The following is a 57,671-nucleotide window of genomic DNA, read 5'->3' as shown; positions in this document are numbered from 1 at the left end:
AGTCTTCCGCGGTTTTCTTCTTTCTTTAATACTGCAACTGCTCCGACTTGTGCTAATGCTTCTACAATAAGTACACCAGGCATAACTGCATAGTCAGGGAAGTGTCCGTTAAAAAATTCTTCGTTTGCGGATACATTTTTAATCCCAACCGCTCTTTTGCCTTCATCTACTTCTAATATTTTATCAACAAGTAAAAATGGATAGCGGTGAGGAATGATTTCTTTAATTTGTTCTATATTTAGCATGTAACAATCGCCCCTTTTGTAATATTGGTCTTACCACTTGGACATATTGCTATTATCCCATTTTGTTTATTGTTTGTCATTACAAAGTAACATTTTATATTTAGTACAACTTCCTAAAAAAAATGCACACACTCTATTCCATTAAAATAGTTGCACATTTTTGCAACTGACACGGAGGTGGAAAAGAGTGTATGCCCAAATTAGGGAAAGGCAATATGTATTGAAACATTATTTGCCTTAATGTCGTATTCGACTCATTATATTATAAACGTTTTCAATTAAGGAAATATTAAATTTAACCATATATATGAATATTTTACCTGTTTCCTTCATATTTCTCTATTTTCCTTCCATTTTCGCAAAAAAACAAAATAAAAAAATATAAAAACGAAAAAAAGAACTAAGGCATTAGCCTTAGTTCTTTCAAATTATCTCAAAGCACGCTTTGGTAATCTGTCGATATTCTCTAACATAATACCTGTACCAACCGCAACGCAGTGCATTGGGTTTTCAGCAATTAATACTGGTACTTTTAGTTCTTCTGCTAGAAGCATGTCGATACCGTGTAGTAAAGCTCCACCGCCTGTTAGAATAACACCGCGGTCGATGATATCTGCAGATAGTTCTGGTGGTGTGCGCTCTAATACGCCTTTTGCAGCTTGTACAATAACAGCTGCATTTTCTTTTAATGCTTCTGTAATTTCTTCAGAGCATACTGTAATTGTACGTGGTAAGCCTGTTACCATGTCACGTCCGCGAATTTCAAGCTCTTCGCTACGTGCACCTGGGAATACTGTACCAACTTTAATTTTAATATCTTCTGAAGTACGTTCTCCGATTAATAGCTTATACTTACGTTTAATATAGTTTAAGATCTCCATATCAAACTTATCGCCAGCCATTTTGATAGAGGAAGAGGTAACAATATCACCCATAGATAGTACAGCGATATCTGTTGTACCTCCACCAATATCAACAACCATGTTACCGCTTGGTTGGAAGATTTCCATACCAGCACCAACTGCGGCTACTTTTGGTTCTTCTTCTAAAAATACTGTTTTACCACCTGAACGTTCAGCAGCTTCACGAATTGCTTTTTGTTCTACTGATGTAATATTTGTTGGACAACAAATTAAAATACGAGGTTTTGAAAAGAAGCTCTTTACGTCCAATTTGTTAATGAAATACTTTAACATTGCTTCTGTAATTTCGAAGTCTGCGATTACACCATCTTTAAGTGGACGAATTGCTACAATATTACCCGGTGTACGTCCCACCATACTTCTCGCTTCTTCACCTACTGCTAATACTTTACCACTATTACGATCAATTGCCACAACAGATGGCTCATTTAATACAATACCCTTACCTTTAACATGAATTAATACGTTAGCCGTACCTAGGTCAATTCCGATATCTCGCGCAAACATTCCCGTTTTTTCCTCCTCGATATTCAAAATCAGGTTACACCCGAATTCTTTTCACCTAATTTCTGATTTTATCATAAATTTAACAGAAACGTAATATTCGCAAAAAGAATTCTTCTGAAAAATATTACCGAATGTGAACGGAATGTTTGCTACTGTAACATTATTGACGTACAGGCTTCTCTACATCTTCTTTTCTATACTTTTGCTTTGTTGCTTCTCCACCTCTTAAATGACGAATAGACTTATGATAATCAAGAATTTCTTTCACTTCATTTGCGAGCTCTGGATTAATTTCTGGTAGACGTTCTGTTAAATCTTTATGGACTGTACTCTTTGATACCCCAAATTCCTTTGCAATGACACGCACTGTCTTTCTTGTCTCCACGATATACTTACCAATCTTGATAGTTCTCTCTTTGATGTAATCGTGCACACCACTCGCCTCCCTAATTTGGATGTGAGAAGGGTGAAATGAGCCTCGCTGCATACGACTAAGAAGTAAGTGTGAGTGCTGTTTGTAAGCGTTAAACATTCTTGGATTTATAATGAAATGATTCACGATTTCTCACCTCAAACACTCTCTTTGCTTTGGTTTATACCATTGTATTGCCCGCACTACTGATATATGCTACATGTTCACTATTTTTGCGGACTAAGTTAAGAAAAATTACGTTTTTTTGTGAGAAATACGTTAACAGTGACTATTTTGGCGAAAAAAATGACACCTTATATATAAGGCGTCATTCTTCTCTTTCAAACTCTTCTTCTAATAATTGATGGTGGGGAACCTCTTTCTTACCGGCAATATAATAATATAAGGTGAATAAAACAAACAATAAAATAATAGCAGTCGACAGAACAAATAAAAATGACACAGTATCCCCTCCCTTTTGTAATATATATTCGAGAATCTCGTCATTTTTCCTTGTTTTTGCAACTTTTTTCTCGAAATTGAGTATTTTTATATAGAAATAAAAAAATCAGCTCTCCTAGTGAGAACTGACTTTTTCACTTTCTTATTCTTGTAAAGAAGAATCGTTAGATGATTCTGTAGAACCATTTGTTGATTTTTCTTCTTTCTTCGGTTCTTCTTTTTTGTCACTAGTTGAACCGCTTGTTGATTTCTCTTCTTTTTGAGACTTGTCTTCTGTTTTACTTTCAGGTTTCGTGCTCGTTGACTTCTCTTCTTTTTGAGATTTGTCATCAGCTTTTTTACCAGAAGCATTCGTAGCCTTTGCAGCACCTGCATCAGCTTTAATTTCTGTTACTGATTTATTTAAGTAACGTTCAGGGTTCACAGCCACATTGTCTTTACGTACTTCAAAGTGAACGTGAGAGCCTGCCTCTTTATTCATTGCACTTAGACCGGATGTTCCTAATACTTCACCTTGTGCAACTCTTGCACCTTTTTCTACTTTCACACTGCCTAAGCTTTGATAAGATACCGCTACACCATTTCCACTATCAACTGTTACAACATAACCAAGAAGTGAATCTTTTTCAGCTTTCGTTACTGTACCACTTAAAGCAGCAGCAACATTGAATTCTTTTCCATTCTTCGCAGCAATGTCAATTCCTTTGTTCGGGGAATATGTGTTGTTATAAAAGACAAGTGCTTTTTCTTGTTCCGCCTCAGTTGCTGCATCTTCATAGAATTTCTTTTGTACGACTACTTCCGCATTCGCGGCAGCTGGCATTTTCACTACTTCTGAAGATTTCGTTACTGGTACTGCTGGATCTTCCGATTGTGTATACGGTGTTGCTTGATCGTGGTTTGGAGTCTTCTTCGGATTAGCTCCTTGGAACCATAGCGCAACCATTAAGATTACCGCTGCACAAGCAATGTATAGTGCCGGAAACACCCATCTTTTTTGAAATAAATGTACTACCTTTTGCGACTTTTTATTATTTCTTCCTCGCATTCCATCATCACCTCAGCAATCATTTTGAACAATATTCACCTATCCTATACAACGTATAACTAATTACTTTTCGACAAAATCTGTAAAAATATGTATAAGAACTGTAAAATTTCCGAGGAAATGATAGAAAAAAGAAAAAACTGAGCACTTTTAGCTCAGTTTTTAGTCTAATTGTTTCTTTTTGTACACAATAATACAAAGAATGATAAGGCATATAGTCCAAATTGTATTGTTTAAAATATGTTCTTGAATCGCAATAAATCCTTCTCCCTTTATAACTTTTTGCAATGCTTCCATAACATGATTTGTCGGAAGAAGCTTAACTACTTTTATAATAAACTCATTCTTAACCATTTCTTGTAGCATCGGCCCCATTATGAATATTATAAAAATCGGAAGCCCCAATATAGATGTTTGTGCTATATTTTGGGATAGTAAGCCAACTATAGTACCTAAAACGACACATAACAATGTTCCTATTAAAATAATAATAACTAGCATACTAATATTTCCTTTAAAAGTATCTAAAATCACTAAACTAATAAAACTAGATGCTAGTACAAAAAATACAGTTAATACACTTTTACCTAAAATAACTTCTATTGGACTTGCTGGAGACAACATCAATACTCGTAACGTGTGTTTTTCCTTCTCCTCTGCAATAATAATTGCTTGCACATAACTTCCCACCATGGTAATCGTCATTACAATAATAAAACCTGCAAAGAACTCTTTTATAGAATCCATATTACTATAAAATACAGCAAGTAGAATAGGTAATAGCGCCATTAATATAACTTGTGAGTTTTTACCTGCATCACTTATTTCTTTTCTTACAATAGCCGAAAACCGTTTCATTGAAAATGTCATTATAATCCCCTCCCAGTAACTTCAATAAAGATATCGCCTAGCGTTGGTTCGTGTGAATGAATAGATAACAGTTCGCCCTTTTTCATCCATTCTGAAATACGATTTGCGCCTAATTCATCTTTTTGCACTACTTCTTTTCGTTTACCTTTTAATACGACCTCTATTTGATCCTTAGCGTATTGTAAGCGCAGGTTCTCTGGCGTATCGAGTGCTACAATTTCTCCGCCACAAAGGAAGGCAATGCGGTTACAAAGCGTTTCTGCTTCATCCATGTTGTGCGTCGTTAAGAAAATCGTCGTTCCTTCTTCATTTAAGTCTTTTAAGATTTTATGAATGTTTTGTACGTTTACTGGATCAAGTGCAGATGTTGGTTCATCTAAGAAGAGGATATCTGGTTTATGAAGGATTGCTCTTGCTAATGTGACGCGTTGCTTCATTCCCTTTGATAGTTTCTTTACTGGTGTTTTTTTATCATCTAATAAATTTACTTGTGCTAGTACTTCATCGATTCGTTCTTTTTTGCAATCGTATAAGTCACAAAATAATAATAAGTTATCATAAATGCTAAGTCTTTCATATAAGCCGCTGTTATCTGTTAAAATACCAATTCGTTTGTAATCGATGCTACTTGGTCCTGTAATATCTTTCCCTAATACTCTTACCGTTCCAACACTATGAAGCAATTGAGAAGTTAAAATTTTTACTGTTGTCGTCTTACCAGATCCACTCGGTCCGAGGAATCCAAAAATCTCTCCTTGCTTCACCTCAATATTTACATTTCCAAGTGCCGTTTTTCCGTCGAAACTTTTCATTACATCTTTCATTTCAATTGCCAATGTCATTTCTTCATCTCCTTTGTTTTTCTTCTTTATAGATGAAAGTCGCTTTAGCGCTTTTCGTTCGTTTGTTTCGCTTTTCTTGACTCAATCATATGAAAAACAAAGGGATTACGCAGTAAAATACCGGTAAAAGGAGTATTTTTACCGGTGAATGAATCGCATGTTGAGCTTATTGGAGCACTTTTTATAGCCCAATCACACCTTTTAATTCATCCATGCGTCCTTTTGAAAGTGGAATTGAACTTTTTCTTTCGTCATCCAAAATTAAACTGAAACTGTTACGAGTCCATGTAATCACTTCTCGTACTCTTTGTAAATTTACAAGGTACGAGCGATGACATCTAAAGAAACCAAAACCTGTTAATCTCGCTTCTAGTTCACTTAATGTTAATGCACATACGAAATCGCCTTCACGAACGTGAATATGCGTTACTCCGTTTTGCGTTTCAATGAAATGGATTTCCATCGGATCAAGTAAAATGATTTTATCGTTCACTTTCGCAGGTATTCTTTCTAACTTCATTTGCGGAATCATTTGAATGACTTTTTCTTCACCGACTTCTTCCACTTCCTCTTGCTCAATTTCTATCTTTTTCACACCATCGTTGTTTAATATGTATACATCTTCCGTTAACGAAAGGGCATCCGATAGAAAAGATGACGTAATAAAAATCGCCTTTCCTTGCTCTTTCATTTTCATAATCGCTTTTCGAATAATAATCGTACTCTCTATATCTACATTTTGCTCTGGCTCTTCCAAAATGACTAAATCCGGATTATGAATCATCATTCGTCCAATATGAAGACGGCGTTTCTCTGAAAATGACAATTTTTCTATTTTAACGTTTAGTTTATCTAGGAGACCAACAGACTGCACAACTTCTTCTATACTTATCTTTGATTCATAAAGCCCTATTAAAAACTTAAAGTATTCTTTCACCTTCAAACGACCATATGCCTCATCTTTCAAAAAACAAAAACCGATGCGGGAATAATTTTTCTTTCCAATTGCTTCTCCTTCAAACAGTACATTGCCAGTCGAAGCTTCTTCTTCACCAATAATGATGCGGTGTAACACTTTAGCTGTATGATTATTGCATTGCAAAACAATACATTGTCCTTTTTCAACCTTTAGCTCAATTTCTGGTAACTGGTTCGTCTTCTCTAACTGTTTCAACTCCAGTAGCGCCATTTCGTCTCCTCCAAATATTTTTTATCCTATTATATCAAACAATTAATGGAAAATTATTCTATTCCAAACAAAAAAATAGGCGCCAGAGTTCTGACACCTATTTCTTCACCATCAATTTTCCTTCATAATCATTCATCGTCTTTATTTCAACGCCTTTATAGTAATGAGCGACGATATCTGTATATTTCTTTCCTTCTGCTGCCATGCCGTTCGCCCCGTATTGACTCATACCAACGCCGTGACCGAAGCCTTTCGTCGTAACGATGATTTTATCCCCTTGTTGTTTCCATGTGAAATCAGAAGAACGTAAATCTAACTTTTCACGAACTTCTTTTCCTGTTAATGTTTTTCCTTGAAAAGCTACATCCTTTACGCGCTTTCCTTCCGTAAGGTCTTTAATATTGCCAACCTTTCCGTCTGCTAGCACTTTCACACCGAGACGTTTTTGAAAATCAGCTACTGTAAATGTTTGCTCGCTCGTAAACTTTGGAGAGGCTTGATCCCACGGACTATCTACACTTTTCAAGTACGGATAATCATTTCCCCAATAGTCAGCTGCATTTTCTGTTCGGCCATTACTCGTTGAAAAGAAGGATGCTGAAATTGGTTTTCCATCATACGTTAAAACTTGTCCTGCTGTTTTCGAAACGGCTTCTTCGATTTTCTTCAAATTATTTTCGTAGTTATTACCCCATTGCTTCTTCAATTCATCTTTGCTTTTGTACACTTGATCTTTCACCGTATCTGTCACGTCCGCATTATTTTTCTTTCCTCCGCTTAGCATCCGTTGTACTACAAATGTTCTCGCTGCTAATGCCTGCGCCTTTAGTGCCTCTATTTCAAAACTGGCATTCATCTCAGAAGCTACTACACCTGTCACATACTCCTCCACTGGTAATGTTTCTACCTTCTTCTGTTTTTCGCGATATACAGCAACTTGAACAGCTGTATCTACTTTTCCTGGAGCTGGTATGCTTTCTATCGCTGGAGGAGTTTTAGAGGCCGTTTCTTCCCCTACTTTTGCTTTCGCAAATGGAATAACAAGGGCTGCAGGTACAATGATAACGAGCGCTATTAAGAGCGCTACTGTAATAAAAAGTGGCTTTGAAAATTTCATCCTATTTTCCCCCAATATAAAAGCTTTACTCCATTCATTCTTATGGAACAACTCTTTCTTTTAGAACATACTTAAGGGGAAGAGTATAAAACAGAAATTTTCTAAATATTTTTACTGGTACGTGCATAAGTATAGAATTTATTGACTATAACAGTAATAACCCAAAAAAATAGCCCCTATGTCAAAAGACATAGAGACTATTTCAATTAAGCGTGAAGATCAGAAACTTCTTGTTCTTTCACTTCTTCTACTTTTTCGTTTACACGTTCAATAGTTGCACCTAATGCAGCTAATTTCTTATGGAAGTTTACATAGCCACGGTCAAGATGTTTTAACTCAGTTACACGAGTATAACCTTCTGATACTAAACCAGCTAAGATTAATGCAGCTGCAGCACGTAAGTCAGTTGCTGCTACTTCAGCACCTTGTAAGCTGTTTGGACCGTTCATAATAACAGAACGACCTTCAATTTTAATATCAGCATTCATACGACGGAATTCTTCAACGTGCATAAAGCGGTTTTCGAATACCGTTTCTGTAATCATGCTTGTTCCATCAGCTTGTAGTAATAATGCCATCATTTGTGATTGCATGTCTGTTGGGAAACCTGGGTGAGGCATAGTTTTAATATCAACCGCTTTTAACTTATCTGGGCCGATAACACGTACACCTTCGTTTTCCTCAATAATTTTAACACCCATTTCTTCCATTTTCGCTGTAATTGAGCGTAAATGTTCAGGTACAGCATTTTCAATTAAGATGTCTCCACCAGTAATTGCTGCTGCAACCATGAATGTTCCCGCTTCAATACGGTCAGGAATAATAGAGTGGTTTGCACCATATAATTTATCAACGCCTTCGATACGAATCGTTCCAGTTCCAGCTCCGCGTACTTTCGCTCCCATCGCATTTAAGAAGTTAGCTAAGTCAACGATTTCTGGTTCTTTCGCTGCGTTTTCAAGAATTGTTGTCCCTTTTGCTAATGTAGCTGCAGACATAATGTTTTCTGTCGCGCCTACGCTTGGGAAGTCTAAGTAGATTTTAGCTCCTTTTAGTTCTCCCTCAACATATGCCTCAACAAAACCGTTACCAACCTGTACTTTTGCTCCCATTGCTTCGAAGCCTTTTAAATGTTGGTCAATTGGACGTGAACCAATTGCACATCCACCAGGAAGTGCAATACGAGCACGACCGTTACGTGCTAATAATGGTCCCATTACTTGAACAGATGCACGCATTTTACGTACATATTCAAATGGTGCTTCAATGTTTAGTTCTTTAGAAGAATCGATTGTTACTTGATTATTTTCAAATACGACTTCAGCATTTAAATGACGTAATACCTCATTAATTGTGTATACATCAGACAAAACTGGTACTTCAGATAGTACATTCTTTCCATCACTCGCTAATAGGGCTGCAGCGATTATAGGTAATACAGCATTTTTTGCGCCCTCAACACGCACTGTGCCGTTTAACCGCTTTCCGCCACGGACGATGATCTTTTCCAAATTATTCCCCTCCGTGTCCTTTTTTCAGTATCTATTCACTCAATACTCAGAAGTTATGATCGGTGTGCCAACCACAATTGTATCTTTGTTGTCTGTAGAACGTATTGCTATTTGCACATTTATTTTCTCTCTATTTGTTGAAAGAGCGTCATCCCACTTTTTATTGTATGCGGAGACTGACACAAATGCTCTTTCTTCTACTTGTTCGATCGCTCTTGCTGAAAGATCTTTCAAAACCTGATTGGTTTTATTTTGCAAAACACCTTCAATCTTATCATTCAGTACACCTTGAACACAAGTGTAAATTATAGGTTTTTCACTAAAAATTTTATTCATGTTTTGAACATACTTCGGGTCCCATTTCGCCCCACTTACTTCAAAGATAATGAAAGTGTTTTCTTTAGTATTTTCTTTACTCCAAGTTACTACTACTCGTTCTTCATAAGAAGAAAGCTTTTTATAGGATGTAGCTTTATATCCATCTGGAGATTGCTCTACTTCCCACTTTTGAATATTTGCCTTTTCCTTCACATCGTTTAACAACTTTTGAAACGTATGTATGTTAGAAATTGTTTTTGTTTCTCTCGCTAACCATGACCATTTTTCTACTTTAGCATCATTTTTCTCTAAAGCCTTGATTATGCTCTCCATTTTCTGTTCATCGCTTATCGGTTTCATCTCTCTATATCCAACCAAAAATAAAACAACACTAAGTGCAACAATAAGAATGGCTTTAAACTTCAATTTCATCCCCTCCTATCCCCATTGTTAACGGAGATTTGAGGTTCTATACACTTACTTTACTAAATACGTTAAACTCTTCGAATAGCCTAAATAATCAAGGAAAAAGTTACTTACAGATGTCCCAATTGCAATTGTAATTAAGATGAGTAATACTCGCGTCTGCAGCACTTTTCCGGACTTCATTAAACGCTCAATGTGAATGCCTTGTAAGGCCCACCACGTAATGGTAATAAACAATAAATGCGAAACAATGGCAATCAGTGCTTGTTGCCCTAAAAGTTGTGCCAAAAAATCGACCCCTTTTTACTCAGCTACTACTTATGAAAGAATATAAAAACGATACCATAATAAGTAGGAGCTACACTTTTTCAAATGCACATAGACATCTTACATTTTACATCGTGATTTTCTTTCCAAAAACGTATATCTACATTACAAGTTAACACAAAATAAAAAGCGCAGAGTACTGACTCCACACCTTTTATTTTCACTATTGTACCACGTTCCCTAAGAAGAAGAAATCTTTCATTAATGGAAAATATTCATAAAAGAAATTGTACCCAATCATCGGCATAATCCCTAGTATTACAATCGAAATTGCACAAAGACTCATAACAACCTTTATATTTAACGGTAACCGTATTCTCTCTTCTGTCTCTCCGGTGCGGAAAAACATTTGTTGTAAAATACGGAAATAATATACGAATGAAACAACTGTCGTACCCATCATAATCGAAGCTAGTACGTAATGTGCTGGCTCTACATGAAGTGCGCCTAAAAAGATATTAATCTTTCCAATGAAGCCAGCCGTTCCTGGTATCCCAGCCAACGATAAAATAAAAATTGTCATCATTATCGCTGTAAATGGCGACCTTTTATATAAACCTGTGAAAATTGTTATATTTTCCTCATTATTTTGTAAGATTAAGCCGTGGATGATAGCAAATGCCCCTATATTCATAAGCATGTATGCCAGCATATAAAACCACATGCTATCCATCGTAAATGGTGATAATGCCACAAGTGGAACGAGTAAATATCCTGCATGAGCAATGCCCGAATAAGCAAATAAACGCTTTATATTGTATTGTTTTAATGCGACTACATTCCCAACAATCATCGTAATACTTGCTAGCACCGCAATATATATACTCATATGCCCATATAAAGATTGCATATCTCCTTGTATTAATACACTTGCAAAGATCATAAGGAACAAACGAATAATGAGTAGGAACCCGGCAATTTTAGAAATCGTTCCAAGAAAAGCAGTAACTGGTGTAGCCGCTCCTTCATACACATCAGGTGCCCACATATGAAACGGCACTGTGGCAATTTTAAATGAGAGACCAACTAGCAATAAAAGAAATGCGAGAGCTAACAATAACTGAATACCACTAGCGAGTTCCCCAGTGAGTACCTTTTGCATATCTACAATGTTAGTTGAACCTGTAATACCGTATAAATAACTCATTCCGAAGAGCGTAATCGCCGTTCCAATTCCTCCGCTAATGACGTATTTCATTGCCGCTTCATTTGATGCACGGCTCTTTTTTCGTATTCCTACTAAGATATAGGAAGAAAGTGAAAGTAACTCCAAACCAACGAAAAGGGTAATAAAATCAACACTAGAAGCCATGAACATCGCGCCAAGAAGTGCCATTAAAAATAAGTAATAATATTCACCTTTATCTTCAATTGGATTCTTCTTATCATCGCTCATTGCGGTGCATAAAATGAGAGCTGAGGCACCTAATAGCAACGTTTTAAACCCTTTTGAAAATCCATCTAACACAAACGATCCATTTAAAATATCTCCTGCCGGTTCGCTATATAGAGTAATTAATGACACGATTGCTAATACGATGGCAGCAATCGCACCAAGAGCTACATATCTATGGTTCAGCTTAAAAAACAAATCACATATGGAAAGAAGGATGGCGGCGCCGAGAATAATAAATTCTGGCACCATTAGATGCCACGATAAGCTAAGTAACGTATTCATATCCATCCTACTTCACCCCCAATGTTTTCAATGTATTTTGAAGCGGATCTCCTAGTATCTCTGGCATAACTCCAATTGCAATAATACAAAAGATAAGTAGTAAAACAGGGACATACTCCCATCCGTGTATATCAGATTTTGCTTCCCACTCTTTCTTTCCAAATGTTACTTGAAGTGTCGCCCTTAATACATATACAGCGGTTAAAATGATGCCAATCACACCGACTGCAGCAATGACGGGCTCTCCTTGAAATAAACCGAGAAAGGCAAGAAATTCACTAACAAACCCAGACATCCCTGGTAACCCGAGCGATGCCATTCCTCCTGCTAAGAAGAAGCCGCTAAGTACTGGGACACTTTTTGCGAGTCCACCAAGCGCTGTAATGTCTGATGTTCCGAAACGTTGTTCTATAACACCGAGTAAGAAAAACAGCAAGGCTGCAATTAAACCGTGCGATACAACCTGGAATAACGCTCCTTGTGTACCAGGTGCATTAAGTGACGCAAGTCCCATTAACACAATTCCCATATGCGAAATACTAGAGTAAGCCAGTACTTTCCTAAAGTCTGTTTGGATGAGCGCTAAAAAGGCACCGTATAATAAATTAATTACGCCTAATATCGCAATTAGTGTTGCAACATCGTGAAAATATTCCGGGAATAGCCCTTTCCCGAAGCGAATAATACCGTACGCTCCAATCTTCAGCAAAACACCCGCATGAAGCATAACTACAGCTGGATGCGCTTCTATGTGTACATTGACCATCCAGCGGTGCAACGGAAAAACAGGTAGTTTAATTGCAAAAGCAATCATTATGGCAATAAATACACTAAGCTGCAAACTACTTGGGATGACGAGTGCTCCCTCTGCGTTTACGCTTCTTAATATCTCTTTCAGCTCCACAATATTTGTTGTACCTGTTTTCGCGAACAAAATTGAGAAAACAATGAGCAAAATAGCTGAGCCAATACCGTTATATATTAAATAACTATACGCAGCCTTTTCACTCGACAATTTTCCCCACTTTCCAATTAATAAGAACATTGGTGGCAACGTAATTTCAAAGAAGATAAAAAACAACATTAAGTTTTGAGCAGCAAAGACGCCGAGCATTCCTATTTCTAGCATGAGTAACAGCATATAAAATGCTTTTAAATTTCTTTTAATAGAAAAGGCTGCAATTGCTGCAAGCGTTGCTAGAAGAGCCGTCAGTACCATCATGACAAGCGACAAACCATCAATACCGAGCTCGTAATAAATAGAAAACCACCTTTTATCTACCGCTGTAAAATCGCCGAACTTAATCCATTTCATCTTTTCATCGAATAGTGACAAATTCTTTCCAGAAGCATATGTACAAGCGAGGACGATAGCGATTCCAAATGGAAGCGCCGTCCCAAATAAGCCAAGCGCTCGCACTGCACGCAATTCCTTTTTCGGTGTTAATACAAGCAATAAAATTCCTAAAAGCGGGGAAAAAATGAAGAACGTTAACAACAAATCATTCATCGTAAATCCCCTCCCGTATAGAGCAAAATAATGACGAGTACAGCGAGCGAAACCGCCGTTACAGTACCGTACACTTGTACATTCCCGTTTTGAAGTTTCGATCCAAGGTTACTTGTGCCTTTCACTACACTTGCAATTAAAACTGCAATTCCTTCGACTACATACACTTCAAATAAGCGAAGCACATGAGCGATTCCTTTCGTAATAGGGATCACCGTCATGTTGTATAGTTCATCCACATAATATTTTTCTTTCAAAAGATTATAAAGCGATGTTTCCGTACCCCCAGCCCAATTCCTAGAAATTGATTTCTTCCTATATATGAAATATGCAAGAGCGATTCCCGCAAATGAAACGAGTGTCGCAACAATCATAATCCAAACTGGTCCATGCGTTTCTTCAACCTTAAACCCTACATCTTTCGTCAACCAATCTCCGAGAAACGTCCCAAACCATGGTGTATTTATATATCCTGCCACTACTGCGAGAACGCCGAGAACAATCATTGGATACGTCATAACGCGAGGCGATTCATGCACTTCTTCCTTCGTCTTCGTTTCTCCAGTAAAGACAAGAAAGTAAAGGCGGAACATATAAAACGCTGTTAAAAACGCCGCAATTACCGCTAAAGTAAATAAAACGTAATTGCCATTCATCCACGTCGCCGCTAAAATTTCATCTTTGCTGAAAAAACCGGAAAGCAGCGGAACACCGCTAATGGCAAGGGTACCTATTAAAAATAGCGTACCAGTTACTTTCATCTTCTTCTGTAAACCGCCCATTTTATTAATGTTTTGCGTATGCACAGCATGAATTACACTTCCTGCCGCCAAAAATAGTAGTGCTTTAAAAAAAGCATGTGTCGTTAAATGGAATATACCAGCTACATAACCGGCAGAACCTAACGCGAGCATCATATACCCGAGCTGGCTAACTGTAGAATAAGCAAGCACCCTCTTTATATCTGTTTGCACAAGACCGATAGAGGCCGCAAAGATTGCAGTGAAAGCTCCAACGATTGCCACTGTCTGCATCGCCACTGTACTTGCTGAAAATAGAGGGAACATCGTCGCTACTAAATATACGCCAGCTGCGACCATCGTCGCCGCGTGAATAAGTGCCGAAACGGGTGTTGGCCCCTCCATTGCATCTGGCAACCACGTATGAAGCGGGAACTGACCTGATTTCCCCATCGCCCCGATAAAAATTAATATCGCTGTTATTGTAATCATGTAAGGAGGTAGATCCCCTGTATAAATCGCCCTAAATATTGCGTCATATTCAAAACTACCTGCGTACCAAAAAATTAAAATCATCCCGATAAATAAACCAACATCCCCAATACGGGTCATAATAAAAGCCTTTTTTGCAGCAGCCTTCGCTTCTTCTTTAAAGAAATAAAAACCGATAAGTAAAAATGAGCCAAGGCCGACTAATTCCCAAAATATATAAAGCTGTAATAAATTCGTTGATATAACAAGCCCTAACATCGCAAATGTAAAGAGTCCTAAATATGCGTAAAAGGTCGGTAATCGTTCATCACCTTTCATATAACCTTTCGAATACACATGTACAAGTAGACTCACAAGCGTCACGATAAATAACATTAAAGCTCCTAATGCAGTCACTTCAAAGCCGAATGATATATCCACATCTCCAGCTCTAAGCCACACCCACTTATGCTTCACGCTTGCTTCTGAAAACCTTTCTATTAACACAAGTACCGCAAGTATAAAGGAGAGAAAGACGAAAAAAATACTAAGTACGCTGCTTCCTTCTCTAATTTTCTTCCCGAATATAATAAGTAACAAAAACGAAACGAGTGGGAAAAGCGGTATGAGCCATGCATAATCGATCATTGTTTCCTTCCCCCTTTTTCGGTCACAATGCTATCCTTTAAGCGTATCCATTTCATCCACCTGAACTGTTGTACGATTACGATATAAAGCAATTAAAATAGCGAGTCCTACCGCCGCTTCCGCTGCCGCTACAGCCATCGTAAACAGTGAGAAAATTTGACCTGTTAAATTCGGAAATAAGCCTAATTTACTAAACGCCACTAAGTTTAAATTGGCAGCATTCAGCATTAATTCGATACAAACTAATACGATTACTGTATTCCGCTTTGTTAAAGCTCCAAATAGACCGATGCAAAACAAAATAATTGCAAGTGTTAAATATGCAGAAGCTGGAACGCTACTCATTGGAATCCTCCTCTTTCTCGTCCTTTTTCGCAAGTATAATTGCGCCAACGAGTGCTACAAGTAAAATAACTGAAGTTAGTTCAAATGGAATAATATATTTTGAATAGAGAAGCGTACCGATTTGAAGTGTGTTGTTTTCATGGAGAGGTAAACTTCCTTGTGTGCTTTCATTTGCAAAATCAACATTATTAACAGCGAAATACATAACCGCTCCAAATGCTACAACTGCAAAGAAGATAATCCATTTTCGAAGAGTAAGACGCGATTCATTTTCCGCGTTATGTTTCGTTAACATAATGCCGAAAATCATAATAATTGTGATTGCACCAGAGTAAAGTAAAATTTGTGCAACGCCTATAAACTCGGCTGACAAAAGAAAATACAAACCTGCAATGCTGAGAAATGTCAGAACGAGAGCTAGCATCATGTGCATAACTTTCGTTAAGTTCAACATAAGAACACCGCCGATAATTGCAGACAAGGATAGTATAAAGAATGCTACAAACTCGCCATTCATGCCTTATTCTCCTTCCTGACGTTTTCGTCGTTTTCGTCAAGCCACTGCAAATTTTTAAATAAGTCATCACGTGAATATTCCGCGAGTTCAAAGTTATTTGTCATGACAATTGCCTCTGTCGGACAAACTTCTGTACATAAATCACAAAGAATACAAATTTCAAAATTAATATCATACGTGTCGATAATTTTTCCTTTTTTCGTAGGATCCGGATGTTTCTTTCCTGTTAACTGAATACAGTCTGTCGGACAAATGTTAGAGCACTGATTACAAACAATACATTTCTCCGGATAAAATTTTTGAATCCCCCGAAAACGGTCTGGCAACGGCAACGGTTGATTTGGATAATCATACGTTACCTTCTTCTTGCTCAAATTACTTAATGTATATTTTAACCCTTTAAATAGTCCTTTCATCTCTTACTGGCACCCCCCTCATAGATTAGAAGAATAACTCCTTAATCAATGCCGTTAAGAAAATATTTGCAAGTGCAATCGGCAATAATACTTTCCATCCAAACTCCATTAACTGGTCACCTCTTATACGCGGGAACGTAACGCGGAACCAAATTAATAGAAAGACTACACTGCTAAATTTCAAAGCAAACCATACGGCACCTGGGATAAATCCAAGAAACATGACTGGATTCCATCCGCCTAAAAAGAGCACTGTAATTAACGATGCCATCCCGAAGAAATATACGTACTCTGAAAGCATGAAAAACGCCCAGCGAAAACCTGAGTATTCCGTATGATATCCAGAAACAAGTTCTGACTCCGCTTCCGGCAAATCGAATGGCGTCCTATTTAACTCTGCAACTGCTGCGATTAAGAAAACGACGAAGCCAATTGGCTGTACGAAAATGTACCAGACCTTCTCCTGCGCCGCTACAATCTCATTTAAATTCAGACTACCAGCTAGCAAAACGATACCAATTACACTCATTACGAGCGGAATCTCATAAGAAATCATTTGCGCCGCCGCACGCATCCCTCCTAAAAGGGAATATTTATTATTCGATGCCCATCCCCCAGTTACAACACCTATCGTCGTAATACCGGAAACAGCAATATAATAAAGTAGCCCGACTCCAATATCTGCAAATTGAAATTTATCAGTGAACGGGATAACCGCAAGCACCATAAATGCTGGTGCAAATGCAATGACAGGCGCTAATATAAACAGCGGTTTATCTGCTGCTTTCGGAATACTATCTTCTTTCAATAATAGTTTTAAAACATCAGCTACCGTTTGCAGTAAACCGAATCGGCCTCCAACCTGGTTTGGTCCAATCCGCCCTTGCATAAATCCCATCACTTTCCGTTCTGCCAAGATTCCATATGTAACGAAGCCAAGGACTGCAAATAGTAGAAGTACCGCTAATCCGAAAAAAATGAAGAAATTCGTCCAGCTTGAAGGTGATTGTAAGAGCGTCTCAATCATTAGCCATCAACCTCCCCAAGTACAATATCAACTCCACCTAAAATCGTAATTAAATTAGCGATGTTTTCACCTTTCAATAACTTCGGTAAAATTTGCAAGTTATAAAAAGATGGCCTACGAAACTTCAAACGGTACGGCTCTTTCTTTCCGTCACTTGCGATATAACAACCAATCTCTCCTCGCGGCGATTCGATACGTACAAATGCTTCTCCCTTAGGTGCCTTAATAATTTTCGGTACTTTTGCCAGCACAGCTCCATCTTTCGGGAACTGCTGAACCGCTTGCTCAACAATCTTTAAAGACTCCTCGATTTCTTGCATTCGGCAAACGTAGCGATCCCAAGCATCTCCCACGCTTCCAACAGGAATATCAAAATCAAAACGATCATAAATCGAATACGGCTCATCTTTGCGAAGATCCCAGTTTACTCCAGTGCACCGCAGATTTGCTCCGCTTAAAGAATACGAGATCGCTTCTTCCGCGCTATATATACCAACGCCTTTCACACGATTTAAGAAAATCTCATTACCGCTAACAAGATCATGATAACCTGCTAATTGCTCCCTCATATACGGAACAAACTCTTCCACCTTTTCAATCCAACCATCTGGCGCATCCCACTTCACACCGCCAACTCTCATATAGTTAAAAGTAAGCCGTGCCCCGCATAATTCATTTAATAAATTTATAATCATCTCTCGTTCACGAAACGCGTACAAAAACGGGCTGACCGCTCCTATATCAAGAAGATTCGTCCCCCACCAAACGAGATGGCTCGCAATTCTTCCTAGCTCCATCGCAAGTACTCGCAAGTATTCGGCACGCTCTGGAATTTCAAGCCCCATCATCGTCTCTACAGCATGGCAAATGACGTAATTATTCGTCATGGCTGATAAATAGTCCATTCGATCTGTATAAGGGATAATTTGCGTATACTGTAAGCTCTCAGCGATCTTTTCCGTCCCGCGATGCAAATATCCAATAACAGGTGTAGCTTCTTTAATAATTTCCCCGTCAATCTTAATTACGAGCCTGAACACACCATGTGTACTCGGATGCTGAGGTCCTACATTCAAAAGCATCTCTTCCGTGCGGATCATAGCTACACCTCCACATCATACGGTTCATAGTCTTTTCTAAGCGGATATCCTACCCAATCATCTGGCATTAAAATACGCGTTAAATTCGGATGCCCTTTAAATACAATGCCGAGCAAATCGTATGCTTCTCGCTCCGGCCAGTCAGCTCCTTTCCAAAGCGCTGTCACAGATTCGACTTGCGGCGCTTCCCGGTCTAGCTTTACCTTCACCGCTACCGATTGTTTCTTGCCATATGAAAACAAATGAACATACACTTCCATATGTGTCACAAAATCCGTCGCATGTAGCTCTGACATATAATCAAAAGCAAGTCCCTCATGGCATCGCAGTGACTCCATCACTTCATAATACTTTTCGGGATCCACCACAAGAGTTGGCACATCCTTTGACAGTTTATTAATGTAGGAATCTACTAATGCACCCTCTCCTAACTTCTCCCTAATAGCCTCAACATACTGATTTAAATACGGCTGATTTACGGACGGTTCTTCCTGCTTCGGCTCATCCTCTTTCTTACCTTCAGCTCCCTTTGTCTTCGCTCTTGCAGCCGCTGCTGCTTTCGCTTTTGCCGCTGCAATTGCCTTTGCCTTTTCATCTCCCGAATCCCCATCACCTTGCGAGGCTTTCTGCTTCGCCAATGCTGCCGCTTTTGCCTTGGCGGCCACCACCGCCTTCGCCTTGGCTTTCGCTTTTTCTTCTTCCGTTACTTCTTCTGTCCCTTCTCTTTTCTGCTTCGCTAACGCTGCCGCTTTTGCCTTTGCAGCTGCTGCTGCCTTCGCCTTGGCTTTCGCTTTTTCTTCTTCCGTTACTTCTTCGGTTCCTTCTCTTTTCTGTTTGGCTAACGCCGCCGCTTTTGCCTTTGCAGCAGCTGCTGCACGTCGCTTTGCTTCTTCTATAGTAATATCATCATTTTTTGGTAGCGCTTTCTCTTTTTCTCGATCTTCCTCCTCAAGTTCACTTATTTCCGCCTCGTGTTTCGCTACAAGGCGTTTTCTCGCTTCTTCTTTCGCACGCCTAGCTGCTTCTTTTTTCAGATCCTCTAAATCTTTATTTGGATTACTCATTTATTCGTCACCTGCTTTCCGGTCTTTGCCTCGTAACGAATTTTCTCTTTTAATTTATTAATTCCATAGATTAAAGCAGCTGGATTTGGGGGACAACCAGGAATATACACATCAACTGGTACGATTTGGTCTACACCTTTCACAACAGCATATGAATTTACATACGGACCACCTGCTGTCGCACAAGATCCCATCGCAATAACCCATTTCGGTTCGGGCATTTGATCATATAAACGCCGAACAATAGGAGCCATCTTCTTCGTTACTGTTCCCGATACAATCATGACGTCCGATTGCCTTGGTGAAGTTCGAAAAAATGACCCAAATCGATCTAAATCGTAATGTGATGAGCCTACCCCCATCATTTCAATTGCACAGCATGCCAGTCCGAATGTCATCGGCCATAAAGAGTTGCTCCTCGCCCATCCTTTCAACTGTTCCAATGTAGAAAAAAAGATATTTCGTTCTAATTCTGCTCGCTCATTTGGATGTAATTCCTCAAAATTTATAACCATTGTAACACCTTCTTTTTCCAAGCATACGCTAATCCAACTAGCAACATTACAACAAAGATGAGCATTTCAATTAATGCAAATAAACCTAGCTTGTCATACGCAACAGCCCAAGGATATAAAAATAAAGTTTCTACATCAAAGATCACAAACAATAAAGCGAAAATATAATAACGAGCATGAAACCGAATATTTGCATCATGAAAAGGCTCAATTCCACTCTCATACGTCGTCGCCTTTGCTGCACTTGGTTTATTTGGGCGCAGCATCCTTCCTAATGTAAGAGCCACTACCGGCAGCAATATACCTAATAGCAAGAAAATCAAAACGATCATATAACTATTTTCATATACACTTGCCATTGTGAAACCCTCCCCCCTAAATTAAGAACAAGTTCACATAGTAAACAATATGTCCTAGTTGCAGTAATTATTATTTTTAAATTTTTCTAAATAATGCAACTATTCTAATCATTATAGCAAACTTCAAATTCCTATGTCGATATGTTGGGAGACAGAAACAAGAATTATTAAAATCTATCTTTACAACTTGCTATAATTGTGCAAAATAAATATAAAACTTATATATGCTTTTCAAGAAACCGTAGGTGATATAAATGAAAAAACAAACACATGTAAGTATTCTTATAAGCATTGTATTGCTGTCTATAACGCTTCACTATGTAGCAATGCCTTTTGTATATGAATACTCATTTCCTTTTCAGCTATTAATTGGAACGAGCACCCTATTAATTGATATTATCGCTTGTAGTTATATACTTTATTTTTCAAACATGAAAGAAGGGCTATCTCGTTTATTTTGGATCATATTATCTGTTGGAGCTCTCTCTTATTTTATCGGTGATATAGTCATTGCCTATCAGCGTTTAATTGTAAAGGACTTCTATACGTTCGTTGATCCATCTGACTTTTTTTACTTACTTTTTTTAGTTAGCTTTACGTTTGCCTTTCTATACGAAATCATTTATAACCGAGATTTATTAGAAAAACTTTTTATGCTATGTGATATTTGTATTATCGTTACAGCCCAATTTACTTTAAGTTACTACTTACTTATTGAACGAACTATTCATATCTTTACAACATCCTATATCGACATATTTGTTCAACTTACCTATCCAATGGCTGATTTACTCTTTCTCTTAATAGGAATCAACCTTTTATTCAAACCACTATCCTTATTACCTAAAAAGGTCGGTGCACTTCTTGGCAGTGCTTTAATTTTATATGCTACTACAGATGCGATTTATGCTTATATAAAATACTTCATACCAGAGTATTCTATGTTTACAGTTACTCCTTTCTATCAAGTAACCTTAGTACTAGTAGCAATCGCCTGTATTCTCCATACAAAAAAGCCTGAAAAACAAGAACAAGTACTACTAACACCTAAAATTGGCGAATCAATCCGATTATCATTACCGTATATTTCGGTAGTAATGCTTATTGTTTTTATATTAGTTGAATACGTTTTTGCGCCTATTATAGTAATCGGACTTATAATAACTTTTTCTTTCGTTCTCATACGTCATAGTTTAGTTCGAAAACAAAATAAAATATTATTGATCGCTCAAATGCAATTCAACTCAGAACTCGAGAAACAAATTAAACTACGTACAGAAGATTTAGTAGAACAGAAAAATGAACTCTATCATAATCAACAAATGTTTAAATCTTTATACGAGCATCATCCAGATCCAATTTTCACATTAGATTTGTACGGTAATTTTCTCAAAGTAAATAACGCTGGTACTACTTTACTCGGTTATCAAACGAATGAATTATTAAACCAGCCTTACTATTCACTCATATACGAAGAAGATTTAGAAGAAATGATTAACGCCTTTCATCGCGTGAAAAAGGGATATTCTATTTCTTTAGAAATACGGGCTTACCATAAAAACAGAGATATTTACTACTTGCACGTTACCGCCGTACCGATCTTTTTAAAGGAGAAAATTTCTGGGGTTTATTTAATGATTAAAGATATTACGGAAAGCAAACAACAACAAGAACAAATCAACTTCCTAGCATACCATGATACTTTAACAGAGCTTGCAAATCGTCGTGCATTTCATCAACATTTAGAACAGGCAATTGCGCGAGCAAAAATATCGAAAAAGCCTTTTGCTGTTATGTTTCTCGACCTAGACCGTTTTAAAGTTATTAATGATACCCTCGGTCATCGAGTAGGAGACCTATTGCTCATTGCAGTAGCAAAAAGGCTCGAAAGAATAGCAACATCAAATATGAAACTCGCGCGGCTAGCTGGGGATGAGTTCACAATCCTTATCGAGAATTACAAAAAAAAGCCAGATGTCCAAAAAATAGCTGATAGGATTGTAGCGGCCATGAATGAGCCATTTGAAATCGAAAATCAACATTTACAAATCTCACCGAGCATCGGAATTGCAATATATCCTGAAGCAGGTGAAGATGCGCTATCCATTTTGCAGCATGCTGATATGGCCATGTACGAAGCAAAGAATAAAGGAAAAAACGGTAGCTCTCTTTACACGAAAGAACTATATAAAAAAATGGAACGAAAAGCTCGAATTGAAAAAGATTTGCCAATCGCTTTAGTAAACAAAGAATTTTATCTCGTTTATCAACCACAAATTGATACGACAACAAATAAAATTATCGGTGCTGAAGCTTTAATACGTTGGAAACACCCACTATTAGGTGACATTTCACCATGTGAGTTTATTCCAATTGTAGAAGAGACGCCACAAGTAGTCCCACTTGGACATTGGGTATTACAAGAAGCTTGTCTCCAATTAAAAATATGGCATACCTTTGGCTACCAAAATTTAAAAATAAGTGTTAATTTATCCGCAAAAGAATTCCGGCAAGATCAATTAATCGAAAACATTTCACAAATATTAAACGACGTGCAAGTCGATCCAAAATATGTAACACTTGAGTTAACAGAAAGAATTGCAATGATTGACGAGAAAGAAACGTTATTGAGACTGAAGCAATTAAAAGAGTACGGTATCCAAACTTCCATTGATGACTTCGGTACTGGGTACTCTTCTCTTGCTTATTTATCAATTTTTCCAATCGACACATTAAAAGTACCGAGAGAATTTACACAATTAGCTGATCATCGTCCTGAAGAACGAGCCATCGTTTCTACAATTCTTTCCCTCGCGAATACTTTAAATCTTTCAGTCGTTGCCGAAGGAATTGAAACCGAAAAACAACTTAAGTTTCTGCAAAAACATAACTGTAAATATATGCAAGGTTACTATTTCAGTAAACCACTTACTAGTAATCAATTTATAAAGTTTCTACAAAAAACCCCCAGTATGAACAAATAATTCATACTGGGGGTTTTATAGTGCTAAATTTTTTTCTCATAATATTCTTCTGCAATCTCTTCGTAAAAAGCTGCAGATGTCGTATAGAAATATGGAATTAACCATAAGAATCCAATCCCTAACGTAATACAACTTAATATAAACCAGCCAATAAAACTTAAACATAAAATGAAATACTCCATCTTATGTCCATCCATCATACGACGACTTTCTGTAATAGCTTGGTTCAGTGAATACTCAGGATGATCGTTTATAATAAAGTACGTCATCGCATAAGAAAATGATTTAATAATACCTGGAATAATGAACAATAACGTCCATAAGAAAAGATAAAGATTTACTAATAAATATAATAAAAATGATTTTAGAAATCTCTTTCCCTCTGAAAACCAAATGAATACATTACCAATACTAGCTTGCTTTTCACGAAGGATATTTAAACCAAGGTAATATCCACCTAAAGTTAACGGTCCAGTAACAAAAAATGAAAGAATATTCGTTGAAAGTGAACCATTTGTTTTTTGCCAACCGAAAATTAAAGAAAATCCCCAATCAACACTAAAACTAAAAGCCGTGATAAGAATTGAAATGAGTAGTGTAGCTCCAACAGCTAATCCCCATTTCCCTTCTAATGAATCTAGTGCTTCTCCTTTTAAATCACTAATCATGCGTAGCCTCGCCTCCTATACACAATAATTCTATTAGTATAGCATGTTCCTATTGAAATTCACCTTTTGAAATGTAGCGATAAAAGTGTGCTGTCGTCGTACTCATATACGGACTAAGCCAAAGAAATCCTATTCCAAAAGTAAGCAGCGCTAAAATAGCCCATCCTATGAAGCTCAGCCATAAAAGAAACAAATCTAACTTATGACCCTTCATAAGATTCTTACTTTCCTTCATCGCCTGCGAAACACTATATTCTGGATTTTCAATCATCACATAGTACGTCAGTGCATAAGAAAAATACATCACAATCATACCAACAATTGAAATTGCTAATAGTACGAAGAAAGCTATTGCAAATGACGTATTCCCTTCTTCACCTAACAATGCAAATAAGCCTATTAACAGCATCGGAATCCATGTACCTGTATATAACAAAATCGCAAGCATTGCCCACATTGTTTTCATCATTCTTTTAAAGCCACGAAATCCTTCGAATAAGTAATCTACTTTAGCATCTTCTCGTTTACTAATCTGTAAAAATACATTTGTATAACCATATGACGTAATCCCATACGATGCGTTACTCAAAATTATCATAATGCAATAAAAAATTCCAAAGGTAATCCCTGCTCCAATTGACATCGTTTCCTCTTCAAATGATCCAGTTAAGCTTACAACTGAGAGAAATATAATAATTCCTGGAATTAATAGTATAAGCATTGCAGCCAGCGAAACAACATAACTTAAAATAAAATATAAAATTGTTGATCCAACACCTAGTCCCCATTTTCCCTTTAAAGAGTACAATGCTTCTCGCTTCATTTCACCAATCATTGATCCATCCCCTTTATGAAATATAAATTGTTGTACACTTCTACTTATACAAGCATCAATATAATTATACCAGTTTTGTAAAATTATCCATAAAATACACAAAAAAAAATCCGTAAAGGCAAAGCCCTTACGGATTTTTTTACTTCATATCGGAAACGTTCAAACGGTTCACAGCACGTTGTAATGCCATTTCTGCACGTTTAAAGTCAACATGTGCTTGTTTATCTTGCAGACGTTGCTCAGCGCGACGCTTCGCTTCATTTGCGCGATGGATATCGATATGGTTTGCTTCTTCAGCAGATGATGATAATACAGTCACTTTATCTGGACGAACTTCGATAAAGCCACCGCTTACTGCTACATAATCAGTGTGTCCACCATTTTTCAGACGAACTGCACTAATTTTTAATGGTGCAACAGTTGGAATGTGGCCTGGTAAGATCCCCATTTCCCCACTCTCTGCTTTTACACTTACCATTTCTACCTCTTTTTCGTAAACCGGTCCATCAGGAGTTACAATACTGACTGGAAATGTCTTCATACTTCGTCCCTCCTAAGGCCTTACGCCATCATTTTCTTCGCGTTTTCAATAACTTCTTCAATGCCACCTACTAAGCGGAATGCATCTTCTGGAAGGTCATCATATTTTCCTTCTAGAATTTCTTTGAAACCACTAACTGTATTCTTTACAGGTACGTAAGAACCTTTTTGACCTGTAAACTGCTCAGCTACGTGGAAGTTTTGAGATAAGAAGAATTGAATACGACGAGCACGATGTACAACTAACTTATCTTCTTCAGATAACTCATCCATACCTAAGATAGCGATGATATCTTGAAGCTCTTTATAACGTTGTAAAGTTTGCTGTACTTGACGAGCTACTTCATAATGTTCTTCTCCTACGATTTCTGGAGAAAGTGCACGAGATGTAGATGCTAATGGATCTACGGCTGGGTAAATACCCATTTGCGTTAAACGACGCTCTAAGTTTGTTGTTGCATCTAAGTGAGCGAACGTTGTAGCTGGTGCTGGGTCAGTATAGTCATCGGCTGGTACATATACCGCTTGGATAGACGTGATAGACCCTTTATTTGTAGATGTAATACGCTCTTGTAATTGACCCATTTCTGTTGCAAGTGTTGGTTGGTAACCTACCGCAGATGGCATACGACCAAGAAGGGCAGATACTTCAGAACCCGCTTGCGTGAAACGGAAGATGTTATCGATGAACAGAAGTACGTCTTGTCCTTGCTCATCACGGAAATGCTCAGCCATTGTTAAGCCTGTTAATGCAACACGTTGACGTGCTCCAGGTGGCTCGTTCATTTGTCCGAATACCATCGCAGTTTTCTTGATTACGCCAGAATCGCTCATTTCGTGGTATAAGTCATTACCCTCACGAGTACGCTCACCTACACCAGCGAATACAGAGATACCACCGTGCTCTTGTGCGATGTTGTTAATTAATTCCTGAATTAATACTGTTTTACCTACGCCGGCACCACCGAATAGGCCGATCTTACCACCCTTAATGTAAGGAGCAAGTAAGTCTACTACTTTAATACCAGTTTCAAGAATTTCTACTTTAGTAGATAATTCTTCGAATGCAGGTGCTTGACGGTGAATTGGATCACGATGTACATCTGCAGGAACCTCACCATCTAAGTCAATTGCATCACCTAATACGTTAAATACGCGACCAAGTGTTACATCACCAACTGGTACAGAGATTGGTTTACCAGTATCTTCTACTTCTGTGCCACGAACAAGTCCATCTGTGGAAGACATTGCAACTGTACGAACTGTATCATCACCTAAATGAAGTGCAACTTCAAATGTTAAGTTAATACTTCCGTTTTCGTTGCTTTGTTTTACCGTAAGGGCGTTGTAGATTTCTGGTAGCTTTCCGCCATCAAACTTAACGTCTACAACCGGACCCATGATTTGCGTAACGCGCCCTTTATTCATCGGGTTCCCTCCTAGCTTTCTTTTAATTAGCCAACTTTCTACGAGCAGCTAGCTTTTAATTTTTTATTGGTTTATAGCTTACGCGACTCTTTTGACAGAGCCGCTTCCGCTTTTTAATACTATTCTAACGCTGCTGCTCCACCAACGATTTCCGTAATTTCTTGCGTAATCGCTGCCTGACGCGCACGGTTGAATGAAAGTGTAAGTGAATCGATAACTTCCATTGCGTTGTCTGTAGCACTCTTCATTGCTGTCATACGCGCTGCGTGTTCACTTGCTTTACCGTCTAGTAATGCACCGTACACTAAGCTTTCTGCGTATTGTGGCAATAGTACTTTTAAAATTTCTTCTTCAGAAGGTTCGAATTCATAAGCTGTCGTCGGTTTGTCAGACGCCACATCAGTAAGCGGTAAAATTTTATTTTCCGTTACCTCTTGTGAAATTTTACTTACGTAATGGTTGTAGTAAATGTACAGCTCATCATAAGCACCATCTGCAAACATCGCAATTGCTCGAGAAGCAAGGTCTTTAATATCAGTAAATGATGGGTGGTCAGATAATCCAACTACTTCATCAATAATGTTAAAGCCGCGACGTTTTAAATAATCACGTCCTAGTCGTCCAAGCACAATAATAGAATATTGGTTTGAATCCATATTATGACGTTCACGAATTACGTTACTTACTGTACGTAATACGTTACTGTTATAACCACCTGCTAGTCCGCGATCAGACGTAATAACGATGTATCCTGTACGCTTTACAGGACGCGCATTTAGCATTGGATGATTAATCCCTTTGCTTCCTTGCGCAATGCTCGCTACTACTTCTTGAATCTTTTCCATATACGGAACGAAAGATTTAGCATTTTGCTCTGCACGGTTTAACTTAGATGCAGATACCATCTCCATCGCTTTCGTAATTTGACTCGTTTTCTTTGTCGAGTTAATCTTCGCTTTTATATCGCGTAAAGATGCCACAGGTTTTCACCACCTTTTTTCCGGAAGTTGGCACGATTAGTAAGAATCCTCTTCCTAATCTACGTTGCAAGATATTCTTGCTCATGATTGAAGGAAAAGAATAGGTGCACCTACTCTTTTCCTTTACATGACCTTTAGCAATCTCAGAGCCCGAGATGCCTTTTATATATACTATCTAGCTCCAGCGGCTTGAATGCTCGGTGGCTTCACTTCTTCCTACGAGGCAAACACCGCCTCTTCGTCAGAAGCTCCATCCCCCTCACATTCAGAACGAGCCGCTTCCGCTTTTATTAATCTAGTTCCGCCTCCTAGCCCCTTTCGTCTAAGAACCTTCCCCACAAGAAGGTAAAAAGCACCTTCTGTGAGAAAGAACCTTAGCCGATGGGGCTGAACAGTCGGCTTCACTTTTTATTATTATTCAGAAGCTACGAATACTTTTTTAAATCCATTGATTGCTGCTGCAAATTTGTCGTCATCCGCAAGTTTCTTAGTTGTGCGGATTTCTTCTAATAAGTCAGTCGCATTAGAATCTAACCAAGCATGGAATTCTTCTTCAAAACGAGTGATATCTACTACTGGGATATCATCTAGGAATCCACGTGTTAAAGCGTAAAGAATGATAACTTGTTTCTCTACACGTAATGGTTTGTGTAATCCTTGTTTTAATACCTCAACAGTACGAGCACCACGGTTTAATTTCGCTTGAGTTGCTTTATCAAGGTCAGAACCGAACTGAGCGAACGCTTCTAACTCACGGTAAGATGCAAGGTCAAGACGAAGTGTACCTGATACTTTACTCATTGCTTTAATCTGAGCAGATCCACCTACACGAGATACAGAAGTACCCGCATCGATCGCTGGACGTACGCCAGAGAAGAATAGGTCAGATTGTAAGAAGATTTGTCCATCCGTAATAGAAATTACGTTTGTTGGGATGTATGCTGATACGTCCCCTGCTTGTGTTTCGATGAAAGGTAGTGCAGTTAAAGAACCGCCGCCTTTTGCATCACTTAATTTTGCTGCACGCTCTAATAAGCGAGAATGTAAGTAGAATACATCCCCTGGGTAAGCTTCACGACCTGGAGGACGACGTAATAGTAATGACAGCTCACGGTAAGCCGCTGCTTGTTTTGATAAGTCATCATATACTACTAATACGTGTTTACCATTGTACATGAACTCTTCACCCATTGTTACACCAGCGTAAGGAGCTAGGTATAATAATGGAGCTGGTTGAGAAGCAGATGCAGTTACAACGATTGTGTACTCTAATGCACCGTGCTTACGTAGTGTTTCTACTACGTTACGTACAGTTGATTCTTTTTGTCCAATTGCTACATAGATACAAATCATATCTTCATCTTTTTGGTTAATGATTGTATCAAGTGCAACCGCTGTTTTACCAGTTTGACGGTCACCGATGATTAACTCACGTTGACCACGGCCAATTGGTACAAGAGCATCGATCGCTTTAATACCTGTTTGAAGTGGCTCATGAACAGATTTACGATCCATTACACCTGGTGCTGGACTTTCAATTGGACGAGTGTTTGTTGTATTGATTGGGCCTAAACCATCAACTGGTTGACCTAATGGGTTTACAACACGACCAATTAGTTCTTTTCCTACCGGTACTTGCATGATGCGACCAGTACGACGAACTTCGTCACCTTCACGAATTTCTGTGTAAGGTCCTAAAATGATAATACCTACGTTGTTTTCCTCTAAGTTTTGTGCTAGTCCCATAACGCCGTTAGAGAACTCTACAAGTTCACCAGCCATAACGTTATCAAGACCATGAGCACGCGCGATACCGTCACCAACTTGGATAACTGTACCAACATCACTAACTTCGATTTCAGACTGATAGTTCTCGATTTGTTGCTTTATCAGTGCGCTAATTTCTTCAGCTCTGATGCTCATGTGCTTCACCCCTATCTATTCTTCATTAATTCACGCTGAATACGTGCTAATTTTCCTTGTAAACTTCCATCATAAATGCGATTTCCAATACGTACTTTAATGCCGCCTAGTAAATCTTCATCTACAACATTTTTCACGCGAATTGCATCTTTTCCTGTTCTCTTCGCAAATGCTTCTGCAATGTTAAGCTTCTCTTCTTCTGATAGAAGACGAGTAGAATATACAGTTGCGTCCGCTACGTTACGTTCTTCATTAGCAAGAACAACATATTCATCTGCAATTTCAGGTAAGATATCAATGCGTTTGTTATCAATTAAAATATATAACGTATTTAAAATAGATTCAGAAACAGATCCGAATACGTTTGCAAGAAACGTTTTCTTTTGTTCCTTTGAAATGTTCGGTTGCGTTAAAAAGCTATGTAGTTCTCCGTTCTTTACATAAACGTTTTGTACAAGGCGTAATTCCTCTTCAAACATTTCTAATACGTGTTTTTCTTTAGCAATTTTAAAAAGAGCGACAGCATAACGTTTTGCTACAATCCCATTGCTCATCGCGCTTCTCCTACTTCTTTAATATAATCGCGAATTAACTTCACTTGATCTTCTTCTTTTAACTCTTTTTCAATTACTTTAGAAGCAATTTGAACAGATAAAGAAGCAACTTGTTCTTGTAAAGCAGCAATTGCTTGCTCTTTTTCGCGTTGAATTTCTTGTACAGCAGATGCTTTAATTGATTCTGCTTCTTCTTTCGCAGCAGCAACAATAACATCTTTTTGATCTACAGCTTGCTTTTTCGCTCTTTCGATTAACTCTTGTGCTTCAACACGTGATTGTTTTAACATTTCACGTTGTTCTTCTACTAATTTCTTCGCCTCAGCATTACTTCTTTCTGCAGCGTCGATTTCATTAGTAACATGCTCTTCACGTTCTTTCATAATTCCCATTAAAGGACCCCACGCAAATTTGCGTAGCATTACTAATAGAAGTAAGAAAATGAACAATGTATAAGCAATCGTTCCAAATGGAATGGCAGCACCTAATAATAAAGTTGGCACAAGGATTCACTCCCTTCAAAATATCTAAATTGATCATATGAAAAAAAAAGACATACGTTTCATTCATAAAGCAATGGCGAAGAAAGTTCGGAAAAACACTCTTCGCCATCTATGTAAGGGGAGTCTCCCTTATTTGTTCATTACGATGAATGCAATAACTACACCGATGATTGGAAGTGCCTCAACTAAAGCAACCCCGATGAACATAATTGTTTGAAGTGCGCCTTTTAATTCTGGTTGACGAGCAACACCTTCGATTGTACGTGATACGATAAGACCGTTACCAATACCTGCACCTAATGCTGATAAACCAATTGCAATTGCAGCTGCGATTACACCTAAACTCATTTAATTTGTCCTCCTTTGTATTATAAAAAAATAAATTTTTTCTTACTTAAATTATATTAATGGTCATGGCTTACTTTATGAGCCATATAAACCATCGTTAACATAACGAAAATAAATGCTTGGATTGATCCAACGAATACACTGAATCCCATCCATGCTAACATTGGTACAAGCGCACCTAATGCCCCAAGGACTGATGCTCCGCCCAACTTAGCAAGTAATCCTAATAAGATCTCACCTGCATAAATGTTACCAAATAAACGAAGACCTAACGTTAATGTGTTAGCAAACTCCTCAATAACCTTTAATGGGAATAAGAATTTCATAGGTTGGAAATAACCTTTTACGTACTCTTTCGTACCCTTCATCTTAATTCCATAATAATGGGTGAGGGTAACTACCATCACGGCTAATGTTAATGTAACTGCTGGATCAGACGTTGGTGATCTCCACCATGCAATATGTTCGCCAGCTTCAGTTGCTGAATACATGAATGGTAAACCAAGGAAGTTCGATACGATGATAAACATGATAAGCGTAACGCCAAGCGTTAAGAAACGTCCACCTGTTTTCCAGTCCATCGTACTATTGATAATCCCTTTCACGAAGTCAAACACCCATTCCATGAAGTTTTGCATCCCGGTTGGGCGAAGAGCTAAGCTGCGAGTTCCGATAACAGCGATTAAGAAAACAATAACTGCTGCTACAGTAACCATCATAACTGATGACAAATCGAACGTTAAACCTAGAAATTCAACTAATTTACCGTGTTCCACTAGTAATTCACCTCTCTTCCCTGCTCTTATACTCTAAATAAAGAAAATCTATGATCATGACAAGGTATCCTGTCAGCAATCCTACACCTAGGCCCCACATCGCGATTAACTCTTGATATTTGGCTGCAAATAAAATTAATAACCCAATCGTGGCGAATCTTGAATATGTACTTACCGCTGTTGCCTTGAACTTCACGTTTTCTCCATTTGTTACGCGATCTAGCAGCTTGTCTGTTCTACGTGCAATGATGCGCAAACTAAGAAAACTGAAAATCGTCCCGATAATCAGTCCAAGAAATACATCCTTGTAAGAGGTAAATCCCCATCCTAGCACTAGAAGCGCAAGCAAGTAGTACATATATTTCTTTTGTCTTTGGACAAGTCCATGTACGTCTATCATCATTGCTCTCCCGAATAGTAATGTCGAATGAGTCGAATCATTGCGTATACCCCTGTTCCTAGTCCGAGTAATAACCCTATAATAAGAAACAACGGAAACGTTCCAACCTTATTATCAATCCACTGCCCACCAAAGATTCCAACAAGAATAGAACCGACTAATTGAGCAAGAATACCTGACATTAAAGCATAAGCTTTTATATGGCTGCGATCGTTTTTTTGCAAGGATTCATCCCTCCAATATGTAACCCTCATTCACGATGTGTTAATAATAACTCATTTTTTTGCATAAATCCTATACAAAACAAAAAGTTTACATTTTCGTCACGGAATAGATGTAATTTTGTCACTGAAAGCCCTACCATCTATCCCCGTTGTTAGCATACAATAGGGTATTAACAGTGTCAACGAGAAATCGTAAAAAATCTAAAAATTTGAGTATTAGGCATTTCCTCCCAAAAATGAAAACGTTCCCCTTCTAAATACTGGTTACATATATGCAATTTCTAACAGTTTTCTCTTTATAATAGAAGGAAATGTTCACAAGTTTGTCACTATTATATTTTCGAGATATAACGCTTTTCTTCCATAATATAGTGTTCCTCAGACGTAAGACTTCTATATTATATGTGAGGTGTATGCAACTTATGTTGTATATACGATGTATATTTATCCTCTCCCCCTCCCCTACTTGCTTACAGCAAAAAAGACGAGCTGGGGAATCTCCCCTGCTCGTCAGTTGTCTTACTTCGTTCCGAATAAACGGTCACCAGCATCACCAAGACCTGGTACTACATATCCGTGGTCATTTAATTTCTCATCTAATGCTGCTACATAAATATCAACATCAGGATGTTCTTCTTGTACTACTTTTACCCCTTCTGGAGCTGCAACGATACACATTAATTTAATTTGTTTCGCACCGCGCTTTTTCAGAGAGTTAATTGCTTCAGCCGCAGAACCACCTGTTGCTAGCATCGGATCTAGTACGATAAAGTCACGCTCTTCTACATCCGTTGGAAGTTTCACATAGTATTCTACCGGTTGCAATGTTTTAGGGTCACGGTATAAACCAACGTGTCCTACTTTTGCTGCTGGAATTAATTTCAGAATTCCATCAACCATTCCTAAACCTGCACGTAAAATCGGAATTAAACCAAGTTTTTTACCAGCGATCACTTTTGTTGTCGCTTTGCTTACAGGTGTTTCAATTTCAATGTCCTTAAGTGGAAGGTCGCGAGTAATTTCGAAAGCCATTAAGCTTGCTACTTCGTCCACTAATTCACGAAAATCTTTCGTACCTGTATTCTTATCGCGAATATATGTAATCTTATGTTGAATTAACGGGTGATCAAATACATACAGTTTTCCCATGTGAATCTCTCCTTTAGATGATATTCATGCGTTTGCACGCTTTTTTACACTATTTACGATTGTAAAGAAAACGCTACTAATATTCAAGGGCAAATTTGGCAAAATCATGATTTTACAATGAATCTATCTAGTATCTTTACCAATTATGGGAGCTGTATCCTTCATTATATCGCCAAAATTTATTCATCATTTGTATACATACTTTAAAAATAATATATGTCCAAAAAAAAGACCGCCAAAACAATTAAGTCTCGGCAGTCTTCTTCAATCTATTATAGATTTGGATACATTGGGAATTTGCTAGTTAACGCTTCTACACGCTTACGTACTTCTTCTAACGCAGCTTCATTTTCATGATTTTTTAATGTATAAGCAATAAGTGACGCAATTTCATCCATTTCTTCTAAACCGAAACCACGAGATGTTACAGCTGCTGTACCGATACGTACACCACTTGTTACAAATGGGCTTGCTGTTTCAAATGGAATTGTATTTTTGTTCACTGTAATACCAACTTCATCTAATACGTGCTCTGCTACTTTACCTGTGATTTCTAAGTTACGAACATCAATCAAGATTAAGTGATTGTCTGTTCCGCCAGAAACAAGTGTAAGTCCTTCTTTTTGAAGACCTTCAGCTAAGCGGTTCGCATTGTTAATGATATTTTGTGCATATGTTTTGAAATCATCTTGAAGTGCTTCACCAAATGCAACAGCTTTTGCAGCGATTACGTGCATAAGTGGACCACCTTGAATACCAGGGAAGATTGATTTATCAATTTGTTTTGCAAATTGCTCTTCACATAAAATCATACCACCACGTGGACCACGTAACGTTTTATGTGTTGTCGTTGTAACGAAATGTGCATGTGGTACTGGATTTGGATGTAAACCAGCAGCTACTAAACCTGCGATATGTGCCATATCAACCATTAAATAAGCGCCCACTTCATCTGCAATCTCACGGAATCGCTTGAAATCGATAACACGAGGGTATGCACTTGCACCTGCAACGATTAATTTTGGTTTATGTTCTTTCGCTTTTGCTAATACATCATCGTAATTAATACGGTGAGAGTCAGCATCCACGCCATATTCTACGAAATTATATTGTACTCCACTGAAGTTAACAGGGCTTCCGTGTGTTAAGTGACCACCATGAGATAAGTTCATACCAAGTACTGTATCGCCTTGCTCTAAAATCGTGAAGTATACTGCCATGTTCGCTTGTGCACCAGAGTGTGGTTGAACATTTACGTGCTCTGCGCCGAAAATTTCTTTCACGCGATCACGTGCGATATCTTCTACTACGTCTACGTGTTCACAGCCACCATAGTAACGTTTTCCAGGATATCCTTCAGCATACTTATTCGTTAAAACAGAACCTTGTGCCTCCATTACTGCTTCACTTACGAAGTTTTCCGAAGCAATTAACTCAATCTTTGAACGCTGTCTTCCTAGTTCTGCCTCAATTGCAGCAAATACCTTTTCATCTTGACGTTTTAAATGATCCACCAAAATCCCCCTTTTCTGAACGAATTACATCGATTCCCAACAGTTTTTTCTTATTTATTCAGAAAAAACGAAAATTCAGGTTGTAATTCTTTCGAACCTTCATGTTTTCAACTACATTCTAACATGACTTTCTATATCATAAAAGAAAAAAAAGACCGAAAATCGGTCTTTTCTTTCTTCTATTATAAAGTCAGACAACATACCTTTTACCTTATGATAAACAGGTACTATATGACTTCCTAATTTCTCATATTTAACGGCAAGTGGTAGTCTCTTCCACTGCCGCATAGACAGCACGTGCTCCACCAATTAGTTTTCCACGTGTTTTGGCCATCGTTACATGCGCACTTCCAATTTCCTTCACACTTGTACGAACCGGAACAGCTACATGCTTTAAATGCATACCGATAAATGTATCACCAATATCCATTCCTGCATCAGCTTTAATAAACTCAACTACTACCGGATCTTTCAAATTGTGATACGCGTATGTCCCCAATGCACCACCTGCTGATCTAACAGGCGTAACTGTTACAATTTCAAATTGATATTTTATCGCTACTTCTCTCTCAACTACTAAAGCACGGTTTAAATGCTCACAACATTGAAACGCTAATTCAATACCTGTTTGCTCTTGAAATTGTTTTAACTCAGAGAAAATCGCCTCTGCTACTTCCATCGTTCCTGATGTTCCAATTCTTTCGCCTAGCACTTCGCTCGTGCTACAACCCACTACAAAAACTTGACCGCTTTGTAATGAAGCTTGTTCTTGGAAATCAGAAAGCGACATTTGTAGCTGTTCTCTTACCTTTACGATTTCTGTCATTACGCCTCTTCCTTTCACAGGTTGGTTCACCAAATTATATTTCACACTACTGATAGTTAGAATCTATTACTTTGTTTCGTATGTTTTAATTTTTCCTACGCGGTTTTCGTGACGACCACCTTCATAATCAGTTGTTAACCAGATTTTCGCGATATCACGCGCTAGACCAGCACCAATTACACGCTCTCCCATTGCTAGCATGTTAGTGTCATTATGCTCTCTCGTCGCTTTCGCGCTGAAAGTATCATGAACTAACGCACAACGGATACCATTTACTTTGTTTGCTGCGATTGACATACCAATGCCTGTCCCACAAACTAAAATACCACGATCTACTTCACCATTCGCTACCATTTCAGCTGCTGGAAACGCAAAGTCAGGGTAATCAACAGAACCAGCTTCACATTCACAACCTAAATCAATATATTCAATATTTAACTCTTCTAATAAACTTACAAGTTCTTTGCGGATATTCATACCGCCGTGATCAGATGCTATTACTACTTTCATTTTTACCCCTCCAAAGTTTCAATCAATTATCTTCATTTCACACTCGCTACCTCATATAGGAAGAAGTGATCTCCAATATCGTATTATACACGAAACATCAACCTACTGAATGTTTTTTCAGTAAAGTTTGTACAAGTTTTTCCATCTCATCTAACGTTTCTTTATAAATAGAAAGCGAGCCTCCAAATGGATCTGAAATGTCCTTGCCTATACCTTCAGTTAATCCATATAACGTATTTAATTTCTTTTCAACGCTCGGATAATGCCCAAGTACAATTTGCTTATGGTTTTCTGTCATCGTTACGACAATATCAGCCCAATCAAGCAAAGTTTCATTTACTTGCTGCGCCGCATGATCAATTGAAATTCCTTTTTCAGCTAAAGCTTCCTTCGCATGTACCGATGCATCGCTCCCAGGATAGGCGAAAACACCAGCAGATTGCACTTCAAACTTATCTCCTCCGTGATGACGAAGCAACGCCTCAGCCATTGGACTACGACATGTATTGCCAGTACAAACAAATAACACTCGTTTCATTCAAACCCACCCCTATATTCGATTTCTTATCATTCATCATAACTTACATTAGAATAGAACAAAAGAAATGTGAATATACAAAAGGCGCATTTCTCTTATATTTTTTCTAAGAAAAATGCGCCTTATCCACATATATGTGAAACCCTATTTCCAAGTGCCTAGAGTATTTTAACATACATACTGAACACGCAACAAAAATAAGGAATCCATTTCATACGAAACGGATTCCTCTTATATTGCAATTATTTCATTGTAACTTTCATTACTTCTGTTGAACCTTTTGTAGCTGCTACGCCTACAGTTGTCTTAATAGACTCAGCTGCATCTGTGTTTGTAATAACAATTGGAGTAATTGTGCTTTTCGCTTTTTCACGGATTAATTCTAAGTCGAATGAGATTAATTTATCTCCAGCTTTTACAGCTTGGCCTTCAGAAACGTGAGCTTCGAAACCTTCGCCTTCCATTTTTACAGTTTCTAATCCAACGTGGATTAAAATTTCTGTACCGTTTTTCGCTTTAATTCCGATAGCATGTTTTGTGTGGAATAATTGTACGATTTCACCATCAACTGGAGATACAACTACACCTTCAGTAGGATCAATTGCAACACCGTCACCCATCATACGACCAGCAAATACTGGATCTGGTACTTCTTCAATATTTTTCACTGCTCCAGTTAATGGAGCTACGATTGTTTCTTCATTTGTTTTTGAACCAAGACCGAATAATTTTTTAAACATAGGATAGTCCTCCTTATAATTTACCTAAAAGTTTATAGGGCAATCCCTAGTAAAGCTCGGGATACATGTAAGACTTCATACTTCGAATATTATACTGTAAAAACGCTTTCGAAATAAATTACGTCATTACTAATAGACTCTTATTGTAGCGCTTCACAAAATTCCAGTCAATTCTGATTGTCTGAATAACAATTAGAAGTTAACTTCTATTTATATTTTCTCTTTTTTCGCCCAACTTGTCTAGAGGTCTTTACTACATTTTATTTTTTGTTGTTAATTTGTAAAATTTAATTCAAACTTTTTTCAAAATCTACTTGACTATAGTAAGTAACTATTTTATTATTACTTACATAAGGTAAGTTAATAACTTTTAGGAGGTTTTTAAAAATGATGGATTTCGGTCTACTTATTATTCGTCTTATTATAGGAATTACATTCATGGGTCATGGCGCTCAAAAATTATTTGGTTGGTTCGGCGGTTACGGTTTAAAAGGAACAGGTGGCTGGATGGAGTCAATCGGTTTACGTCCTGGTGTATTTATGGCATTTATGGCTGGCGCAACTGAATTACTAGGTGGTTTCTTATTCGCATCAGGTATTTTCATTGTAGTTGGTTCATTATTTATCGTTGGAACAATGTTAATGGCTATCTTCACTGTTCACGGAAAAAATGGTTACTGGGTAACACAAAACGGATATGAATATAACTTAATGTTAATCGCTGTTGCTGTTGGTGTAGCTTTAATCGGACCTGGCGCATACGTTTTACTTTAATTTTTATCTCAAATTTGAGATTCTTGAAAAAGAACTTACTTCATTACAATTGAAGTAAGTTCTTTTTATGAAACAAAATATTATTTCCAGCAGGATTTTCTCATCGTTATCTTGTAAACAAACAATAAGTATTCATATTTAGAAAGGGGATTACAAGCATGTTATCCATTAATCCAAATGAACAAACTGAAAAAGATAATTACAAATTACTTACTGGAAGTATCATCCCTCGTCCTGTCGCATTCGTTACTTCTGTAACAAAAGAAGGTGTACTAAACGGAGCACCATATAGTTATTTCAATATTGTCGCTGCTAATCCACCACTTATCTCAGTATCTGTACAACGAAAAGCAGGAGAAAGAAAGGACACTTCCCGAAACGCAATTGAAAAAGGAGAATTTGTCGTACATATTTCTGACGAATCATATGTAGCAGCAATTAACGAAACAGCAGCTAACCTCCCGCCAAATGAAAGTGAAATTGAACTAGCAAAACTAACACCAATTGAAAGTGAAGTCATCTCCGTTCCAGGTGTAAAAGAAGCAAATATTCGAATGGAATGCGTATTAGAACGTGCAATTCCACTTGGTGGAACGGAAGACTCACCAGCTTGTGATCTACTAATTGGACGCGTCGTTCGTTTCCACATTGCCGAACATCTATATGAAAAAGGGCGCATTCACGCCGAAGGACTCAAACCAATAAGCCGCCTAGCAGGACACAACTATGCAAAATTAGGAGAACAATTTGAATTGGTTAGGCCAGTTTAAAAGTGGAAGTGGCTCGCTCAGAATCGCAGGGCATTGGAGCTCTCGACCTTGAAGCGCTTTTTGCTTCATGCGAGAGAGCGAAATGACCGGAGATTCTAGCCACTGGAGCTAGATATATTTAAAAGCAATGGGGCTAGATTCCTCCCATCACTCAAATATAAAATCCCCTGCTTTTTAGCAGGGGATTTTATCATTGTAATTCTTCCTTCTTTTCCTCTAAAGTAGGCATTTTCTCTTTTTTCGGCTTCCCTAGCTTAATTACGAAGAAGTATAGGGAAAGCAATGTAATAAGAAAAACAATTAAAAACGGGTACGGAGAGTAAAAGGCACGCGCCGCCTCAGTCTTTCCCGCAACAAATTTCAATGACTCAATATCTAAAAACTCAGCAAACATTTGTACACCGAGCATACTAAACCAAAAAACAAAAAAACTAATAATAATACCAAAAACTTGCTTCAATCTCGTCATTCATCTCATCCTTTCTATATCTGTAATTTTTAGCGTAATAAATATAGTACAAACAAAATATTCACAGAAAGGAACTATCTCACCATTCACGAATTAACTTAATCCAACCTAACATCGAAATTTGCAAAATAATACCCCAAATTATAAGTCTTCTTAGCCATCGAGGAAAGAAGGTTAAAAATTTAACATACCATTCCAATAGCTTGTTCATAATTCCCTCCTACATAAAATTATATAGGAAAAAGGATATATAATCCAAACCCAACCAAAATGATACCACCTACTATCTCACCGTATGTACCGAGCATATCTTTCGCATGTCTCCCAATTAATAAACCAATCCACGCTAATAACATGCTAACAAATCCAAACAGTAAAATCGTAATAATTGTCTGTGCCCCATAAATACCAAGACTAAGCCCTACTGAGAAACTATCTATACTGACGCCAAATGCAAATACGAATAAACTAATTCCAATAGGGGCAGTTCTAGTCTCTTCATTTTGTAAAATGGTCGAATATACAATATAAAACCCTAGTCCGATTAATAAAATAGCACCCGCAAAATGTGCGATATCTCCATATTTCTCTGATAAAAAACGACCTAGTACCATTCCTATAAACGGCATAATAATATGAAATATCCCTATCGTCATACCAATATACAGGATTTGTCTTAACTTTAGGGGCATCATCCCCATACCAAGACTCACCGAGAACGCATCCATCCCTAAGGCGAATGCCATAATTATTAAAGGTATTAGCTGTTCAAACGTCATTCATGCCCCTCCTTGGACGTGCTACTTCACAATATGCTTATCCAAGGAGAAATATTCTGTTTGCTAATCTTACCTTATCATTCAATAATAATATGATGTCCTGCCGCTTTTGTTAAACGATTCATAATTGCATTCCCTATTCCTTCATTAGGGAATGACTCACTAAAAATAACATCCACTTCACTTGCATCAAATGTTCTAAGTACATCATATAATTTAGTCGCAACGCTAGCTAAGTCACTTCTAACACCACAAGATAATATAACATCTGCACTATATACATACTGGTACTCTTCTGTCGTTAATACGCCTACTTTAAATCCTTCTTTCTTCTTCTCATCCACAAGATGCTGAATAAACTCACGTGAGCCCTCAACAATACTAAGTGGTGCTTTCGGCGCATAATGTGTGTATTTCATTCCAGGCGATTTCGGTTTTTCCTTCTCATCCTTTAAAGCTGGATCTAAAGAAACAGTACCTATCACCGCTTCTAATTGTTCTTTCGTAATCCCACCTGGACGTAATATTGTTGGAACCGTGCTTGTACAATCAATTACAGTTGATTCAACGCCTACTCCAGTTGCACCACCATCAACAATACCTGCAATCTTCCCATTCAAATCTTCATATACGTGAGAAGCTAATGTTGGACTTGGACGCCCTGAACGATTCGCACTTGGTGCCGCAACAGGTACATTCGCCTCTTCAATAAGAGCAAGTGCAATTGGATGATCAGGCATTCTTACTCCAACCGTATTAAGTCCTGCCGTCACCTTCTCTGAAATTCCTTCTTTTCTCGGCAAAATAATTGTTAATGGTCCTGGCCAAAAATGCGCCATTAACTTCTCTGCAACTGGTGGAATTTCTTTCACAATCCCATCTAACTGAGATTTTGTACCTATGTGGACAATGAGTGGATTATCACTCGGTCTTCCTTTCGCTTCGAAAATTTTCGCGATTGCTTCATCATCCATCGCGTTTGCCCCTAACCCATATACTGTTTCCGTAGGGAAAGCAACCGCCTCATTTTCTCTTAATAATTTTGCTGCTTCTTGTAACTGTGGATAATATTTTTTTCTTTCCACAACATTATCCACAACCCACATATTTGTATGCATTTTTTTCCACGTCCTTTTCTAGCCTTAAATACTTGTCTATTTTTAGTTTACTATGAGATTTATCCAAAAGACAAACAAGGTTTATCCACAAAATGTGGATAAACCTAATTAATCCGTGGATAACTTTGTGAATAGCTGACAATTTAGTATTATTGCATTCTGCTCTTTTATATTTTTACAAAAATGTTCTAGCTGTTGAATTCCCTCTGGAACCTCATCCTTTTCTATAGTAAAAAAGTCAAAGAACTGAAAGATCGGTACAGATTGTGGATGATTTGTTAGTAAGTACAATTGTTGAACACTTTTTTCTTTCATATACTGCAAAAACATTTCAAAAAAATATAAGAAAGTCTGTTTATCCACATGAGGTGTGAATAAACAAGAACGAATAAGTACATCTTCCCCACTTTGTTCATAACCAATTACAGCTCGTATTTCTTCCGCCTCTTCCAAAATCATAAATTGTGCGTACAACTCATTTATTTTATCATCTTTTTTATTAGCTTGTCCGAAAAAAGAATGTAATCTTTCCACATCTGCTTTCGTAGCAAAATACACTTTCTTCATAATAAATCCCTCCTCATTTTTATATATGAGGAGGGATTTATTAATAGTACTATTTAGAGAATAAAGATGTAAAAGCTTCTACAATAAACAATTTAACTTCTGGCTTTTTTTCTTCCTCTTCTACTTTTACATACTCATTTTGCTTTTCTTGTTTTTTCTCCACAGGTTTCTCCACTTTTTCCACATTTTTTGTTTCTTCTTTACTTACAGGCTGCTCTTCGACTTTTGTTTCATTTTTCACTACTTTCTTTTCAGAAGCTGTTACTTTTTTTACTGCTTCCCGCTTTACAACTTTCGTTTCTTTTACCTTATCCACTTTATTCTCTTCTGTATCTACTACTTCCTCATCTAGTTGTACCTGCTCCTCTTCAGGAGATTCCGCCTTCACAACGTGCTCTTCTTTTCTTACAGCTGTCCCGCTCGAAAAATCTAAGAAACACATCGGTGGAAATAATACACACCACCAGTTTGCCCCTTCACCTTCCCCAATTGTAATTAAGACTGCTTCATATTCCCCTGCCGGATAAATAAAATTCCCATATACCTTTGTAGGAAACTTTACATTCTTACTAAATTTCACTTGAAATGAATCTTTACTTCCTTCTCTTTTTAACGTATTTTCCACCGTTTTCTCGATTTCTGGAATATGACTTTGAATTACTTTGCGTGCCTCTTCAAATGAAGTTAAATCCGCTACCCATCCATCAATTTGTGCTTTTACTTCATCACGCACTTTACGCTTCAATGCCTGGTCTTTATCTGAATCACTATTTGCTAAAATTCGTAATCGAACGGCCTCTTTCGGAATAACTGAAGGCCCTTTCGCATCAGCTTTCATATATCCAAACTGCACAAGTAACTGTGCACCAATTAATAGTATAAGAAGATAAGCAATAACTTGTTTTTTCATTTCCTCCACCGTCCCTTCTACAAACAGTGTGGACAGACTTTCATCTTTCTAAACTATTAAATTCAAAATCTATATGAATTTTCCCACAAAAAAATAGAGTAAGGTGTGAACCTTACTCCATCTCTGCAAATACCATACGATCTTTTCCGTTAATATCGAAAACAACCTCAACATGAGCATGTGGAAAAGCTTGTTGTAACAATCTTTTTACATCCTCACCTTGTCCTACTCCAATTTCAAACGCCACAATCGCTTTCTTCTGCAACACATTCGGCAATTCTTCCATAAAACGGCGATAGAAATCTAATCCGTCTTCACCACCAACAAGTGCTCTCTTCGGCTCATGCTCTTTCACAACAGGAGAAAGACCACGCCAATCCTCTTCCGGTATATATGGAGGATTTGAAACAACAACATCTAGCTTTTGACCCGTTTTATGAAATGGTGACAATAAATCACCGTGATAGAACGTTACTTCTGCACCTAAAGCTTTTGCATTTTCTTTTGCAACTTCAATCGACTCTTGTGCAATATCTACTGTATACACATGAAGATTTTTATTTTCTAAAGCAAGCGTAATAGAAATCGCTCCACTACCTGTACCTATATCTGCTACATGTAGTTTCTCATCACCAAAATGGCGCTCGATTCTTTCTAATACTCCCACTATAAGCTCTTCTGTTTCCGGCCTTGGTATTAATACTTCTTCATTCACAAAGAAAGACCGTCCATAAAACATTTCATAACCAATCATATATTGAATAGGAATACCTTCTACATGCTTATGGATAAACTCCGTAAAGCTTTTCTCTTGTTCCTCAGTTATTTCTTCACGCATATTCATAAGTAATCCTGTTCTGTTCACCTTTAATACATGACAAAGGACAATTTCTCCCGCATTTTCATCTCGTCCATTTTCCTGTAAAAAAGAAGAAGCCCATTTCAGGGCTTCATAGACACGCATTACTCAGCTGCCTCCATCTTTTGAGCCTGATCTTCCATCACTAAGGCATTGATGAAATCATCTAACTTACCTTGTAAGATTTGATCTAGCTTTTGAATCGTTAAACCGATTCGATGGTCTGTAACACGGTTTTGCGGGAAGTTATACGTACGAATACGCTCTGAACGATCTCCCGTACCAACAGCTTGTTTACGGTTTTGATCATACTCAGCTTGCGCTTCTTGTCTAAACTTATCATAAACACGTGCGCGTAATACTTTCATCGCTTTTTCTTTATTCTTGATCTGTGATTTCTCATCCTGACAAGATACAACTACACCAGTCGGTAAATGCGTTAAACGCACCGCTGACATCGTTGTATTAACGCTCTGTCCACCAGGTCCACTAGAAGCGAATGTATCAACACGAACATCTTTCTCGTGAATATCAATTTCTACTTCTTCTGCCTCTGGTAATACAGCTACAGTTGCTGTAGATGTATGAATACGTCCACCAGATTCCGTTTCAGGAACACGTTGTACACGGTGAGCACCATTCTCGAATTTCAGCTTCGCGAAAGCACCTTTACCATTAATCATAAAGATAATCTCTTTATATCCACCTAACTCTGTATAGCTAGCCTCAATAATCTCCGTTTTCCAGCCCTGTACCTCAGCGTAACGGCTATACATACGGTATAAGTCACCAGCAAATAAAGCTGCCTCGTCTCCACCAGCAGCTCCACGAACCTCAACGATAACGTTCTTATCATCATTAGGGTCTTTTGGAACAAGTAAAATTTTCAGACGCTCTGATAATGTTTTATCTTGTGATTCTAACTCAGAAACTTCTTCTTTTACCATTTCACGCATTTCTGCGTCTAACTTATCTTCTAACATTGCTTTCGCATCTTTTAATTGCTCACGAACATCCTTATACTCACGATACACCTCTACCGTTTCCTGTATATCAGACTGTTCCTTTGAATATTCACGAAGCTTATTTGAATCACTAATAATCGCTGGATCACTTAACAATTCATTTAACTTCTCATAACGATTTTCTACAGCTTGCAAACGATCTAACACATCATTCACCTCTACATCCTAGTATCTAATACAAATAGTATATGGTACTTACTCAAAAAAACGCAAATTATATTTAAAAGTGGTGGTGGCTTGTTCAGCTCTGACCAGCTAAGGTTCTTTCGACCTAAAGGTGCTTTTTACCTTTCGGGCGGAAGGTTCTTAGATGCGAAGAGCTAGCCACCAGAACTAGATATATTTAAAAGCGCAAGCGGCTCGCTCAGAATCGCAGGCCATTAGAGCTCTCGACCTTGAAGCGCTTTTTGCTTCGAGCGAGAGAGCGAAATGGCCGGAGATTCTAGCCGCTGGAGCTAGATAATATATTTAAAAGTGGCGGTGGCTCTTTCAGCTCTGACCAACTAAGGTTCTTTCGACCTAAAGGTGCTTTTTACCTTTCGGGCGGAAGGTTCTTAGATGCGAAGAGCTAGCCACCGGAACTAGATATATTTAAAAGCGTAAGCGGCTCACACCGCTCATTCTCTCTATTTTGAAAAAAACCCGCCTTGCGCAGCGAGTTTTACTTATCTTTGTTTGCAGGTACTGCATGACAATGACGACAACGTGGTTCATACGATTCTGAAGCTCCAACTAAAATAATTGGATCATCAAATGCCGCTGGTTCTCCATCAATTAATCGTTGTGTACGACTTGCTGGAGATCCACATACAGAACATACTGCTTGTAGTTTTGTCACATGTTCAGCAATCGCCATCAGCTGAGGAACTTGTCCAAATGGTAGACCACGGAAATCTTGGTCTAAACCAGCTACAATGACACGATAGCCACGATTTGCCAATACTTGCACCACTTCCACAATGTCCCCATCAAAAAATTGCACCTCATCGATTGCAATAACATCCAGCTCTTCTGTAATATGTTCAAATATATCCTTTGAAGCTGAAACAGGAACTGCTTTTACCTTTAATCCGTTATGTGATACAACATCTTCTTCACTATATCGATTATCAATACATGGTTTAAATACAATTGCATGTTGTTTTGCAAATTGCGTACGGCGCACACGGCGGATTAGCTCTTCTGACTTGCCAGAAAACATACTACCGCAAATCACTTCAATCCAGCCATTTTGATTTATTAAGTACATGAAGCTCTCCTTTCATCTACTTTTCAGTTAAAAGTAGGGTAAAGGTATAATATTTTCGCAAAAAAAACAGACAAGCGAATACATACACTTGCCTGTTTTATGTTTTTATTACTTAAGACCGTATTTCTTATTGAAGCGATCAACGCGTCCGTCTGCAGTAGCAAACTTCTGACGTCCAGTGTAGAATGGGTGAGAATCAGAACTGATCTCAACTTTTAGTAATGGATAAGTGTTACCATCTTCCCACTCAACAGTTTCGTTAGATCCTTTAGTAGATCCGCTTAAGAATTTGAAGCCTGTGTTTGTGTCCATGAATACAACTTTCTTGTAATCTGGGTGAATTCCTGCTTTCATTCTTTTCATCTCCTTCCGCCCTGAATCATTTTCGAAACAGAGTTTTTCATCTTCAGCTGCATACACAACTATATTGATGAAACACATATGATGAAATTATAACAAGGCTAACTTCATTTTGCAACTACCTGTTTTTGTCTTTTGAAATTAAAAGTGTAGACGGCTCGTTTAGCTCTGACTGGCTAAGGTTCTCTCGCACAAAAGGTGCTTTTTACCTTTAGTGCGGGAGGTTCTTAGACACGAAGAGCTAGCCGTCGGAACTAGATACAATTTAAAAGCAGAAGCGGCTCGCTCAGAATGGGAGGGGGGATGGAGCTTCTGACGTAGAGGTGCTTTTTACCTCGTAGGAAGACGCGAAGCCACCGACCATTCTAGCCGCTGGAGCTGGTATTATCTTAAAAGTGGAGGTGGCTCGCTCAGCTCTGACCAGTTAAGGTTCTTTCGCCCTAAAGGTGCTTTTTACCTTTCGGGCGGAAGGTTCTTAGATGCGAAGAGCTAGCCACCGGAACTGGATATCATTTAAAAGCAGAAGCGGCTCGTTCAGAATCCAGGACACTTCGAACTCTCGACCTTGAAGCGCTTTTTGCTTCATGCGAGAGAGTGAAATGACCGGAGATTTTAGCCGCTGGAGGGAGCTCATCCAGCTCTGACTGGCTAAGGTTCTTTCACTTATCTCTCTCTTTAATATCACCTAAACAGCATAAAAAACTCGCTTACTATAAAATAAGCGAGTCCTGATTTTTTTCCCTTTACTTAGTTGTTACATACCTTTTCGAGTCTGCAACAATGTTTTGTAAAAACTCTTCATTTGTCTTCGTTTGACGAAGCTTACGTAAGAAACTTTCAACAAAGTCTGGTGTATCACGCATTGTCTTACGAATGCCCCATAACTTGTCTAAATGTTCTTTTGGAATTAATAGATCTTCTTTACGTGTACCAGAACGACGAATATCAATCGCTGGGAAGATACGACGTTCAGCTAATGAACGATCTAAGTGAAGTTCCATATTTCCAGTTCCTTTAAATTCCTCGTAAATAACATCGTCCATACGTGATCCTGTATCAACAAGGGCTGTTGCTAAAATTGTTAAGCTACCGCCTTCTTCAATATTACGTGCAGCTCCAAAGAAACGCTTCGGTCTATGGAAGGCAGCTGGATCGATACCACCTGATAATGTTCTACCACTTGGTGGAATAACGAGGTTGTAAGCTCGAGCTAAACGGGTAATACTATCCATTAAAATGATAACATCTTTCTTGTGCTCTACAAGACGCATCGCACGTTCTAACACAAGCTCAGCTACTTTAATATGATTTTCTGGTACTTCATCAAAAGTAGAACTTACAACATCTCCTTTAACAGAACGTTCAATGTCTGTTACTTCCTCTGGACGCTCATCAATTAAAAGTACAATTAGTTCTGCTTCCGGATGATTTGTTGTAACACTGTGCGCGATTTCTTTTAATAGACTTGTTTTACCAGCCTTTGGAGGCGCAACAATTAAACCACGTTGTCCAAATCCAACTGGTGCGATTAAATCCATGATGCGTGTCGGTAACTTTTTCGGTTCCGTTTCCAATTTCATTTGGCGATCTGGGTATAATGGTGTTAATGCAGGGAAATGCACACGCTCTTTTGCTGAATCTGGATCATCTCCGTTTACAGCTTCAACTTGTAATAACCCAAAATAGCGTTCATTTTCTTTCGGAGGTCGTACTTTACCAGAAACCTTATCTCCATTACGTAAATCGAAACGACGAATTTGCGAAGCTGAGATATAAATATCTTCTGAGCTTGGAGAATAGTTGATAGGACGTAGGAATCCAAATCCTTCTGATTGAATAATTTCTAATACGCCTTCCATGAAAAAGAAACCTTCTTTTTCTGCTCGAGCTTTCAAAATAGAAAAAATCAGCTCTTTTTTCGTTAACTTGCTATAATACGAAATCTTAAATTCTTTCGCAAGCTCGTATAACTCTTTTAATTTCATGTTTTCTAATGCTGCAATTGACAAATTCATTCAGACACCACACTTTAACGTTATTCTCTTTTTTCATGGGTAAAGGGAAAAAATACGGAAGGCAAATAATTAATAATGAAAGGCAATAAGTTCAAGTAGGGTAATATTCACTATTGTAACCCTTTTATCTAGTTTTAATCAATACGTTGGAACACAAATACAAGAAGCGAAGACAAGAAAATTTGTCTTCGCTTCTTATTTAATTTAGTTCCAGCTCCGATAGTTAGAAAGATCGACCATTTTAACCTTTCTGAAGGAGCTGCTTACGCTTTTTATTTAATAACCAAGTTTGGTTTTTTATTCAAGCTATGACGTCCATCCACGAAGCGAACTGTGCCTGATTTTGCGCGCATAACAAGGGATTGCGTTGTTCCTACGCTACCTTTAAATTGAACACCGCGTAATAGTTCTCCATCTGTTACGCCTGTTGCTGCAAAGATTGCATCGTCACCTTTTACTAAGTCCTCCATGCGAAGGATACGATTAATGTCTTCTATGCCCATTTTTTTACAACGTGCTAATTCAGCTTCGTTTTGTGGCAATAGTTTTCCGTGAATTTCTCCACCTAAACATTTTAAAGCAACTGCTGCTAATACACCTTCAGGTGCTCCACCAGACCCAAATAAAATATCTACACCTGTACGATCAAACGCTGTATTAATCGCTCCAGCTACATCTCCATCATTAATCAATTTAATGCGCGCACCAGCTTTACGAATTTCTTCGATAATTTCTTGATGACGTGGACGATTTAAAACTGTCGCTACAACATCTTCAATATCTTTATTTTTCGCTTTCGCAACTGCACGTAAGTTATCAATAATAGGCGCATCAATGTCGACCGCCCCAACTGCTTCTGGGCCAACCGCGATTTTATCCATGTACATGTCAGGGGCATGTAACAAATTACCGTGGTCTGCAATTGCAATGACAGCAAGAGCATTCCAGCCACCAGCTGCTACGATGTTTGTCCCTTCTAAAGGATCAACCGCAACGTCTACACGTGGTCCATATCCTGTACCTAATTTCTCTCCGATATATAGCATTGGTGCTTCATCCATCTCACCTTCACCAATTACAACTGTACCTTTCATCGGAATTGTATCAAATACATCACGCATAGCTGATGTTGCTGCACCGTCTGCCTCATCCTTTTTCCCGCGCCCCATCCAACGCGCTGATGATAAAGCTGCAGCCTCTGTTACACGTACTAACTCCATAGATAAACTTCTTTCCACGATAATCCCTCTCCTTTAAGCCTTTATATTTCTGCCGTATTTTATGAACCGTGTTTTTCTATAAAGTGTACTTCCGCAAGTAGTGATGCTTCGCTTCCCCCTTGCGGAAGTATCACTTATGCGTTCTTCATTTCTTCAATTTCTTGCTTTGTCATTTGTTCTCGCCAAATGTTTGCACCAAGCCCTTTAAGCTTGTCCACTATATTCTCATAACCTCGATCAATATGCTCAAGTCCTGTTACTTCTGTAATTCCATCTGCCATTAACCCTGCAATAACAAGTGCCGCTCCTGCTCGTAAATCACTCGCCTTCACTTTTGCACCTTGCAGTAACACAGGACCAGTTACAATTGCCGAACGACCCTCTACTTTAATTTGAGCATTCATACGACGTAATTCATCAATGTGTTTGAAACGGGCACCGTAAATTGTATCTGTTACAACTCCCGTCCCGTGTGCCTTTGTTAAAAGCGTCGTAAACGGCTGTTGTAAATCCGTTGGAAAACCTGGATATACAAGCGTTTTGATATCAACTACTTTTAACTTTCTATTACCGTTCACCGTAATTTGATCATCGTTCGTTTCAACTTGAACACCAGCTTCTCTTAGCTTTGCAGTAACTGATTCTAAATGCTGAGGAATAACGTTATCAACCGTTACTTCTCCTCCTGATGCAGCTCCTAGAATCATATACGTACCAGCTTCAATACGATCTGGAATGATAGTATGGTGACAACCATGTAAAGAGTCAACACCATCTATTCGGATTACATCAGTACCAGCACCTTTAATACGTGCTCCCATGCTTGTTAACAATGTAGCTACATCAATGATCTCAGGCTCTTTCGCTGCATTTTCAATAACAGTTCTACCTTTCGCTCGTACAGCTGCTAGCATAATATTAATCGTAGCTCCTACACTAACAACATCTAAATAAATACGTGCCCCGCGTAGCTCATCTGCTCTTAAATAGATGGCACCTTGTTCATTCGTAACATGTGCACCTAGCGCTTCAAACCCTTTAATATGCTGATCAATCGGCCTCGGTCCTAAATGACATCCACCCGGAAGCCCAATAACAGCTTTTTTAAAACGGCCAAGCATTGCACCCATTAAATAATAAGAAGCGCGCAATTTTTTCACTTTTCCATTCGGCAAAGGCATTGCAACCATGTTAGAAGGATCGACTACCATCTCTTCCTCCTGTCCATAAGTTACTTTCCCTCCAATTTCCTCTAGTAAGTCTCCTAACATTTTCACGTCCGAAATATTAGGGACACCACCAATAGTTACTGGAGTATCTGCTAAAATTGTCGCTGGAATTAATGCAACGGCACTGTTCTTTGCACCACTTACTCGAATTGTTCCATTTAAAGCTCTTCCGCCTTCAATTAGCAATTTTTCCATATTGAGCTCCCTTCTTGTGAATGTATTTACTTTCTATCTTTTTATAGAAAGCTCCCCTTAAGAATCTCAATTACTCTTTCCATCCCAAAACTCAATAAATAGGAAACCATTATCTTCATTTCTCCTGTAGCACGAATAGATAAAGATCAACTATTCATCGAATTCACTTTATCAATTTAGATACGTTATCACATTTATTAATAGGACTATGCACATTATTTTCTATTTAAAAACCAAAAATGATAAAATCTTTAGACTTGTTCACGCTTTCATTATACAACGAAAGGAAACCGTCTAAAAGACTAGACGGTTTCCAAAACGGAATTTTATTCTTACGCTTTACCGTTAGAACCGAATTCGCGAATTTTACCAATAACAGTTGCTTTGATAGCGTCGCGGCCAGGTCCGATAAATTTACGAGGATCGTAAACTTCTTGGTCTTTGTTTAATACTTCACGAACAGCTTTTGTAAACTCGATTTGGTTCTCAGTGTTTACGTTGATTTTTGAAGTACCTAAAGAGATAGCTTTTTCGATATCAGCAGTTGGGATACCAGTACCACCATGTAATACTAAAGGTACGCCAGTGAAGTCACGAACTTGTTCCATTTCAGCGAATCCTAAGTTAGGCTCACCTTTGTAAGGACCGTGTACAGAACCTAAAGCTGGAGCTAGGCAATCGATACCTGTTGCTTCAACAAGGTGCTTACACTCTGCTGGGTCAGCGTAAATTACGCCTTCAGCGATTACGTCGTCTTCTTGTCCGCCAACTGTTCCAAGCTCAGCTTCAACAGATACGTTACGAGCGTGTGCGTATTCTACTACTTGTTTAGTAGTTTCAACGTTTTCTTCGAATGGGTGGTGAGAAGCGTCGATCATTACAGATGTGAAACCTGCATCAATTGCTTCTTTACATTTTTCGAAGCTTGAACCATGGTCAAGGTGAATCGCTACAGGAACAGTGATGTTCATTTCTTCGATTAAAGCTTTAACCATAGCTACAACTGTTTTGAAACCAGTCATATGACGAGCTGCACCCTCAGATACACCTAGGATTACAGGAGATTTTTCTTCTTCCGCAGCAGCTAAGATAGCTTGAGTCCACTCTAAGTTGTTCATGTTGAATTGACCAACTGCGTATTTTCCTTCTAGTGCTTTGTTTAGCATTTCTTTCATAGAAACTAAAGGCATGGTGAATCCTCCTAAAAAACGTTTTTTGTATCCGATAAGTTCTTATCGCTGGTAGTATGACCAGAATAAGGTAAAATATGTATATCTACATACCGGACTTTTTTCTACACTCAATAGGATAACAACTTGTACTCAAAAACTCAACCGTATTCACCTGCACAATAGTCCATGTAAACGCTTTTTTCCATATTTTTTATAAAAAATTCATTTTTACGCCTCTACAGCGAGCTCATTTCTCACAGCTTGACGAATTTCATCAATATCAAATGGTTTAGCAAAATGCATTAAAGCTCCTAAATCTTTTGCTTCTTGGATCATATCAAGCTCTCCATAAGCAGTCATTAAAATTACTTTAATACTCTCATCAATTTCTTTTACATGCTTTAAAATCTCTATACCATCCATGCCTGGAATTTTCATATCTAACACTACTAAATCTGGATTATCTTTTTTCACGATATCTAAAGCTTGAAATCCATTCGCTGCTTGGAATGTCTGATAACCTTCTTTTTGGAACACTTCATGTAATAACACACGAATCCCATATTGATCATCAACGATTAAAATTTTACCTTCCATAATTCCCAACCTTTCTGTGTAAGTACAAGATTTAAAGCTTCTTATATCTTAACGATTTATTTTCGCTATTCTTTGGCAAATTCCTTCCTATTCTTTCTTATTTTACCGTTTCCTATTTTGTTATGCTACCCTACGATTTCACCTTTCTAAAAAAATAAATTATAATGAAAGCCGGCAAACACGTACGAAGGGAGTAACATTATGTTAAAAATTTTTTCAACTCAATTAAGTGGTTATTTCTCCAGAGTTTCTCAAAAAGAAGAAATGAATATAGAAGATAGCGCTCGTTTACTTGCTCAAGCACTAGTTGGCGATGGTTTCATTTATTTACATGGTACAAATGAAATGGAGGGCGTTGTTGCCGAGGCACTATTCGGTGCTGAACCAATGAAGCAAGCAAAACGCTTATTTGAAAATGGTAAAGAAGTAGAAGTAACTTCTGCAGATCGTGTACTTCTTATTAGCCGTTTTTCAACAGATGAAGCGGTTGTAGAAATTGCAAAAAAACTACAAGAAGAGGGACACTCTATTGTCGGCATTTCTGCTCTTCAAGAAGGTACGGAATCACTCGAACGATATACAGACGTACATATTGATACAAAACTGTTAAAAGGTCTTATTCCAGACGATGAAGGTAATCGCTACGGATTCCCAAGTTTAATGGTAGCTTTATTTGCTTATCACGGAATCAAATTTACAATCGATGAAATGTTAAATGAATATTAAAAAAAGCGCCTTATTTCAGGCGCTTTTTTTATTACTTGCTCTCTTTATTCGTAATAGAAGCTCTTACGAAGTCATGGAACAATGGTTGTGGACGGTTTGGACGAGAAACAAGTTCTGGGTGGAACTGTGCTGCCACGAACCAAGGGTGGTCTTTTAATTCAATGATTTCAACTAGACGGCCGTCTGGGCTTGTACCAGAGAATACAAATCCTTCTTTTTCCATATCAGGACGGAACTGGTTGTTGAACTCATAACGATGACGATGACGCTCATATACAACCGGCTCATTATAAGCATTGTAAGCATTTGTTTCTTCAGCAAGCTTACATGGGTATAGACCAAGACGAAGTGTACCACCTAGGTCCTCTACATCTTTTTGTTCTGGTAATAAGTCGATGATTGCATATGGTGTGTCAGGGTTGATTTCAGAAGAGTTAGCACCTTCTAAACCTAATACATTACGTGCGAATTCGATTGATGCAAGTTGCATACCTAAGCAAATTCCTAAGAATGGAACTTTGTTTTCACGAGCATATTGAATCGCAACGATTTTACCTTCTACACCACGATCGCCGAAGCCACCTGGTACAAGGATACCATCTGTATCGCCAACTAATTCTTTTACGTTTTCTGCTGTTACATGCTCAGCATTTACCCATTTTACTTCTACATCTGTGTCGAATGAGTAACCAGCATGACGAAGTGCTTCTACAACAGAAATATAAGCATCTTGAAGTTCTACATATTTACCAACAAGAGCGATTTTTGTTTTCTTAGAAAGATTACGCACTTTGTTAACTAGCGCAGTCCACTCTGTCATATCTGCAGCTGGATTGTCTAATTTTAAGTGATCACAAACGATTTGGTCCATGTTTTGTTCTTGAAGAGATAATGGAACCGCATATAAAGTATCTGCATCGCGAGCTTCGATAACTGCTTTTGTATCGATGTCACAGAATAATGCAAGCTTGTCTTTCATATCTTGAGAAACAGGCATTTCTGTACGAACAACGATAATGTTTGGTTGAATACCTAAGCTACGAAGTTCTTTAACACTATGTTGTGTTGGTTTTGTCTTCATTTCACCCGCTGCTTTTAAGTACGGGATTAACGTACAGTGAATGTACATTACATTGTCACGACCGATGTCGCTCTTAATTTGACGGATTGCTTCTAAGAATGGTAGAGACTCGATATCACCAACAGTTCCACCGATTTCTGTAATAACAACATCCGCATTTGTTTCACGGCCAGAACGATATACGCGCTCTTTAATTTCGTTAGTAATGTGAGGAATAACTTGAACTGTTCCTCCTAAATATTCACCGCGACGCTCTTTTTGAAGAACTGAAGAGTAAATTTTACCTGTTGTTACGTTGCTGTATTTGTTTAAGTTAATGTCGATGAAACGCTCATAGTGACCAAGGTCTAAGTCAGTTTCAGCGCCATCATCTGTTACGAATACCTCACCGTGTTGGTATGGGCTCATAGTCCCTGGGTCTACGTTAATGTATGGATCAAACTTTTGAATCGTTACGTTTAAACCACGATTTTTTAAAAGTCTTCCAAGAGATGCTGCTGTAATACCTTTTCCTAAAGACGATACTACACCGCCTGTTACAAAAATATACTTAGTCATGAAAAAGCTCCCTTCTATTTTGCTGTTATATAATCACCGTTGCAAAGCGCAACGTATGTAGATAACACTGTATCCATCTTATTGTTAGACTCTTTTTATTTTCTAAACAAAAAACAAAAAAGAAAATTGCTCCCCTCATCACAAAAAGTAATAAGTAGGGAGCAATTTTCTTTTATATTTACACTTTAAAAGTATTATCGTCCTTTTTTAAAGAGCCCAAAAATGATTCTACATGGACGATAATGAAAAGTCAAGAACTACAGTTCTTCCTCTTCTTCTTCTTCAGTTTCATCATACTCAAGTTCTTCTTCAGCGAAGTCGTCGTCATCTTCGTCTAAATCATCAAGATCGTCGTCATCTCCGTCTTCTTCTTCAAGAACCTTGTCCAAATCTTCTACATCGTCTTCATCTTCACTTACGTCTGCATCGTCGAAGTCATCTTCGTCTTCTTCAATGTAGTCGTCAAAACCGTCTTCTTCAACTTTACGTTTCTTCTTCGGTTTTGGTTGAGGCAAGATTTCTTCATCAATTTGCTCATATGGGTACCAGCTGCGTAGTCCCCAACGATTTTCTCCTAAATTAATGAAACGTCCATCGATGTTTAAGTCTGTATAAAATTGTGCGATTTTCGCATTAACTTGCTCTTGAGATAGTCCCAGCACTTGAGCGATTTCTTGAACCAACTCGTTGAATGTCGTTGCTTGTTTTTTATCCCCTAAAACGCTATGTACAACTTCAATCATTGAACATTCTTTTAGCTCTTCTGGTGAATATTGCTTAAAATCCACTTATGCGGCACTTCCTTTCATCAAATATAACCTTATATATAACGGCCTGCTTAAAAAAATCCATACTATTCATTATAAACAAAAGTCGCACAAATATGCTACAAAAAAAACGGGAAACTTTTATAGGGTAGTAAAATTATAATTTGTCTGTTCCTTATTTCGGAAGCATATGGGCCCCTTGCAATACATACCTAATTTGCATTTCTGTATATTCTTCGAGCGTATACAGTTTTTGCAGCGCCCAGCGTCTAAATCCCCACATCTGTCCTTGTATAAAAATATTATGCGCAAGAAGCTGTATTTCTTTTTTATTTAATGTAAATGTTCCATTTTCCGTACACTGTTCTAAAATATTCTCGAACATTCCTACCATTTGAAACTCCTTTTCTAATACATACGGAAGTGATTCTTTCGGTAAAAAGCGTACCTCTTGATACATTATCAATACTTCTTCCTGTAATTCGTCCATCACTTTAAAGTAATTCGTTATTGCTATCTTTAAACTTTCTATACTCCCTTTTTCTGTACACACTACTTCCTCTAATCTTTCTTTTACATGTTCATATATACTATCACAAACTAAATATAAAACATCATCTTTGGTACGAATGTACTCATAAAGTGTCCCTATACTAAACCCAGCCGCTTTTGCAATCTCTCTCGTTGTTGTACGCGGAAATCCTTTTTGTTTAAACAGTTGCACCGCACCTTTAATCATTTGTTCACGTCTTAACGCAACTAATTTTTCATCTTTCACCGATGCATGCACATTATGTTTAACCATTCTCTTCACCTCTCTCTATTATTTTTTGGAAGGAAAAAGCGTAGGAAAATACCTACGCTTTCGTTCCTACTTCGTTAACATACGAGAAATTACAAGCCTCTGAATCTCTTGTGTTCCTTCATATATTTGTGTAATCTTTGCATCTCGCATATAACGCTCTACTGGATAATCTTTCGTATAACCGTAACCACCAAATACTTGCACCGCTTCAGTCGTCACCTTCATCGCTGCATCGCCTGCAAATACTTTTGACATCGCTGATTCTTTTCCATACGGAAGCCCTTCTGATTCAAGCCAAGCCGCTTGATATGTTAAAAGGCGTGCTGCTTCTACATCTGTTGCCATATCCGCAAGTTTAAAGCCAATCCCTTGCTGCGCCGCAATTGGTTTTCCAAACTG

General features: G+C 38.1%; 65 protein-coding genes (2 of these 65 running past the window's edge). 4 read left to right on the top strand and 61 right to left on the bottom strand.

Annotation, left to right across the window (positions count from 1 at the left end):
* The 23 genes from fabZ to nuoA form a co-directional block, all read right to left on the bottom strand.
* Positions 1 to 245, bottom strand: partial view of a 3-hydroxyacyl-ACP dehydratase FabZ gene (gene fabZ / locus DN404_RS03405; RefSeq protein WP_000931959.1) — the 5' portion only. 190 nt of this gene lie to the left of the window's left edge; only the first 245 of its 435 coding nucleotides appear in the window; the start codon lies at positions 243 to 245; its stop codon lies beyond the left edge, outside the window.
* Positions 246 to 673: 428 nt separating this feature from the next.
* Positions 674 to 1,675, bottom strand: a complete 1,002-nt coding sequence (gene mreB / locus DN404_RS03400) for a rod shape-determining protein (RefSeq protein WP_000457978.1) — start codon at positions 1,673 to 1,675, stop codon at positions 674 to 676.
* A gap of 160 nt (positions 1,676 to 1,835) precedes the next feature.
* On the bottom strand, positions 1,836 to 2,108 hold the full coding sequence (gene spoIIID / locus DN404_RS03395; RefSeq protein ID WP_000544012.1) for a sporulation transcriptional regulator SpoIIID: 273 nt from the start codon (positions 2,106 to 2,108) through the stop codon (positions 1,836 to 1,838).
* Positions 2,109 to 2,415: 307 nt separating this feature from the next.
* The gene (locus DN404_RS03390; RefSeq protein ID WP_000008901.1) at positions 2,416 to 2,550 is read right to left on the bottom strand and encodes a hypothetical protein; all 135 of its coding nucleotides are present in this window, start codon (positions 2,548 to 2,550) and stop codon (positions 2,416 to 2,418) included.
* A gap of 141 nt (positions 2,551 to 2,691) precedes the next feature.
* Positions 2,692 to 3,597, bottom strand: a complete 906-nt coding sequence (locus DN404_RS03385) for a stage II sporulation protein SpoIIQ (protein WP_001214925.1) — start codon at positions 3,595 to 3,597, stop codon at positions 2,692 to 2,694.
* Between the two features lie 162 nt (positions 3,598 to 3,759).
* Positions 3,760 to 4,467 (bottom strand): ABC transporter permease, encoded by a 708-nt coding sequence (locus tag DN404_RS03380; RefSeq protein WP_006926555.1) that lies wholly within the window; start codon positions 4,465 to 4,467, stop codon positions 3,760 to 3,762.
* Positions 4,467 to 5,309, bottom strand: coding sequence for an ABC transporter ATP-binding protein (locus DN404_RS03375; protein ID WP_044306737.1), 843 nt, complete (start codon positions 5,307 to 5,309; stop codon positions 4,467 to 4,469). The genes DN404_RS03380 and DN404_RS03375 overlap by 1 nt, the downstream gene beginning before the upstream one ends.
* A 181-nt stretch (positions 5,310 to 5,490) precedes the next feature.
* A complete protein-coding gene (locus DN404_RS03370) occupies positions 5,491 to 6,498 on the bottom strand; it encodes a LytTR family transcriptional regulator DNA-binding domain-containing protein (RefSeq protein ID WP_006926553.1) in 1,008 nt (335 codons plus the stop codon).
* Between the two features lie 97 nt (positions 6,499 to 6,595).
* Complete coding sequence (gene spoIID, locus DN404_RS03365) at positions 6,596 to 7,615, bottom strand: stage II sporulation protein D (RefSeq protein ID WP_000672663.1); 1,020 nt, start codon at positions 7,613 to 7,615, stop codon at positions 6,596 to 6,598.
* Positions 7,616 to 7,821: 206 nt separating this feature from the next.
* Entirely contained in the window at positions 7,822 to 9,126 is a 1,305-nt protein-coding gene (gene murA / locus DN404_RS03360) for a UDP-N-acetylglucosamine 1-carboxyvinyltransferase (RefSeq protein ID WP_000411274.1), read from the bottom strand.
* A gap of 39 nt (positions 9,127 to 9,165) precedes the next feature.
* On the bottom strand, positions 9,166 to 9,870 hold the full coding sequence (locus tag DN404_RS03355; protein WP_179951852.1) for a YwmB family TATA-box binding protein: 705 nt from the start codon (positions 9,868 to 9,870) through the stop codon (positions 9,166 to 9,168).
* Positions 9,871 to 9,921: 51 nt separating this feature from the next.
* A complete protein-coding gene (locus DN404_RS03350; protein ID WP_000057889.1) occupies positions 9,922 to 10,158 on the bottom strand; it encodes a DUF1146 family protein in 237 nt (78 codons plus the stop codon).
* Between the two features lie 202 nt (positions 10,159 to 10,360).
* Positions 10,361 to 11,875, bottom strand: a complete 1,515-nt coding sequence (gene nuoN, locus DN404_RS03345) for an NADH-quinone oxidoreductase subunit NuoN (protein ID WP_002180561.1) — start codon at positions 11,873 to 11,875, stop codon at positions 10,361 to 10,363.
* 7 nt (positions 11,876 to 11,882) lie between these two features.
* Positions 11,883 to 13,385, bottom strand: a complete 1,503-nt coding sequence (locus DN404_RS03340; protein WP_149214720.1) for an NADH-quinone oxidoreductase subunit M — start codon at positions 13,383 to 13,385, stop codon at positions 11,883 to 11,885.
* Positions 13,382 to 15,244 carry an NADH-quinone oxidoreductase subunit L gene (nuoL, locus tag DN404_RS03335; RefSeq protein WP_000568229.1) on the bottom strand — a complete coding sequence of 621 codons (1,863 nt, stop codon included), beginning with the start codon at positions 15,242 to 15,244 and terminating at the stop codon, positions 13,382 to 13,384. The genes DN404_RS03340 and nuoL overlap by 4 nt, the downstream gene beginning before the upstream one ends.
* Positions 15,245 to 15,274: 30 nt before the next feature.
* Positions 15,275 to 15,589, bottom strand: coding sequence for an NADH-quinone oxidoreductase subunit NuoK (nuoK, locus tag DN404_RS03330; RefSeq protein WP_000100079.1), 315 nt, complete (start codon positions 15,587 to 15,589; stop codon positions 15,275 to 15,277).
* The gene (locus DN404_RS03325; RefSeq protein WP_001012812.1) at positions 15,582 to 16,106 is read right to left on the bottom strand and encodes an NADH-quinone oxidoreductase subunit J; all 525 of its coding nucleotides are present in this window, start codon (positions 16,104 to 16,106) and stop codon (positions 15,582 to 15,584) included. The genes nuoK and DN404_RS03325 overlap by 8 nt, the downstream gene beginning before the upstream one ends.
* Positions 16,103 to 16,522, bottom strand: a complete 420-nt coding sequence (gene nuoI, locus DN404_RS03320) for an NADH-quinone oxidoreductase subunit NuoI (RefSeq protein WP_000677191.1) — start codon at positions 16,520 to 16,522, stop codon at positions 16,103 to 16,105. The genes DN404_RS03325 and nuoI overlap by 4 nt, the downstream gene beginning before the upstream one ends.
* Positions 16,523 to 16,547: 25 nt before the next feature.
* Complete coding sequence (gene nuoH / locus DN404_RS03315) at positions 16,548 to 17,549, bottom strand: NADH-quinone oxidoreductase subunit NuoH (RefSeq protein WP_000573426.1); 1,002 nt, start codon at positions 17,547 to 17,549, stop codon at positions 16,548 to 16,550.
* Entirely contained in the window at positions 17,549 to 18,649 is a 1,101-nt protein-coding gene (gene nuoD / locus DN404_RS03310) for an NADH-quinone oxidoreductase subunit NuoD (RefSeq protein WP_000621434.1), read from the bottom strand. The genes nuoH and nuoD overlap by 1 nt, the downstream gene beginning before the upstream one ends.
* Before the next feature lie 2 nt (positions 18,650 to 18,651).
* Complete coding sequence (locus tag DN404_RS03305) at positions 18,652 to 19,713, bottom strand: NADH-quinone oxidoreductase subunit C (RefSeq protein ID WP_149214719.1); 1,062 nt, start codon at positions 19,711 to 19,713, stop codon at positions 18,652 to 18,654.
* Positions 19,710 to 20,228 (bottom strand): NADH-quinone oxidoreductase subunit NuoB, encoded by a 519-nt coding sequence (nuoB, locus tag DN404_RS03300; protein WP_000236331.1) that lies wholly within the window; start codon positions 20,226 to 20,228, stop codon positions 19,710 to 19,712. The genes DN404_RS03305 and nuoB overlap by 4 nt, the downstream gene beginning before the upstream one ends.
* Positions 20,219 to 20,587: an NADH-quinone oxidoreductase subunit NuoA gene (gene nuoA / locus DN404_RS03295; protein WP_000179273.1), complete on the bottom strand. Its 369-nt coding sequence runs from the start codon at positions 20,585 to 20,587 to the stop codon at positions 20,219 to 20,221. Before nuoA ends, nuoB begins: the two co-directional genes overlap by 10 nt.
* A gap of 254 nt (positions 20,588 to 20,841) precedes the next feature.
* On the opposite strand from nuoA, the gene DN404_RS03290 reads away from it, so the two are divergent.
* Positions 20,842 to 23,571, top strand: a complete 2,730-nt coding sequence (locus tag DN404_RS03290) for an EAL domain-containing protein (RefSeq protein WP_149214718.1) — start codon at positions 20,842 to 20,844, stop codon at positions 23,569 to 23,571.
* Positions 23,572 to 23,594: 23 nt separating this feature from the next.
* Here the strand turns inward: DN404_RS03290 and DN404_RS03285 are convergent, their stop codons facing one another.
* The 19 genes from DN404_RS03285 to DN404_RS03195 form a co-directional block, all read right to left on the bottom strand.
* Positions 23,595 to 24,239 carry a DUF975 family protein gene (locus DN404_RS03285; RefSeq protein ID WP_000622462.1) on the bottom strand — a complete coding sequence of 215 codons (645 nt, stop codon included), beginning with the start codon at positions 24,237 to 24,239 and terminating at the stop codon, positions 23,595 to 23,597.
* Positions 24,240 to 24,288: 49 nt separating this feature from the next.
* A complete protein-coding gene (locus DN404_RS03280) occupies positions 24,289 to 25,074 on the bottom strand; it encodes a DUF975 family protein (protein WP_000578820.1) in 786 nt (261 codons plus the stop codon).
* A gap of 139 nt (positions 25,075 to 25,213) precedes the next feature.
* Entirely contained in the window at positions 25,214 to 25,615 is a 402-nt protein-coding gene (gene atpC / locus DN404_RS03275; protein WP_000847211.1) for a F0F1 ATP synthase subunit epsilon, read from the bottom strand.
* Positions 25,616 to 25,635: 20 nt separating this feature from the next.
* Positions 25,636 to 27,042 (bottom strand): F0F1 ATP synthase subunit beta, encoded by a 1,407-nt coding sequence (atpD, locus tag DN404_RS03270; RefSeq protein WP_001032593.1) that lies wholly within the window; start codon positions 27,040 to 27,042, stop codon positions 25,636 to 25,638.
* Between the two features lie 119 nt (positions 27,043 to 27,161).
* Entirely contained in the window at positions 27,162 to 28,022 is an 861-nt protein-coding gene (atpG, locus tag DN404_RS03265; RefSeq protein ID WP_000157696.1) for a F0F1 ATP synthase subunit gamma, read from the bottom strand.
* A 414-nt stretch (positions 28,023 to 28,436) separates the two neighbouring features.
* The gene (atpA, locus tag DN404_RS03260) at positions 28,437 to 29,945 is read right to left on the bottom strand and encodes a F0F1 ATP synthase subunit alpha (protein ID WP_000027518.1); all 1,509 of its coding nucleotides are present in this window, start codon (positions 29,943 to 29,945) and stop codon (positions 28,437 to 28,439) included.
* A gap of 11 nt (positions 29,946 to 29,956) precedes the next feature.
* Positions 29,957 to 30,499 (bottom strand): F0F1 ATP synthase subunit delta, encoded by a 543-nt coding sequence (gene atpH, locus DN404_RS03255; protein WP_000064683.1) that lies wholly within the window; start codon positions 30,497 to 30,499, stop codon positions 29,957 to 29,959.
* The gene (atpF, locus tag DN404_RS03250) at positions 30,496 to 31,002 is read right to left on the bottom strand and encodes a F0F1 ATP synthase subunit B (protein WP_001142618.1); all 507 of its coding nucleotides are present in this window, start codon (positions 31,000 to 31,002) and stop codon (positions 30,496 to 30,498) included. The genes atpH and atpF overlap by 4 nt, the downstream gene beginning before the upstream one ends.
* A gap of 129 nt (positions 31,003 to 31,131) precedes the next feature.
* The gene (gene atpE, locus DN404_RS03245) at positions 31,132 to 31,350 is read right to left on the bottom strand and encodes a F0F1 ATP synthase subunit C (RefSeq protein ID WP_000052064.1); all 219 of its coding nucleotides are present in this window, start codon (positions 31,348 to 31,350) and stop codon (positions 31,132 to 31,134) included.
* Between the two features lie 56 nt (positions 31,351 to 31,406).
* The gene (gene atpB, locus DN404_RS03240) at positions 31,407 to 32,126 is read right to left on the bottom strand and encodes a F0F1 ATP synthase subunit A (RefSeq protein WP_000399871.1); all 720 of its coding nucleotides are present in this window, start codon (positions 32,124 to 32,126) and stop codon (positions 31,407 to 31,409) included.
* A gap of 7 nt (positions 32,127 to 32,133) precedes the next feature.
* On the bottom strand, positions 32,134 to 32,526 hold the full coding sequence (locus DN404_RS03235; protein ID WP_000567600.1) for an ATP synthase subunit I: 393 nt from the start codon (positions 32,524 to 32,526) through the stop codon (positions 32,134 to 32,136).
* Positions 32,526 to 32,750, bottom strand: coding sequence for an AtpZ/AtpI family protein (locus DN404_RS03230; RefSeq protein WP_001171223.1), 225 nt, complete (start codon positions 32,748 to 32,750; stop codon positions 32,526 to 32,528). Before DN404_RS03230 ends, DN404_RS03235 begins: the two co-directional genes overlap by 1 nt.
* A 26-nt stretch (positions 32,751 to 32,776) precedes the next feature.
* Complete coding sequence (locus tag DN404_RS03225) at positions 32,777 to 32,890, bottom strand: DUF4024 domain-containing protein (RefSeq protein ID WP_000232962.1); 114 nt, start codon at positions 32,888 to 32,890, stop codon at positions 32,777 to 32,779.
* A gap of 379 nt (positions 32,891 to 33,269) precedes the next feature.
* A complete protein-coding gene (gene upp, locus DN404_RS03220; RefSeq protein ID WP_000517539.1) occupies positions 33,270 to 33,899 on the bottom strand; it encodes a uracil phosphoribosyltransferase in 630 nt (209 codons plus the stop codon).
* Positions 33,900 to 34,171: 272 nt separating this feature from the next.
* Complete coding sequence (glyA, locus tag DN404_RS03215) at positions 34,172 to 35,413, bottom strand: serine hydroxymethyltransferase (RefSeq protein WP_000349806.1); 1,242 nt, start codon at positions 35,411 to 35,413, stop codon at positions 34,172 to 34,174.
* Between the two features lie 253 nt (positions 35,414 to 35,666).
* Positions 35,667 to 36,239 carry a TIGR01440 family protein gene (locus tag DN404_RS03210; RefSeq protein WP_000136386.1) on the bottom strand — a complete coding sequence of 191 codons (573 nt, stop codon included), beginning with the start codon at positions 36,237 to 36,239 and terminating at the stop codon, positions 35,667 to 35,669.
* Positions 36,240 to 36,305: 66 nt separating this feature from the next.
* Positions 36,306 to 36,749: a ribose 5-phosphate isomerase B gene (rpiB, locus tag DN404_RS03205; protein ID WP_000869542.1), complete on the bottom strand. Its 444-nt coding sequence runs from the start codon at positions 36,747 to 36,749 to the stop codon at positions 36,306 to 36,308.
* A gap of 97 nt (positions 36,750 to 36,846) precedes the next feature.
* On the bottom strand, positions 36,847 to 37,287 hold the full coding sequence (locus DN404_RS03200; protein WP_000832373.1) for a low molecular weight protein arginine phosphatase: 441 nt from the start codon (positions 37,285 to 37,287) through the stop codon (positions 36,847 to 36,849).
* A gap of 242 nt (positions 37,288 to 37,529) precedes the next feature.
* Positions 37,530 to 38,027, bottom strand: coding sequence for a PTS sugar transporter subunit IIA (locus DN404_RS03195; RefSeq protein ID WP_000473665.1), 498 nt, complete (start codon positions 38,025 to 38,027; stop codon positions 37,530 to 37,532).
* Positions 38,028 to 38,414: 387 nt separating this feature from the next.
* Here DN404_RS03195 and DN404_RS03190 point away from each other — a divergent pair, with 387 nt between their 5' ends.
* Positions 38,415 to 38,801 (top strand): DoxX family protein, encoded by a 387-nt coding sequence (locus tag DN404_RS03190; protein ID WP_000968616.1) that lies wholly within the window; start codon positions 38,415 to 38,417, stop codon positions 38,799 to 38,801.
* A gap of 158 nt (positions 38,802 to 38,959) precedes the next feature.
* Positions 38,960 to 39,571 carry a flavin reductase family protein gene (locus DN404_RS03185; RefSeq protein WP_149214717.1) on the top strand — a complete coding sequence of 204 codons (612 nt, stop codon included), beginning with the start codon at positions 38,960 to 38,962 and terminating at the stop codon, positions 39,569 to 39,571.
* Between the two features lie 190 nt (positions 39,572 to 39,761).
* On the opposite strand, the gene DN404_RS03180 is transcribed toward DN404_RS03185, so the two are convergent.
* The 15 genes from DN404_RS03180 to spo0F all read right to left on the bottom strand — a co-directional run bounded on the left by DN404_RS03180 (position 39,762) and on the right by spo0F (position 53,335).
* Complete coding sequence (locus DN404_RS03180; protein WP_000197472.1) at positions 39,762 to 40,040, bottom strand: DUF3935 domain-containing protein; 279 nt, start codon at positions 40,038 to 40,040, stop codon at positions 39,762 to 39,764.
* 79 nt (positions 40,041 to 40,119) lie between these two features.
* A complete protein-coding gene (locus tag DN404_RS30865; protein ID WP_001037634.1) occupies positions 40,120 to 40,251 on the bottom strand; it encodes a hypothetical protein in 132 nt (43 codons plus the stop codon).
* A gap of 19 nt (positions 40,252 to 40,270) precedes the next feature.
* The gene (locus DN404_RS03175; protein ID WP_000142475.1) at positions 40,271 to 40,819 is read right to left on the bottom strand and encodes a manganese efflux pump MntP; all 549 of its coding nucleotides are present in this window, start codon (positions 40,817 to 40,819) and stop codon (positions 40,271 to 40,273) included.
* A 77-nt stretch (positions 40,820 to 40,896) separates the two neighbouring features.
* Positions 40,897 to 41,937 carry an L-threonylcarbamoyladenylate synthase gene (locus tag DN404_RS03170; RefSeq protein WP_000557354.1) on the bottom strand — a complete coding sequence of 347 codons (1,041 nt, stop codon included), beginning with the start codon at positions 41,935 to 41,937 and terminating at the stop codon, positions 40,897 to 40,899.
* A gap of 108 nt (positions 41,938 to 42,045) precedes the next feature.
* On the bottom strand, positions 42,046 to 42,504 hold the full coding sequence (locus DN404_RS03165) for a GNAT family N-acetyltransferase (RefSeq protein ID WP_000758437.1): 459 nt from the start codon (positions 42,502 to 42,504) through the stop codon (positions 42,046 to 42,048).
* Between the two features lie 49 nt (positions 42,505 to 42,553).
* Positions 42,554 to 43,414 carry a stage II sporulation protein R gene (gene spoIIR, locus DN404_RS03160; RefSeq protein WP_048534681.1) on the bottom strand — a complete coding sequence of 287 codons (861 nt, stop codon included), beginning with the start codon at positions 43,412 to 43,414 and terminating at the stop codon, positions 42,554 to 42,556.
* A gap of 112 nt (positions 43,415 to 43,526) precedes the next feature.
* Positions 43,527 to 44,378: a peptide chain release factor N(5)-glutamine methyltransferase gene (gene prmC / locus DN404_RS03155; protein ID WP_001267065.1), complete on the bottom strand. Its 852-nt coding sequence runs from the start codon at positions 44,376 to 44,378 to the stop codon at positions 43,527 to 43,529.
* The gene (prfA, locus tag DN404_RS03150; protein ID WP_000887064.1) at positions 44,378 to 45,445 is read right to left on the bottom strand and encodes a peptide chain release factor 1; all 1,068 of its coding nucleotides are present in this window, start codon (positions 45,443 to 45,445) and stop codon (positions 44,378 to 44,380) included. Before prfA ends, prmC begins: the two co-directional genes overlap by 1 nt.
* A gap of 514 nt (positions 45,446 to 45,959) precedes the next feature.
* Positions 45,960 to 46,547 (bottom strand): thymidine kinase, encoded by a 588-nt coding sequence (locus DN404_RS03145; RefSeq protein WP_000280859.1) that lies wholly within the window; start codon positions 46,545 to 46,547, stop codon positions 45,960 to 45,962.
* A 108-nt stretch (positions 46,548 to 46,655) separates the two neighbouring features.
* Positions 46,656 to 46,901, bottom strand: coding sequence for a type B 50S ribosomal protein L31 (locus tag DN404_RS03140; RefSeq protein ID WP_000643433.1), 246 nt, complete (start codon positions 46,899 to 46,901; stop codon positions 46,656 to 46,658).
* Positions 46,902 to 47,650: 749 nt separating this feature from the next.
* Positions 47,651 to 48,922 (bottom strand): transcription termination factor Rho, encoded by a 1,272-nt coding sequence (gene rho / locus DN404_RS03135; RefSeq protein ID WP_001053903.1) that lies wholly within the window; start codon positions 48,920 to 48,922, stop codon positions 47,651 to 47,653.
* A 272-nt stretch (positions 48,923 to 49,194) separates the two neighbouring features.
* Positions 49,195 to 50,160: a class II fructose-bisphosphatase gene (glpX, locus tag DN404_RS03130; RefSeq protein WP_000442340.1), complete on the bottom strand. Its 966-nt coding sequence runs from the start codon at positions 50,158 to 50,160 to the stop codon at positions 49,195 to 49,197.
* A gap of 116 nt (positions 50,161 to 50,276) precedes the next feature.
* Positions 50,277 to 51,566, bottom strand: a complete 1,290-nt coding sequence (gene murA / locus DN404_RS03125; protein ID WP_000413254.1) for a UDP-N-acetylglucosamine 1-carboxyvinyltransferase — start codon at positions 51,564 to 51,566, stop codon at positions 50,277 to 50,279.
* 332 nt (positions 51,567 to 51,898) lie between these two features.
* Complete coding sequence (locus DN404_RS03120; protein ID WP_001131855.1) at positions 51,899 to 52,756, bottom strand: class II fructose-bisphosphate aldolase; 858 nt, start codon at positions 52,754 to 52,756, stop codon at positions 51,899 to 51,901.
* A gap of 210 nt (positions 52,757 to 52,966) precedes the next feature.
* The gene (gene spo0F / locus DN404_RS03115) at positions 52,967 to 53,335 is read right to left on the bottom strand and encodes a sporulation initiation phosphotransferase Spo0F (RefSeq protein WP_000398594.1); all 369 of its coding nucleotides are present in this window, start codon (positions 53,333 to 53,335) and stop codon (positions 52,967 to 52,969) included.
* A gap of 201 nt (positions 53,336 to 53,536) precedes the next feature.
* On the opposite strand from spo0F, the gene DN404_RS03110 reads away from it, so the two are divergent.
* The gene (locus tag DN404_RS03110; RefSeq protein ID WP_139848937.1) at positions 53,537 to 54,061 is read left to right on the top strand and encodes a DUF2529 domain-containing protein; all 525 of its coding nucleotides are present in this window, start codon (positions 53,537 to 53,539) and stop codon (positions 54,059 to 54,061) included.
* Positions 54,062 to 54,092: 31 nt separating this feature from the next.
* On the opposite strand, the gene pyrG is transcribed toward DN404_RS03110, so the two are convergent.
* From pyrG to acdA, 4 genes are all read right to left on the bottom strand, one after another.
* Positions 54,093 to 55,700 (bottom strand): CTP synthase, encoded by a 1,608-nt coding sequence (gene pyrG / locus DN404_RS03105; RefSeq protein ID WP_000170460.1) that lies wholly within the window; start codon positions 55,698 to 55,700, stop codon positions 54,093 to 54,095.
* Positions 55,701 to 55,957: 257 nt separating this feature from the next.
* Positions 55,958 to 56,488: a DNA-directed RNA polymerase subunit delta gene (gene rpoE, locus DN404_RS03100; RefSeq protein ID WP_000346280.1), complete on the bottom strand. Its 531-nt coding sequence runs from the start codon at positions 56,486 to 56,488 to the stop codon at positions 55,958 to 55,960.
* A gap of 154 nt (positions 56,489 to 56,642) precedes the next feature.
* Entirely contained in the window at positions 56,643 to 57,272 is a 630-nt protein-coding gene (locus DN404_RS03095) for a TetR/AcrR family transcriptional regulator (protein WP_000238599.1), read from the bottom strand.
* 66 nt (positions 57,273 to 57,338) lie between these two features.
* A protein-coding gene (acdA, locus tag DN404_RS03090) for an acyl-CoA dehydrogenase AcdA (protein WP_049107313.1) crosses the window boundary here: on the bottom strand, positions 57,339 to 57,671 show its end. 807 nt of this gene lie beyond the right edge of the window; only the last 333 of its 1,140 coding nucleotides appear in the window; its start codon lies beyond the right edge, outside the window; its stop codon occupies positions 57,339 to 57,341.

Origin of the sequence: Bacillus sp. TE8-1 (genome assembly GCF_008368855.1) — a bacterium.
GTDB lineage: Bacteria > Bacillota > Bacilli > Bacillales > Bacillaceae_G > Bacillus_A > Bacillus_A cereus.
This window is presented reverse-complemented; position numbering and strand designations above follow the sequence as displayed.

What these genes read in the sequence shown, in the direction of transcription:
- DN404_RS03235 (WP_000567600.1), bottom strand. Translation starts at nt 32,526, where the DNA reads ATGATAGACGTACATGGACTTGTCCAAAGACAAAAGAAATATATGTAC.
- DN404_RS03095 (WP_000238599.1), bottom strand. Translation starts at nt 57,272, where the DNA reads ATGGTTAAACATAATGTGCATGCATCGGTGAAAGATGAAAAATTAGTT.
- mreB (WP_000457978.1), bottom strand. Translation starts at nt 1,675, where the DNA reads ATGTTTGCGCGAGATATCGGAATTGACCTAGGTACGGCTAACGTATTA.
- DN404_RS03120 (WP_001131855.1), bottom strand. Translation starts at nt 52,756, where the DNA reads ATGCCTTTAGTTTCTATGAAAGAAATGCTAAACAAAGCACTAGAAGGA.
- DN404_RS30865 (WP_001037634.1), bottom strand. Translation starts at nt 40,251, where the DNA reads ATGAACAAGCTATTGGAATGGTATGTTAAATTTTTAACCTTCTTTCCT.
- spoIIR (WP_048534681.1), bottom strand. Translation starts at nt 43,414, where the DNA reads ATGAAAAAACAAGTTATTGCTTATCTTCTTATACTATTAATTGGTGCA.
- DN404_RS03305 (WP_149214719.1), bottom strand. Translation starts at nt 19,713, where the DNA reads ATGAGTAATCCAAATAAAGATTTAGAGGATCTGAAAAAAGAAGCAGCT.
- nuoL (WP_000568229.1), bottom strand. Translation starts at nt 15,244, where the DNA reads ATGATCGATTATGCATGGCTCATACCGCTTTTCCCACTCGTTTCGTTT.
- atpA (WP_000027518.1), bottom strand. Translation starts at nt 29,945, where the DNA reads ATGAGCATCAGAGCTGAAGAAATTAGCGCACTGATAAAGCAACAAATC.
- DN404_RS03110 (WP_139848937.1), top strand. Translation starts at nt 53,537, where the DNA reads ATGTTAAAAATTTTTTCAACTCAATTAAGTGGTTATTTCTCCAGAGTT.
- prmC (WP_001267065.1), bottom strand. Translation starts at nt 44,378, where the DNA reads ATGCGTGTCTATGAAGCCCTGAAATGGGCTTCTTCTTTTTTACAGGAA.
- pyrG (WP_000170460.1), bottom strand. Translation starts at nt 55,700, where the DNA reads ATGACTAAGTATATTTTTGTAACAGGCGGTGTAGTATCGTCTTTAGGA.
- DN404_RS03165 (WP_000758437.1), bottom strand. Translation starts at nt 42,504, where the DNA reads ATGAAGAAAGTGTATTTTGCTACGAAAGCAGATGTGGAAAGATTACAT.
- nuoA (WP_000179273.1), bottom strand. Translation starts at nt 20,587, where the DNA reads ATGGCAAGTGTATATGAAAATAGTTATATGATCGTTTTGATTTTCTTG.
- DN404_RS03280 (WP_000578820.1), bottom strand. Translation starts at nt 25,074, where the DNA reads ATGATTGGTGAAATGAAGCGAGAAGCATTGTACTCTTTAAAGGGAAAA.
- murA (WP_000413254.1), bottom strand. Translation starts at nt 51,566, where the DNA reads ATGGAAAAATTGCTAATTGAAGGCGGAAGAGCTTTAAATGGAACAATT.
- DN404_RS03180 (WP_000197472.1), bottom strand. Translation starts at nt 40,040, where the DNA reads ATGACGAGATTGAAGCAAGTTTTTGGTATTATTATTAGTTTTTTTGTT.
- DN404_RS03290 (WP_149214718.1), top strand. Translation starts at nt 20,842, where the DNA reads ATGAAAAAACAAACACATGTAAGTATTCTTATAAGCATTGTATTGCTG.
- upp (WP_000517539.1), bottom strand. Translation starts at nt 33,899, where the DNA reads ATGGGAAAACTGTATGTATTTGATCACCCGTTAATTCAACATAAGATT.
- spo0F (WP_000398594.1), bottom strand. Translation starts at nt 53,335, where the DNA reads ATGGAAGGTAAAATTTTAATCGTTGATGATCAATATGGGATTCGTGTG.
- DN404_RS03195 (WP_000473665.1), bottom strand. Translation starts at nt 38,027, where the DNA reads ATGTTTAAAAAATTATTCGGTCTTGGTTCAAAAACAAATGAAGAAACA.
- atpH (WP_000064683.1), bottom strand. Translation starts at nt 30,499, where the DNA reads ATGAGCAATGGGATTGTAGCAAAACGTTATGCTGTCGCTCTTTTTAAA.
- nuoH (WP_000573426.1), bottom strand. Translation starts at nt 17,549, where the DNA reads ATGATTGAGACGCTCTTACAATCACCTTCAAGCTGGACGAATTTCTTC.
- DN404_RS03210 (WP_000136386.1), bottom strand. Translation starts at nt 36,239, where the DNA reads ATGACAGAAATCGTAAAGGTAAGAGAACAGCTACAAATGTCGCTTTCT.
- DN404_RS03145 (WP_000280859.1), bottom strand. Translation starts at nt 46,547, where the DNA reads ATGTACTTAATAAATCAAAATGGCTGGATTGAAGTGATTTGCGGTAGT.
- DN404_RS03190 (WP_000968616.1), top strand. Translation starts at nt 38,415, where the DNA reads ATGATGGATTTCGGTCTACTTATTATTCGTCTTATTATAGGAATTACA.
- rho (WP_001053903.1), bottom strand. Translation starts at nt 48,922, where the DNA reads ATGAATTTGTCAATTGCAGCATTAGAAAACATGAAATTAAAAGAGTTA.
- rpiB (WP_000869542.1), bottom strand. Translation starts at nt 36,749, where the DNA reads ATGAAAGTAGTAATAGCATCTGATCACGGCGGTATGAATATCCGCAAA.
- DN404_RS03385 (WP_001214925.1), bottom strand. Translation starts at nt 3,597, where the DNA reads ATGCGAGGAAGAAATAATAAAAAGTCGCAAAAGGTAGTACATTTATTT.
- DN404_RS03185 (WP_149214717.1), top strand. Translation starts at nt 38,960, where the DNA reads ATGTTATCCATTAATCCAAATGAACAAACTGAAAAAGATAATTACAAA.
- atpC (WP_000847211.1), bottom strand. Translation starts at nt 25,615, where the DNA reads ATGAAGACATTTCCAGTCAGTATTGTAACTCCTGATGGACCGGTTTAC.
- nuoN (WP_002180561.1), bottom strand. Translation starts at nt 11,875, where the DNA reads ATGAATACGTTACTTAGCTTATCGTGGCATCTAATGGTGCCAGAATTT.
- DN404_RS03285 (WP_000622462.1), bottom strand. Translation starts at nt 24,239, where the DNA reads ATGATTAGTGATTTAAAAGGAGAAGCACTAGATTCATTAGAAGGGAAA.
- nuoB (WP_000236331.1), bottom strand. Translation starts at nt 20,228, where the DNA reads ATGGTTATAAATTTTGAGGAATTACATCCAAATGAGCGAGCAGAATTA.
- nuoK (WP_000100079.1), bottom strand. Translation starts at nt 15,589, where the DNA reads ATGAGTAGCGTTCCAGCTTCTGCATATTTAACACTTGCAATTATTTTG.
- DN404_RS03175 (WP_000142475.1), bottom strand. Translation starts at nt 40,819, where the DNA reads ATGACGTTTGAACAGCTAATACCTTTAATAATTATGGCATTCGCCTTA.
- DN404_RS03140 (WP_000643433.1), bottom strand. Translation starts at nt 46,901, where the DNA reads ATGAAAGCAGGAATTCACCCAGATTACAAGAAAGTTGTATTCATGGAC.
- atpE (WP_000052064.1), bottom strand. Translation starts at nt 31,350, where the DNA reads ATGAGTTTAGGTGTAATCGCAGCTGCAATTGCAATTGGTTTATCAGCA.
- DN404_RS03380 (WP_006926555.1), bottom strand. Translation starts at nt 4,467, where the DNA reads ATGACATTTTCAATGAAACGGTTTTCGGCTATTGTAAGAAAAGAAATA.
- DN404_RS03170 (WP_000557354.1), bottom strand. Translation starts at nt 41,937, where the DNA reads ATGCATACAAATATGTGGGTTGTGGATAATGTTGTGGAAAGAAAAAAA.
- DN404_RS03375 (WP_044306737.1), bottom strand. Translation starts at nt 5,309, where the DNA reads ATGACATTGGCAATTGAAATGAAAGATGTAATGAAAAGTTTCGACGGA.
- nuoD (WP_000621434.1), bottom strand. Translation starts at nt 18,649, where the DNA reads ATGATCCGCACGGAAGAGATGCTTTTGAATGTAGGACCTCAGCATCCG.
- nuoI (WP_000677191.1), bottom strand. Translation starts at nt 16,522, where the DNA reads ATGAAAGGACTATTTAAAGGGTTAAAATATACATTAAGTAATTTGAGC.
- DN404_RS03370 (WP_006926553.1), bottom strand. Translation starts at nt 6,498, where the DNA reads ATGGCGCTACTGGAGTTGAAACAGTTAGAGAAGACGAACCAGTTACCA.
- spoIID (WP_000672663.1), bottom strand. Translation starts at nt 7,615, where the DNA reads ATGAAATTTTCAAAGCCACTTTTTATTACAGTAGCGCTCTTAATAGCG.
- DN404_RS03325 (WP_001012812.1), bottom strand. Translation starts at nt 16,106, where the DNA reads ATGAATGGCGAGTTTGTAGCATTCTTTATACTATCCTTGTCTGCAATT.
- DN404_RS03340 (WP_149214720.1), bottom strand. Translation starts at nt 13,385, where the DNA reads ATGAATGATTTGTTGTTAACGTTCTTCATTTTTTCCCCGCTTTTAGGA.
- atpD (WP_001032593.1), bottom strand. Translation starts at nt 27,042, where the DNA reads ATGAATAAAGGGCGCGTTACGCAAATCATGGGTCCGGTTGTAGACGTT.
- DN404_RS03225 (WP_000232962.1), bottom strand. Translation starts at nt 32,890, where the DNA reads ATGGTAGGGCTTTCAGTGACAAAATTACATCTATTCCGTGACGAAAAT.
- DN404_RS03200 (WP_000832373.1), bottom strand. Translation starts at nt 37,287, where the DNA reads ATGAAACGAGTGTTATTTGTTTGTACTGGCAATACATGTCGTAGTCCA.